A 55653-nucleotide genomic window follows, 5' to 3' on the forward strand; every position below is an offset into this window, starting at 1 on the left:
TGGTGAGCCTTATGCGAACCACCGACGTACCAGCCTCTTCCAGTGTGCCTTTCTGCTCAGGTGTCAGCATCTCGATAACCTTTCGCAGTGATCTTTCCGTGATATTGAGGATTACCAACCTATTTATCAACGACCCAAGAGCCTCCTCCAAATAGCATACATCGCGTAGCTGTCGAGCTTGCAATAGGCGCGCAGCGCGTCGGCAATAGTGGTTCGCTCACCGGCCTCGGTCCCGGCGGCAGTCATAGCCCACCACTGCTCCGACGCCGCAGTCCCCTCCTTAATTGCCATTCCGTCGTACGACAACTCCGGAACCACCACAGGCAACACGTCTTTAATCGACGTACTCCCCCGGAAATCCGGATGCACGTAGTGCTGCTTCGCAAAAATGTCGCGCAAGTCTCGCACCTGACCGTTGATACGTTCCATCTGGCTGGCGTATTCGCGCAGACGCTCGCCAATCTCCTTGTTCACTCCCCGCTCAAATGGGGCGTACCACACAATCACCGTCCCCTTAGGATCGATATATTGATCAAGCAATTGTGCGACCGCGCGGGTCGGGTCGCTCCGGTCGAGCTGCAAGAACTCAACGTGCTCAGGCTTCGTCTCAGCATCGCGCAGCGTGTGCAACGAAAATTGAAATGGAATTTTCACATACGGACCATACCCATCGAATGCTGGGATGGCTGGCGCATAGGTTTCGTAGTCGAAGAAGTACAGTGGGAACGTATATGAACCAAGTATCTGCTCAATCTCGCCTACGTCTATAATAGACTTCTGACTCTTATGTGCGCGCACTTGCATTAGTTGAGCGTCGCCGAGTTCATACTCGTCCGGCACCTCATCGATGACAAAAATACGCTCGTCCATCAAGTATTCAATCTTCTTCTTACTCTGCCCAATCCGCACAATGTCGTGCACCGAGTATTCCGGGATTTCAGGATGCGAGTAGGCGAAGGTCCGACAATGCCGGCTACGCCCACTCAAGTGGCAATCACATCCGATGTTGGGCTCAATAGCCTTGTTGAGATATTCTCGTGCAGCATGCATATCTTCAAGCAAACCTGCAGAAAGTGCATCGACCTGGTCGGTGCTGTCGGACACGGTAAAGAGGGCTTGAACGTCTAGATTTCCCGCCCGGATGTACTCTTTGTTGAGATGCACGATATTCGCGTGACCGACTGTTACGCCGGCAAACTCTAGCACGTGCTTTTGGAATCCCAGATCAGAGATGTGATCCCTGTCTTCATTCCCTTCCTTCTTAGAGTTGGTACCCTTTATCTCGAACAGGTCCCACGTTCCCGGCATGGCTCCGCGTTTGATCACGTCGCATTTTGCAAAAAATCCGCCAGCTAGAAAAGTCGCCTGAAAAATGGCATCCGTATCGCCGGCCATCAGCCGGCAAGTTTCGTTCACCGCTTGGTCGCCGGTCGCAGAGACCAATACTGCGCCGGGAAATAGCTTCCTCGCTTCGGCTTCCACCTCATTGCCCTGCTCCAGCAGATGCTTATCAAATTCGGTCAGCGTGAAGCTTTCGACCAGCTCAGGCTTGTGCAACCTCAACCAAGTGTCCTTGGGGCAGATTTGATATTGTAGAAATGTAGATTTTGAAATTGAAAGCATAATACATCCAACTACCTGGAAGAAGCTTCCTTCCAGAATACACCGTTCCTGGTGATCCTAAAAAGCTTGCTTTTATTCGCTGAATCAACATGGTAGACAAGATATAGAGAAGCACCGTGTGTGAGAGCTATACGGTTGAAAGAGAGTGCGATCGATTTCATGATCAATTACGATATCAAATACAGGCTCGCTAGCGCTGTTGGCAGAGCCTGATACGATGCTCGACAATCTCCCCCAGAGCGTCCGTTATGTGAAGATCGGCGCAGGCGGCAGATGGTGGGGAGCAGCGAAGGCTCGCGGGCAGCTTCACTGCGGATGGTGGTTCGTTCCCCGCGATCTGCTGCGTACAGCTGATTTAGCTCGTATCAAAGATTGTATTCAGCATCACGTCGCATACAAGCATCCGGGAACCGCCACTGCGGATTTCAATGCGCTGCGGGTGGTACTTGAGAGACCAAGCCAACACGTTTGGGTCACGTTTGAGGACGGCTGCCTGTGGTGGTGTACCGTTCGTGACGGAATAACAGTCAATGAGGATAGAGAAACAGAAAAGACAGAGGGAAGTTTCTGGCTGACCTGCGATCGTCCGTGGAGTAACCAATCGATTGGTGGGACACTCCTTGTGAGACGAGACCTACCGGGAAAAGTTGCGGCGGTAGCGGGATTTCGGGCGACGATATGCGAGCCGAAAGGCTCGCTAGAGATTCTGCGGATCATTCAGGATCGGAAAGACCCAGACTCAGTCGAGGCAACGCAGGCACGCGAAGCGTACACGGCCGCAGTAGCGAAATTAATCAAAAAGCTTCATGATCGCGATTTCGAGTTGCTTATCGATCTCATCCTTGCGCGCACTGGCTGGATAAGAATAGCGAAGCTGGGCGGGGTGAGCGAAGGGACCGACATTGAGGCCGAAAACGTGGCCACGAACGAAATCGCATTTGTGCAGGTAAAAAGTGAAGCCAATCAGATTACGCTTAACGACTATGTCAAAAGATTTCAGGCGCGAACAGAGTTCTATGACCGCATGATCTTCGCGGTTCATTCTCCGATTGGTGGAACCCTTGCGCCTCCGGAAGATGAACCGGCGGTGCAGGTCTGGGAAGGCAACCGGATTGCTGAACTCGCCGTGCGGCTTGGACTCGGTGAGTGGATTGCTGATCGTCTATGAAACTCGAAGTTAAGTCGCGGCAGATAGCCACGTCAAAAAACGTGAGCTAACAGGGCTGTTAGAGCCGCGATCACTGCCCCCACTGCGATTGCCATGAGAGAGTCTCTAAGCTTCGCGCCAAACTGAATAACTAGCGGCTTTAGAAGGATCGCGATCGCCTGCACTCTTACCAAAAACACAGACAGCAACCCACGGATCGCCTTCACCTCTGCAAGACGCTGCTCTCTCACATCGACATCGGCAAAATCGTTTGCTTCCGTAAGTACTCTCTCTAAATGCTCGACTGCCTCAATTGCTTCCTTATAGGACGCGCTATTGTGGTCCAGAGGCACAACACGATCGGCCGCCGGTACCGATTCTTCGGTTTTTTCATCTCCCACGCGTCGCAAGTAGCGGATAAGTTCTCGGCTCATCGGTCGGAATACTTGGTCGACGAACGCTTTCGAACTGTCGTTGATATTTCTACCCGATCCGGGAACGTACATTTTGCCTAGAGGGCCGATATCCACTTTACCGCCCGCAATAGAACGGAATAAGAGCAACTGCATTCCTAAACGCTGATCGTTCTCCGTTGGCCACTCCAGCGTCGGCACACCGGGTTTTTGATTTCGCCCCTGCATCGAAAACCAATGAGAGAAATCTTGGCTCGATTGAAGCTTCGCAATTGCCTTTGCTGCTCCCGGCTCACCGTCCAAGTAAGCGAACCATTCTTGTAAGCGCAGTGGTACGAATGCGTGCATCGCGAGCCTCACCTCGTCGGTCAACTCCTCGTAGGTCGCGTGAAAATTGGAAATGTGCTTCTCAATTACCATGGCGTATCCCATTTTCCCTACGTGCCATCCGGCGGAGTCGGCGCGGGTCCGGTAGTCAAACCAAATGCTCCAGTTTGCGGAATGTAATACAACGTATAATCAGTCAACGGCTCATTATCATTCATTCTCGCTTTAATCGTTTTGGGCGGATCGTAGCTTTGGATATAAATTTCGACGAACTGTCGAATAAAGTCGAACAGGTTTCCCGCTTTGCAATAGAGCGCATCGAACTCATTCCAAGGAATGACACGCGGCTGGCCTCCATTGCGTTTTCGGATGCGCAGCCCCTCTGCGGCAATGATGTAGTCAGCGTGGGCGATCGCGTTTCGCAGATCGGAATCAAATGCCTCCTTGAACACGTCAGACAATTCAAACAAGCCCAGGTCGTACGCATGGCCCATCATGTTTTTCATGATTTTATTGGCATTCGGATCGATTGCGCGTCCGGTTTTCTCATGTTTCGTTACAAGCGATTGGAACGGCCACAGATTGTTTCCCTTCCCCTCGACCGTTAACATCATTTTCTTTGGCATCTCATAAAAGCCAGCGCCCTCTGCGATCGTTAGATAGAACGCGAGCATGATACGGACGCGGACCAAGCTGTCCTTTGGCAGCGACTTTATATGTTCGGTGAATTGATCGAACGCACGGACCGCTTCTTCGCCCGTATTCCACCCGCCGTCCTGCATACCCCGAAACTCGGGCATCATAGCCATCACGAAGTGCAGCTCATTTTTCGCCTTTGCCTTCTCGAATAAGTCCTCAAGGGCACGCTTCGCCTTGTCGTAAAAAGCTTGATTTGGATCTGGTTCGGTCGGCGCCATCAGAACTCCCCCACGTGGGCAATCTCCAAATCGACACTACCAGTGCTTGCAAGTATGTTCGAGACCTACGGGCGAACTGACATGGAAAAGCCATTGACAGGAACTAATTGCAATCTGCCAGTAGCTTCACTGATTCGAGGCACGTCATGAGCGATGTAGCGCTGCCGCTTCCCGGGTCTGCCCCGGTTACGCCGTACAAGCTGTTTCTTTTGATCTTTGCGATCTTCGCAGTCTGCACGGCGATAAACCTCAGCCTCGTTGGCTCAAAGATCGAAGAAGAGAAATGCGATACTCGATCAGGGCCGTTCAGTTCTGGCTTCAACGCAGGATTCCAGACGAGTAGCTGTACCTGCAATCGCTATTTTAGTTTTGCCGAGGCCTGTCCGACACCGGCAACCCTGTTGCCGCTGGATTTCACGACAGGCCTGTAGGTTTTTGCTTCTTGGTCTAGCTAAGCGTTGCCACCCTGGCTGGCCGCCCGCTTCAATCTGTTTGACCGTCTCGCGGATGGCTCTCATTTGAACGTCAATCCATCCAGTTGACCGGCAGATTGCCCTCCAGTTCGACATCGCCGAATTTCCGCACCGCGCGCGCGTCGTTCGACGGCCACTTCTGCAATACGTCGAGGGCTAATCGCTAGAAATTTCGGGGTACAAAAGACCCATCACTCGAAAGGACGTTTGGAGAAGGCCATGTACTGACTCTGGGGGAAGCGCCGCGGTCAGGATGTAGCCCAAAATGGCCCCGACAAAAACGGTGAGCCAATCTTTCCGGCCGAGTCGATTGGAAGCGTCGATAAGATAGTCAAGCTTTGCGTCCAGGGCCTTTGTTTGCACTGGCGAGAGCGGGTACGTTTCTTTCTCATACTTCGCAAGCTCTTGGAGTCGCGCTGCAATCTCTCTTTGCTCTTTTGGAGTGAACGGTCTGTTCTCCGTGACAGCATTAGAACCGGCTTCGAGCAGCTTGGCCTCGCGCTGAAACTCAGCCCATAAATCGGGCGTTTCAAGGTCTCGTTTGACTTCTTCAAGCCACCTACTGACCCGTGGCATCAAAGACTCCCAGCCACCGGGACTGTATGGCCAAGCCGAGGCGTCCCCCACCACGTATTGCCCGACGTAGTAGCCTGACTCACGCCTCACGATAAAACACGACGCGGACGATTTGTGTTTGATTTGGACTTCGGTGCCGGAATCACTTAGATCAAAGTTTCCGGGGTCGAGACCCACGGTCTGGATAGCTTTAAAAATTTCGTTCCTGTGCCACTTCTGCAGTAGTGGGGTAAGTGATTCCTTTTTCGGTTTTTTAGCCGATTTAACCATGGTTCCATGCCTACCGGCGCGCTCTTTGGGGAAAAGGCGAGCCTACTACCTACGTCGCTGGGGGAAAATGGGAAACATGCAGACCCTTGTGTGGGCATCCGAGTGCATTTCGCAGCGGTCACCGAGCTCGGCCGCTAATACTTCGCAAAATGTATATTGCACTAAACCGCTATGGCGGTAGGGAGTCTGCGGATCGGGGAGTGCCCGGCTTATTCGATCACCTCGTCGGCGCTTGCGAGCAGCGTCGGCGGCACGTCGAGGCCCAGCGCCTTCGCGGTCTTGAGATTGATGACCAGCTCGAACTTGGTCGGATTCTGTACCGGAAGATCGCTCGGCTTGGCTCCACGCAGGATGCGATCGACGTAGGCAGCGCCCCTCTGAAACAGGTCGACGACATCAATCCCGTACGACATCAGACCCCCGTTCATGGCCATCCAAAATCGGAATGGAAAGATGCACGGCAGGCGGTGGAGAGCAGCCAATGCCGCGATCCGATCATGGTTCGGTCCCATGACCGGGGCTGGCAGTACAATTAGGCCACCGTTCGGCTCCTGCGCAAACGTCTCGATTGCCTGCTCTATCTCCGCCGTATTGTGCACATCGGCTGCTGTCACGTTGATCTGCAATGAAGGTGCGGTAGCTTCGGCTGCACGCAAGAATGCGACATTCGCGGCGATGTCTTGATGAAGGAGGGCCAGTGCACGCGTGACGCGGGGCGCAATCTTCTTGATAAGCTCCAGCCATTTGCCCCCAATTTCGGCTTCGAAATTGGTGAAGCCGGTCAGGTTGCCGCCAGGACGCGCCAGGCTATCGACGAAACGGCTACCGACCGGGTCGCCCACCTGGATAAAGACGATCGGTATCGTGCGGTTCACTTGCCGAAGTGCGGATAAAAACGCATTACTGTGCACCACGATGACGTCCGGACGGAGCTCGACGATCTCCGCCGCATATACGCCCATGCGCTCGACCTCGGGACTGATGCGATAGTCAAAGCGGACGTTGCGACCCTCGGCCCAGCCAAACTCGAGCAATTTTTCCACGAGCGCCTCGATACGGCGCTTCGTTTCCGGATCGGTCTGCGGAGCGCCCATCAGCACGCCGATCCGCCGCATTCGCTCGGGCTGCTGTGCACGCGCGGCAAGCGGCCACGCCGCCGCGCCGCCACCGAGCAGTGTGATGAACTCGCGTCGCCTCATGTGCCCTCAAATCGAGAGCCAAGCGTATCACATTTTCGAGGGGCCGAAATCGCGTTATGCGGCACAGCAAAGTCGAAGGTCGAATAGTACAAATGGGTCAAAAGCCGAAGTCTCTGAAAGAACCGAAGTTTTTCGCTTTACCCCAAGCCGACATTGCTGGGCACCGCCGAAACCCACAAGGCGTTGCCGGGCGCGGTTGGGAGTACGCGGATAGGGAAGCGGCTAGGTTTTGGTGCGCCGCCGCCGGCGCAAGGGCCCGTACCAATCGTGGCGGCCGGTATCTTCGATCGCCGCCATCCATCCGAAGTCGAATGCGCTCTTCGAGACGTCGAAGCTCACGCATTGCTGCGCTACGCAACTCATCCTTTGTCAAGAACTTCGGCTGGTTGTTTTGCATGAACGGCACGAGCCAGTCGCGGCTTCGCTGCCATTGCTCTGCAAATTTCTCCGAAAGTTCCTGCTGTCGGGTCTTTGTCATCGCAGCATCACATCTCAACACGCTAAACTGATCGGTCAATGCCGGTCGGGGAATATGGCTCCGTAGAGCCATTCCTCAAGCGCCGCAAAATATCTGTTTTCCGACCCTTGCGAATGGCTGATGATGGGGAAGTGCTCGTGGCCGTTGAACATCCTGTCTGAGAAGATTGCACGTTCGTGCAGTTCAACAGACAGGAGTATCCGATGTCCGAGCAAATCTCAGCGCTGCGGCAACGCATGATTGATGACATGACGATCCGCAACATGTCGCCATTAACCCAGAAGGCATATGTCCGCGCAGTCAAGAACTTCAGTAAACATTTTGGCAAGTCACCGGACCAGCTCACGTTCGAGCACGTGCGCGATTATCGATTGCATCTCGGTTCCCGCGGCCTCGGAGTACAGGCCATCAATCAAAATATGTGTGCCCTGCGGTTCTTTTACGGAACGACGCTCGGCAAAGCCGCAGTGTCCGAACAGATACCACTGGGGCGCAGGCCCGATGCATTGCCACCCGTTCTTGCGCGAGATGAAGTCGAACGCTTCTTGAAGGCCGTGAGCGACCTTGAGTTCCGAACCGCGTTTGTGACGATCTATGCTGCCGGCCTGCGCGTGTCGGAAGCGGTCGCGCTCACCATCAAGGACATCGACAGCGCCCGGATGGTGATCCACGTCCGCAGCGGAAAGGGCCGGAAGGATCGCTATGTCATGTTGTCCGAGCAGCTGCTCGGCATTCTTCGTGCCTATTGGAGGTGCACCCGTCCTCAACACTTCCTGTTCCCTGGCCCCGACCCGGCCCGTCCCATCACGGTGCGTTCCCTGCAACGCGCCTGCCGCCTTGCCGCCGAGACTGCCGGCTTGGATAAGATGGTCACCGTCCACACGTTGCGGCACAGCTTCGCCACGCACCTGCTGGAGCAAGGGGTGGACATCCGCGTCATCCAGGACCTGCTGGGACACCGGCATGTCGACTCCACCGCTCGGTATGCCCGGGTCGCGGTCAATACGATCCGACAGGTAAAAAGTCCCCTTGACGCCCTGAACATCGGCAAGCCGCCTCCCGCATAAGTCGCCGGACATGTCCCGGCCGAAGCTGGAGGTGGCGGATATCTTCCGCCGCCACAGTGAAGCCTGGCGCAGGGACAGCGCCGGGCATGTGAACTGTGCCCAGCTACGCGTCATGTCGGCGATCGAGGCCTGCCGTACCGCCGCGCTCGGCGGTCATGTCGAGCGCTGCGAGGACTGTGCCCACACGCGCATTGCCTACAATTCTTGTCGCAACCGGCATTGTCCCAAATGCCAGTGGGCTGCCGCCGCCCAATGGCTCGCGGCGCGCCAAGCCGAGCTGTTGCCGGTCCCCTATTATCATGTGGTGTTCACCCTGCCGGCGCAGATCGGTGCCATCGCGTATCAGAACAAGGCCAAGGTCTATGGCCTGCTGTTCACAGCAGCGGCCGAGACGCTCATCACCATCGCGGCCGATCCCAAACACCTCGGTGCCAAGATCGGCTTAACGGCCGTGCTCCATACGTGGGGGCAGAATCTCGATCACCATCCCCATGTCCATTGCATCGTACCGGGCGGCGGAATATCCCCTGATGGCAAGCGTTGGATTGGCTGCAGATCGGGTTTCTTCCTGCCAGTGCGCGTGCTGTCGCGCCTGTTCCGGCGGTTGTTTCTGCAATATCTCGACGCGGCATTCGTTGCCGGCGAGCTTCAGTTCTTCTCCGATCTCACGGCACTCAAAGCTCCTTCTGCATTCAAACAGTATCTCGCGCCGCTGCGCCGGAGCGAATGGGTGGTCTTTGCCAAGCGTCCATTCGCAGGCCCCGAGCAGGTGCTCGCCTATCTTGCCCGTTACACTCATCGCGTCGCCATTGCCAACAGCCGTTTGATCTCACTGTCCGACGGCAAAGTCTGCTTCCGCTGGAAGGATTATCGCCAGGACGGCAAGGGCAAAGCAATGATGCTCCAAGCCGGTGAGTTCATCCGGCGCTTTCTGATGCACACCCTGCCGGACGGCTTCCATCGCATCCGTCACTACGGCCTATTCGCCAACGGTCATCGCGCCGACAAGATCGAACTATGCCGCAAGCTGCTGGCGGCGCCTTCTGCGCTCATGAATCGCGACACCGATGATTGTGAGAAGGTCGCTCCGGCCAACGAACCGCCACCCTGTCCATGCTGCGGCGGCCGAATGAAGATCATCGAGACGTTCGAAAGAACTCACGGAAGCCGAGCTGAGTCTCATGGTGCAAGAAGGTTCGACAGCTCATGACCGTAGCATTCCGCCGCTCGCGCATGCTTGCCGTTCCTTACCCACGCCGCAGAGCCCTGGACGCTCCGGTGAGCGTCGGACTTCGCGCCTCCTCGGATCGGCTAAGCTCTCGGGCACTCAAACCCGCCAAACTTCGTGCTCGCTGTCACTGTCAAACGCTGCGGGCCAACGCCAATCCCCGTGCACGGCACCTATCGCCCTCGCAAACGACAACCATCACGGCGCGCCGAGAGGCAAAATCCCCATAGCGGCAGCACCGTGGCGCTCCGCGGTTTCGTGCAAGATGGTTTCTGTAACGGCTGTCCTTGACGAGATCAAAGCTGCGATAGCGCTTGCCATCAGCCATCACAGAAACCTAAATATTGTGCGAAGTTAGATGCATAGCTTCGACGAGGTGCCGTTAATTTCTCCCGGTCTCTCAGCATCACAGTCCGCGAGCCGACGTAGATAGGGGCCAAAAATGCTCGTGATTATTTTATTTCTGTTTTTTCTCCTACTATTGCTAGGGGCGGCGCTAACATTCACCAACCGTACTATTCTCCGACAGAATATCTTTGAGATGCTTATCCTGTTCGCGGTCTCCGTAGCATTTATGCCTTCTTTAAATGGAAGACCCTTTATGGGTCTAGAATATGAAGATGCGTATATGTTCGCCGCGAACTCCCATTACCTCCTTTTTAATCAGGAGTTTTCAGTCGACCCGCTCGAAACTCATGCGTGCGCATTTGGCAGCTCATCAGACTGCAAGACAGAAGTGATCTTCGGGGGCCATTTTATTACAGTGCCGTCGTTAGCCTACTTTACCCACAAGTTGGTCGGATATCATCCTTATGCCGTGTGTTGGATCAACTATGTAGCTTCAGTGATTTCAGCATTTTTGCTTTACTTTCTTTGTCTCAACCTCGTAAGAGATAGAGCGTGCTCCCTTTTGGCGGCGCTTGTGTACGCCTTGTGTCCTGCAATCTTCTTATTTCATAGTAGCGGCTTAGCTGAAACGACCTCCTCATTCTTTCTTGTCATATATGTTTTTTGTTTTATTAGTCTATTCATCAACAAGAAAAGCTATCCCGAAATCATAAGCTGGCTGCTCTGGGGCCTACTCGGCATTTCCCTTTGCCTAGCACTGCTGACTAAGCGTGAAAATCTAGTACTGCTGGCATTGCCCTTATTTGCGCTTCCCGCGACCTCTCTAAGGTGGTCACGAGAAGTAAGAAATCTTACTCTATGGGCTGGGATTACAATCCCTCTGGCAATCGTGCTTACAATTGGATTCAAAATATTTCAGATTGAAACTGGAGAGTCCGGTGATATAGGCGCGCCAACTTTTTCTGTTCAATACAGCGCCATCCTCATACCATTATTCTGTAGGGCATTTCTAACATTCAAGTGGTTTGGCATATCGACACTCATTCTTCTCTGTGGAATTGCCGCAATGCTCCGACCATCTGTAAGACGTTCTGGTTGGCCGGTCGTGCTTGGCTTATTTTTTGCTTATTTGATTGTTTATACCAGCCATTATCGAAGCTATTATTTTGTAAAGTACGGTTCTGTTACAGAATTCGGTTCGCTCCGATATATAACAAATTTCTTGCCGTTCTTTGCCGCATTGACTGCGTTGGGCCTAAACGAAATCCAAGTCTTGGCTAAAGATATTGGAGGCCGTTGGGATGGATGTGGCAAGCTGGTAGTTAATGGAATCGCAGCGGTTTGGGTTCTCAGCTCTGTGGGAATGATACACTCTTTACACACGGAATGGGGGGATGAAGAATGGGATAACCGAATTTCTCCGGTTTTAAATACACTCCAGAAGGTTAGTCCGCGTGAGGATTACATTTTAACGAATCTATCTGTGATCTTTCAGGTGTTTGCTGGTTCGAACGTAAGGATTGTTGATTCATATTCGGTTGGCACCGCGCTTCCTGTAGATTCATTGATCAAAGACCTAAAGACAGCGCACACGATTTGGTGGTTACGCCCTAACGATGCTGATGTTGAAGATACAAAACGTTACCCGGAATTCTATCAATTCGTCCAGCAGTATGAGGTGACGGAGTGCGCAAGTGGATTCGGGCCATATTCATTATGTCATCTGATAGTACGATAGGGTTATGGTCAGGCCCGGCTCTTTCACCGCCTCTTGAATCAGGATATAGGCGCGGCCCCGAATTTCCAGGTTAGGCAGCATCGATCCAATCTACCATAGACCCGCGCGCGCGGCCCGAATTGTCTTGTCATTGCACCATCTGCGAACTTGAGACCCCGCCCTACCCTATTGGCGGGGCGTAAGGCGGGGTATCCATCAACTTGGTTCGCGACTAGTCGTGACCGGTCGAACCTCTTCGATGTAGGCAATATGCTTCGCGACGGATGTGGGGGTGATCATGTATTTTACGCCGAACTGGGTTTCCCTCCGGCGGCAATCGAGGTCGCCTTTGGCGCAATAGCGTTGGATCGCACGGGTGGTCCGGGGGTGGCCGGCGTGGTCGTAGCGCTCGGCCGCTTCGTCCACGGAGAGGGAATACTCGCTGTCGTCAGTAGTCGCGACCTGTCGCGACAAGTCGTCGGTCATGGCTTTGATGATAACCCGCTCGTCCCTACCTCTCGTCGGGTTATCCCCATATCGACCGTCAGTCATGCCAGGTGATGTCAACGATTAATGGAAATGAGGAAAGATGAGAGATTTCGATAGGTTTAACCCGTGCTAGTATCCAGCACGCGAATGTTGCCCAAATGGACCTACGATCAAGAGCATAACTTGGAAAACCTGATTACGCGGCGCGTACAGATAGAAAAGGATCTGTTTTTTGAGTATGAGGTCAGCCCCCATCGCGCAATATTGGCGCGGATGTCTGGGGTGTCGCCTAATGATCTAACCGAAGCAACCTCCTCACCCCAGGAGCTAGCTGAGCCTGCGAGCAAAGTCTCGGATTTGGCGCTGCCAACAGATACAACAAAAGCGCCGGTTGGCATGCGCATTCCGTTTAGGCAAGTTCGTCTGAAGGGACAAATCAATCCCTTGAAGCCCCCGCTCCATGTGGAGACTGTGTTGATTGGGCGGGCGCTGGGACAGCAGACGGGGTATCTATTCGGGGTGGGTTTTCGAATCCGCGATGATGGATATGTCGAAGGCGAATTTGTCGAGGGGGCTCAAAAATTCACCTCTTTCGAGAAGTTTCGAGAAGAAGTAGGTTGCCGACTGGCAAAAACTTCGATCTGAATCCTTCGATTGAAATGATGGCCGAGTTGGTGGGCACCCAAGGTAGGCTGGTGCGCTCGAATAGCTCGTCGGCGAAGCCGACGATCTCAGGAATTTCACCAATCAAAATAACGCCTAACCTTTGGGAGATGGAATATGAACAGACAACTTGTCATCATGTGCGTTGCCGCCTTGGGCTTTTCTTCGCTGCCGTCTCAATCTTGGGCTCAGGCAAAGACAGCTAAGGCCTGTACGGAAGAGTGGAGAGCCGATAAGGCCGGCTTCCAGGCTAAAGGTATAACCGAGAAGGCGTACGTTGCAGAGTGTCGCGGCGGCGGAGCCGCGACCCCGACTGCAGCTCCAGCGCCCTCTGCACCGCCTCCAAAGCCGGTGATTGCAGCACCTGCTCCGGCGCCCTCAAGTGCCGGCCAGGCGAAAACCGCTAAAGTGTGCATCGAGGAATGGCGGGCTGATAAAGCCGGCTTTCAAGCGAAAGGAATAACTCAAAAAGCCTATGTCGCGGAATGCCGCGGCGGACCCGCGGCGGTTCCCACCGCAGCTCCGGCTCCAGCGCCCGCACCCGCCGCTCCGGCACCGAAGCCTACGGTTACCGCGCCTGCTCCGGCGCCTGCTCAAGCTCCAGTCGCAAGAGCACCTTCTAACGGCACCCCGTCGGGAGCAGGTCAGTTCGCAACCGAAGCTCAAGCGAAAGCGAACTGTCCAGTCGACACCGTCGTTTGGGTAAATTTGCGTTCGAAAATCTATCACTTCAGCGGCACTCGCAACTACGGGACGACGAAGAACGGCGCGTATATGTGTGAGAGAGACACCGCCGCTCAAGGAATGCGCGCCGCTAAAAACGAGCAACATCCCTAAGTTACCAAGGACAACGCGGCTGCTCTGCCGCGTTGTCCCTTGTATGCTCGGTAGGAGTGAGTTGCGAAAGCCGTGAGGCACTTTAGACGATGGCGGCTTTGGGTGCGCTGCAACAGCGTATGCACTAGGTCGCTTGGGATTTCCCAAGGGATCCAGCGGCATAAGCATCTTTTGCCTTATCAAAAATTGTTTTTCATCTGTATTGCAACTTATCCAAAACTTGGGTCTACTTATCCGATTGTGGCAAGGGGGTAGAGAATCATGCCGGGTCGGTCGAAAACTATATTTTCGCTAGGTGCCGCTCTCGCGTCTCTCGCTGGTGCGCAGGTCGTTAGCACTGAAGCGCAAGCGACAGGTACCAGTACTGACGCAATTGCTCCGACGAATGAGGCTGCAAGTGCGGACGCGCAAATGAAGGCGAGCGGACATTTTCAGGTCGGAGAAGATCTTCTCGGGTTCGTAATGACCCGGCAGGCCGATGGGACACTGGTGGCGCAGCATGCCTCTCATGCTTCTCATGCCTCCCACGCATCACATGTCTCAAGTCGCTAACGAAAAACGCGCTGCGACGATCACGATTGACGTAGATTTTGATGCAAGCATTCAAACGCTGAGTGCGTTGGAGGCTGCTGCGTATCGTCTGATTGGAGTAGCAACCTGCCAAATCGAAAAAACCGGCGGCCGATTTGTCTGTCATCTTGCCGCGCAAAATGACCGGGCAAGTGGGGGCTTCGCGGTAACCGACGCCGATGCGCTAAAAGTACGTTTCCTCGACCTTGTTACAGACGAAAACCTGAGGACGCGCGTGTCGGAAAAAACTGACGGCGTTCGCAACGTCATCTTGGCGCTTGCCTTTGGATCATTGGCCGCATCCCAAAACGACTAACGCACAGCATTGGCTGACCATGGCTCGTTTTCTCGCAGCCGAAGCATTTAGCTCGCCAAGCGAAGAACTCGCCTTGTTGCCGTTCAACTTTGAGCGAACAGGTACTGAGCAGTTCCTAGTTTCAAACATGGTGGGCGATTTCATCCGACTAACAGAGGATGAGATCAACAAGTTGATTGATCTGAAAGTGACGCCCGGTGACGGCCTATACGAGAGGGCCTATGCAGCTCACTTGATTACCGGCTCACGTCAGAAGAGTCAGCAACAGCTCCTGGCCCTGCGCCTTCGAAGCCGAATGTCATTCCTGCGCGAGGTGACGCCACTTCATATGTTTGTCGTGACTCTGCGTTGCGAGCACTCGTGCCCCTACTGCCAAGTCTCGCGGCAAAGCACCGACCGCTCACGATTTGACATGAGCGAAGCGACGGCACAACGGGGACTCGATATCGCGTTCGAAAGCAAATCGTCGCGGATAAAAATCGAATTCCAAGGTGGCGAACCGCTTCTCAATTTTGGTCTGATCAAGATGATCGTCTCGGCCGCGCAAGCAAAGTCGGCTGTCCTGAGCAAAAAAGTTGATTTCGTAGTCGCGACGAACCTCGCGCTGCTGGACGACACGATCCTTGCTTTCTGTAAAGCCAATGAAATTCTTCTTTCAACCTCGCTGGATGGTCCGGCGGACCTGCACAATAAGAATCGACCACGACCGGGCGGGAACAGTTATGAGTTGGCGGTTAGTGGCATCCGCCGCGCGCGCGAAGCGCTTGGACCGGATCGGGTCGGGGCGCTTATGACGACCACCGAAGCCAGCTTGGGTCGAGTAGATGAGATAATCGACGAATACCTGAAACTAGGTCTGGACGGCATTTTTCTTCGACCGCTGTCTCCGTTCGGTTTTGCGATCAAAACCAAACAATATCATCGTTACACTGCAGAGAGTTGGCTTGATTTCTACAGGCGCGGTCTTCGGCGAGTTCTGGATATCAATCATCAAGGGACTCCGTTTCGGGAGTTTTATTCGTCCTTGGTTCTGACGCGCATGTTGACCGACAGACCGATCGGCTACGTGGACCTACGAAGTCCAGCCGGGATCGGAATAGGCGCTCTGGTCTACAACTACGACGGTGGCGTGTTTGCTTCCGATGAAGGGCGCATGCTCGCTGAGACGGGCGACAATGCCTTTCGACTCGGACATGTCGATGAAGACAACTATCGATCCCTTGTCCTTTCGGACAAGCTGGTCGACGCAATTTCCATGTCGCTGACGCAATGTGCGCCCGAGTGCTCGACCTGTGTGTTCGAAAGTCACTGTGGCGCAAATCCCGTGCATCACCATGCCACCCAGGGCGATGCCTTGGGCATTAAACCTCTTTCGGATTTTTGTGCGAGGCAGAAAGGAATTATGCGTCATTTGCTGCGGATAATGGACGAGTCACCGCGAGACGCGGCGATATTGCGTCGCTGGGCCGGCTCATGACCCTTGCTTTATCTGGAACAGCTGACCGTTGTCGCGGGTTTGAACAGCATACGAGGTCGGTTATCCGCCTAAAGGCGCTTGGCGATGCGCGATCCAGCGCGGGAGCCGACTTTACCGTCGTGCGGACAAGCGATGACCTGAAGCGCGTAATTCAGGATAGTCACGAAGCGATCTTCGCTATCGACGATGGTACTGGTTGTTTTCTGTCGAGTGAAGGCCTGCCCCGTCGCGCGATCACGGTCCCGGCTCAATTTTCTTATCTCGCCCCGGGAGACGTAATCGGCATTCATACTCCGTCACGAAAATTCCGAACTCTTTACCGGCATAACTCCCGTCATAACTCGTTTTTGGTTACGGAGCGTTGCAATAACTACTGCTTGATGTGTTCGCAGCCGCCGAAAGATATTGATGATCGGTGGATTTTGGATGAGATACGACAGAGCCTGCCTCTCCTAGACAAGGAAACGCGTACCTTGACGTTTACTGGTGGAGAGCCGCTTTCTGATTCGGTCGAGTTCATTGGCCTTCTTGCTGATTGCCGCGATCAGCTTCCGAAAACGGCCGTACAGGTATTGACGAACGGCCGCGCGTTCGCAAAGTCGGAAATTGTCGATGCCTGGCGAAAAGTGAACCATCCCAGCTTGATCGCAGCTATTCCAGTCTATGCGGCGGTTGATCATGTGCACGACTATGTAGTGCAAGCCAAAGGCGCCTTTGACGAAACTATCCTTGGAATATTGAAGCTTAAAGACAGAGGTCAGCGCGTCGAGGTGCGTGTCGTTTTGCATGCGCAGACTGCGCCAATAATTTTAGATACGTGTCGGTGGATTGCGCGAAACCTCTCATTTGTTGACCACGTTGCGCTGATGGGGCTCGAAAACACGGGCTTCGCCATCGCAAATGAGGCGCAGCTCTGGATCGATCCGATCGATTATCGGGCTGCACTAGCGGATGCAGTCGATGTTCTCGTCGCGGCTGAAGTCAACGTGTCGGTCTACAATCTGCAACGCTGCGTGCTTGCGCAGTCCGTGTGGCCGTACGCAGTCCAATCAATCTCTGATTGGAAGAATGCGTTTATTTCCGAATGCGAGCCATGTACCGAGAAGTCGAGATGTGCTGGATTTTTCAGCTCCGGTAGGCCACGGCGAAGCAAAGCGATAAGTCCGATTCTCTGACGGATTGTGACCTGAGATTAGATTACGAGGTGAACATGAGAGGGTGGTGGAGAGCCCTTCTTGTAGTTGTGCTATTACTCCCGACGCCAATGATCGCGTTGGCGTTCGAAAATAGTGTACAACTGTTTGCGGCCGAGACCGAAGCGCAAAAGCACTGCCCGGCTGATGTAGTGGTGTGGGTGAACACACCTACCGGCATTTATCATCTCAAGGGGATGCGGTGGTACGGAAACACGAATCATGGTGCGTACGTGTGCCAGAAGGAAGGTGATCAGGCAGGATATCGCGCGACAAGAAATGGGCAATAAAACAGAATACGCCGATCTGCCGGTGCCTGCACAACTATTTCAACGCAAGTACATCACTAGCCGCGTAGCACTGACGCGATAAGGCTGTATGGCCTGCCGAACAATAAGACAGGTTTCTAAGGGCATCACATGAGACAACAAACGTGGTTCGCCACAGTCGTATGCACAATCGCGGTACTGCCGGGCTTCGCTGTTGGTGCGCTATTCAAAGCTTTCTTGTACGTTTTCGGCGGCTGGGCAGAAGGCTCCGACTTCCTCTATCTGCGCGCAATCTTTGGCCTTGAAACTCCGGGCAAAATCTATGGATGGATATTTACCCAGGCGTTACCGGATACGGTTCAGGCGGTGCTTGCGGGCTATATCGCGGTGATGATTACCGAGAGAATATGCAAGGGTGCCGACAATGTTCTAGCTGTCAGGATTACAGGTGGAATCTACACGGGCTTTCTGATCTGTCTCGTTCTTTTCATCCTTGTGAAGATAGCGTCACCAAAGAAATGTTACAAAGCGCGTTGCAGTGCGCCGGATTGTGGGTGGGACTCAACACCGGCAGCCCACCATGGCCGCCTCGAAAAGCTACGGTCTAACTTAGGCAGATTCCGAGATTTGTATTTTGAAAAGTTCGGTTCAGTGGATTTTCTGACAACTCCAGCGTTGGCCGCTGAAGGGGTCAAATCGGAACTGTCACCAATATTCCCTTATGGGCTGTCGCTGTCTTGAGTTTGATGGGTGTATCGTTTCTTATCGCTCTCGTGACGAGCTTGTGGCTGAAGGACACGAGTGAAAATCAGGCACGCATACAAGCAGCCGACAATATCGTTAAGACATTTGGTGGGTTCTTTACCGGGTTGGCGACAACTTTGCTGCACTGAAGAAGGAGAAACCGGCCTAAGCGGGGTCAGTTGTCCGCCATTTCAGCGGCTGGCTCATCTCGCGTGTGACACTGCCCGAAGTAGGCTGGGCACGGTGCGCTTGCCCCTCACTTCAGCTTCCTCGAACTCGGCGGCGGCAATCGCCCGGTCGAGAGCGGCGCGCAGCTCCTTTGCTGTCTCCAGCGTCAGTTCAATCCCAGCCCGCGCCCCGGGTTCGAGGCTCGTATTGATGAAGTCGAGCGTGATGACGTCGCCCAGCGGTGCATGGCGCGCGTGGTCATAGGCAACCACCGCCTGCGAGAGCGGGAACCATTCGTCGCCGCGCTTTGCCATGCCCTCCGCACGTGCGATCTCGATAATGGACGTACACATGTCCGGGCCTCCTACTTCGCCAGATGCTTGCCGAAGAAGGCAAACACCTTGCTCCAGCCATCCATTGCCTGCTCAGGCCGGTAGAGCGGCCGGTGCCAATAGAAGATGCCGTGGCCAGCACCGTCGTAGCGGTAGAACTCGTGCACCTTGCCATGCTTCTTGAGCTCGGCCTCGTGCTGGTTCACTTGTTCGGGGCTCGGCGCGCGGTCGTCGTTGCCGAAGATGCCAATCAGCGGGCAAGAGAGCTCCTTGGTCATGTCAATCGGCGCGACGGGCGTCTTGGCATTGAGCTCCTCCTTGCCCATCACCACCCGGCCACCCCAGAGCTCGGCGCAGGCGTCGACGTCCTTCCTCTGGCAGGCATAGATGAAGGCGTGGCGGCCGCCGGAGCAGGAGCCGAAAATGCCGACCTTGCCGTTGTGATTGGACTGGGCGCGCATCCACTTCACGGCGGCCTCGGTATCGCCGACCATCTGGGCGTCGGAAATGCCGCCGTCCGCGCGCACTTTGGCGGCGACGTCATCCGGGTTGCCTTGGCCCGCACGCTCATAGAGGTTAGCGCAGATCGCGAGATAGCCGTGATGCGCGAACCGACGCGTCGTCTCAATGTAGAACTCGCTCCAGCCCGGGAGATGGTGGACAAGCACTACGCCAGGAAAGGGGCCCGGACCAGACGGCTTGGCCACATAAGCGGTAATCGAGGTTCCTTTGTCGCCTTGGATGGTCACGTTCTCGCAGGTCATGCCTCGGTAGAATAACATCAGTCCTCCTCCATGGGCGTCAGCCTTAGTCGTCCGTCGGTGCATCGCAGAGCCGCGCCGTCATCGATAACTGGCGTCGTCCAGATCGACGCTCAATCGAACTATTTTTTCATTTTAGCCGCAGCACGTCGAACCGCTTCCTCACTAACCTTGCCGGTTCTTTCTCTCATCGTGCCAAGCGTGGCATTCGGCGAAAACTGAGGAATGGGTTTGGGAAGATTTTTGTTGAGTGTATCGCTGCGTTTTTGTTGAATCTCACCCGCCTTAGGGGAATTCTTATCGCGATGACGGCCGTCTAGTCCAGGTTCTTTCATAGTCGAGACTCCTTGTTGGTACTAATGCCGAAACGTTGAAGGGTGAAGACCTCCTTTTGCTGACTACGAATTTGGAGGCGCAGACTTTCGATCTCAGCGTAGATGAATTGAAGAGTCATAGCGCACTCAAATCATCCGGCACGTCGCCGAATTTTCTTATCACCTTGGCATCGCTGAAATCGCCGGTAGCAGGGTCACCAGTGCGGCTAAAGGCGACTGCGCCGACGTGACCTTCTTTGCGGGATAACGCGTCAGCGCGCATCACAGCGGCGTTTGGATTGAAGCATTCCGTAGGCTCGCCAGCGGCAACGCCGTCATCGGCAGCGAGGAACGGCAGCGCGACGTAATAGGTGACTTCGGCCATGGCCTGACTCCAACCACTTGACCTGACCGGCGAACAATGTTCTCTATATGTTCTTTTGTCAACAGACCCTCGTTTCTGTAGGTAGCGAGGAGCGTAGCGGAACCTTTTTGGTTGTGTCAGTCTCTTCCTACCCGCACGTGTTGGGGGAGCATGGCAGTTCAAAAAATTGAGGTGGCGGCCCTAAATATCGTGGCTTCGCCGCATCCGAAGGGGGTCTACCGCGAAATCCTTTCGGCTATTGCGAACAAGGAGGTCACTCTTTGGGGCAGCGACCGTGGCAAGATTACCGAGTTCCAAGAAATGGAGGACAAACCGAACCTGCTATATGGTCGCGTATTGGTTTGGGGAGAGATTGATAAAGACGGAAAATGGCTGAACAAAAACAAAAACATCGAAGCCACTCCTGAAGAGAAGCAAAAAATTGCGAAGGCAATACCTGAGGATTACGAACCCAACTTCCGATCTTTCTATTTCGTTTTTATCGAGGATAAACATCGGTTGATCTTTGAATCAAAAAACGAATTGGATCAGCACTTCGCACCTTCCCGCGCAGAAAGAATGTTTCAGCGCCTGTTCGACAGGCACCTTCCAGATTCCGCCTCTGCGGTGGATGTAACCGCAATACCGGAGGACGAAACTTTAGAAGCTATCTTCGCGATTCCAAAGTTGAGGCGTTTGGAGATTTTCGTGAAGAGACCTAATGCTGACGATTCTGCTGACGCTGAACAGCGTATTCTGAATCGGATGGAGAGGCAGTCTGCGGGCGGCCTCAAGACAGAACTAACGAAGGCACCAAAGAAGAAATCGCTTACTCCCGATAACGGTACCAAGAGCATGGCCGCAGTGGCGGCGGCGGGGAATGGTCATGTCACCGGCGAGGGCAAGGATGCCAAGGGCAAAAAAGTTTTTGAGTCAACTAAGGAGCATCCAAAAATCCGCCCAGTCGAGGTTGAAGGCGCGTCTTCGTTCGCTGCGTTCCTATCTGCGCTCCGTTTCTTTTCTTAGGCAGTGGGTTGGTCTACTAGGTGCCCTTCAACGATATTGGAATATCTACGGCGGTTGGTGGGCACTTTTTACGTCGCCATACGTGCATCTCGCGCTGATTCTGACAATTCTGTGCCTGCCATTTTGGCATGATAAAGAAACCAGGGCCGCCGATATTACGTTAAGCGCGGTTCCAAATTTGCTTGGATTTTCGGTAGGTGCCTTAGCAATTGTTTTGGCGTTCTCGTCAGCCGATATTTTTTCGACACTTGCAGAAGATGGAAGGCCAAAGTCGTTTTTTATGACACTTACGACGAGCCTTCTCCATTTTATTTTGGTGCAGGTAGCCGCATTATGTGTGGGCGCTCTTGCCAAAATCACAAACACAGGATGGCTGGATGTCGTGAGCCTATTCCTTTTGTTTTACGCTGTTTTGTCAACTTTTGCCGCAGGCGTTCACTTGTTTCGAACTGCGGTGATCTACAACACCAAGGCAGGACTTGACCTCAAAGGCAAATCTAATGGAAGAAAAAAGGAAAACAGCGGTTTGATTTGACCAACTCTTGCAGACGATGGTGACCCAACCCGTTCCTTCGGAAAAGACCCCCACAGTTATCCCACAGAAACTCCATGCGTGGACGTGCGAAGACACCGCTGCTTATCAGCAAAAATGGCTGATTTTGATGGGTTTCTCTGCTAGATCACTGCGCTCATAACGGTCTGGTTCCTGGTTCGAGTCCAGGCATGCCCACCAATGTTTTCAGGGGTTTTTGGTGCCCCTTCCCGCTTGGCTTTTTCCTCAACCAGCGAAACAACCAACGCTACCTTCTTCGGCGGGGTTGGCCGCGATCCCATAGCTTCCGCAGCCCCGCGTAAATGGTCGGGGTGGTGATGACCATAGGTGTCCCGAAGGGTCTTCTCGCTCATACCCAGAAAGCCCGCCGCTTCCCAAATAGGAGCCGCACGCTGCATCAACCATGTGGCTGCGGTATGTCGCAGGGTGTGCGGCTTCACGTTACCCAAGGTTAAATCGGTACAGTCTGGCCATGAAAATCAACATGGCGCAGGTGCGGGCCGCGCGGGCTTTGCTCGATTGGACTCAGGCCGACTTGGCCGCAGCGGCAAAAATCGCTCTACCGACCGTTAAGCGGTATGAGACTGGTTTACGCACACCAATTCCGGCTATCATGGCCGCTATCCGACGCGCTCTAGAAGCGGCAGGCGTTGAGTTCATCCCGGCCCGAAACGGCAGGGGCGTTGGCGTGCGGTTGCGAGAGGATAAAGAGAAATGACTCCTGAACAATCCAAAAAGCTAAAGGTTGGTACCCGTGTTTGCTTCAATGGCATCCAAGCGGATGGCGGCAAGGTAATGGCGACAAATGCGAACTACGTCACGATCAAATGGGACGATGGCCACGAGAGCCATTCGGGCCATAGCGGAATGCAGCGGGTTGAATTGGCGAAGCAATGACCGGCGATCAGTCGCGCAAACTCCTAGTAGGCGACCGTGTTTGTTGGGGGGAACAATTCGGCACGGTCACTGAAAAGAATTGGGCGGGCGTAACCATCAAATGGGATAACAGCAAAGAGCAGTCCATTATCCACAACGACATGGTACCGGTTGAGTACGTGCCGATGAAATTGGTGTGATCGCGTTGGTTGCCCCGCTAAAGGCCCGGTCCGATCATTTTTGCGATACCTTCATTTCCGCCGTTCATCAAATCCAACAAGCTTTTGCTGCCAATTGATGGCAGGTTCATCATAGGCGCGATCAAACATCCGCTCGCGTGATTATCGGTGCTGCCCAAACTACGGCTGACAATTCCCTTCGTTATGATACCTCCGCCAACCAAAATAGGGCTGCCGCTCATTTTGCCCGGAATTTTAGCGTTGAATTCGAAATTGGGTCCCGGCGTGGCGTTTTGCTTCTCGGTGATGTTGTCAGGATAAATGGTTGTTACGGAGCCTACGGAAACAATTAATTCAGGCTGATAGTCGTCGCCACCGGCTAATCGAATATTCCTCATTTCGGGATAACCGATCGCCACGGCACGGTCACCAAGCTTGAGACTATACAAGCCAATGTTCAGCGGCTGGTAGGGGCCAATCGCGGCTCGTTCTCTAACCTTGCAAACCGCGATATCGAGGTCGGGCTTATACTCAGGCTTTTTATGCAGAAGCGGGCTCTCAACATCTTTGCCCCAAAAATACGCCCACTCAAATGGGCACATGAACCATTTTGCTTCCCGCACTTCCGGATGAATTTCGAAGGGTGCATTCTTCATGGCCGGGTTGGCGGGGAGCAAAACGCCAAAATGCAAGTCTTCGCCAAACTTATGCGCATTCTTACCGACTTGACTAACGGTGGCATAATCTTCATCGACTGGATCACGGATGACGTGAGCAGCGGTCATCAACAAACCTGAAGCGCTGATAAAAAAACCGGTGCCAATGCATCGAATCTCTTCATCGCCGTCATTCCACGCAATGACGGGCACGATGCTTTGACGCACTAGAAATTCAGTCGTTCCAAAGGTGGCGAAGAAATTGTTGATGACAGGGCCGGGGCTTTGGGTCATGAGGTTCACTTCGCTTTTGATTTTGAAATAGTCCTTTGAACACCCCTCTCGTGGTTTCAGGTCGATGCCCTTAAGATCGTGACCGGTCCAAACGCCCGCCTCGTTCTTTCTCCAGATAGATTTTAAGATTCCGATTGTGTCTTTTGGCGTTTGTTTCATATGCTTAACCTAGTGCCGCGTGGCACCGTCATCGTCTACAAAGCCGTTCAGTAGCCGTGGCGGGTTGTCCTGATCGCTTGCACTACAGTCGGGACAGCGCATACCAGCGCCGCCGCACTCGCACGCGGGCCAAGGACGCTGCGGATGGTTCTCGCAAACCCAAAGCGAATCTTCGCACCGCGTGCATTTCTTCAATGCATCCTGTGAAACGTGACGAAGCTATCATCAGGCCGGGCATTCCGTCAGCGGGTTTCTTACGGCGTTTTCCCAAATCTTCCCACCTCTTCATATCTTTTCATACTTTTTCCGGGGGAACATAGAACATACGCAGCGAGTTATATTCTTCACAAACCACGAGGAAACGATATGAAACTCTCAACAATTGCGCTGGCTGGAGCGCTTGCAATGTCGAGCACCTTCGCATTTGCCCAAGGCGGCAAAGCTATTGGTGCAGAGAAAAACGCCCACCGGGGCACGGAACACAGGACCATCGGTATGGGCCGGGGTCCTGTTTATAGCCGGAACCCCAGTGGCGACCCGAACGGCCCGGCTTCACTGAGCGGAAGCGGACCATCAACATTCGGCGGGAACTCACCCGGCGTCATAAGGTAAAAGTGAAAGCCCCGGACAATGCGGGGGCTTTTTATGTGGGAATGAAACTATCAACCTGCAACTCGCCTACTTATCGTGCCGGAACATAAGACATTCCTGGCGATTGATATTCCTAAACGTCACAGAGGAATGAACAATGAAACTTACAACAATAACATTGGCCGCAGTCTTAGCCTTGAGTTCAGCGGCGGCGCTCGCTGCCGGTGCGGGAGCAGGCGGCGGTGGGACTGGCACCGGGAGCGCTGGCGCAAGCCCGACCAACAGCAATCTAGGTGGCTTGGGTGGAAGCCCGACCAACGACAATCTCGGTGGCACCACGGGAACCGGGTCGGCTTCGACCACGCAGTCAAAGCAGCCCCGCAGCAACCCGTCACAGGACACTCAACCAAGAGTAGGCAAATAGAAAGAAAAGCCCCGCTGTTATGCAAGGCTTTTTTCGTTATCTACTCTTAGCTCTCATTGGCGTTGCGTAACGCGTCTTCATGACCTTATCCAAACCACCGCCCGCCGCGTGTTGATCCACAGCGGAAATAATGATGCTGTGAATATCTACGCCGCCTTCGCTGCGCTTCGACGTGGTCGCCTTCTTAAGTGTCTCGGCTGCGCGAGCGTTGCGCGGGTCGTCTGGATATTGTTTTGCCTTCCGCGAACGAAAATCGCTGGTCTTGGTGAGGCCGACAACAATAGATTCGACGCAAGCGCGTCGGTGGTCTTCTTCAAAGTTCATAATACTCTTCTTGAATGGCCGGTGGAAATACCGGCGGGAATGCCCACGAAAAACACCGCTCGTGGGCGTGCGGTAGATAGATTCATTTCTGTTAAAATTGGCGTTGCGAGTAACCTTCAAAAGCAAGGTTAAAAGGCGGGTCAGATTGCGCTCCAACTTGCAAGTTGTATGGCTCGTATATGTCCACGTCGTTTCACAACGCAGACAAACGCACCCACCGGAAGGTTATGCTCGTGGGCTTGCTGTTTTGCGCGGTCTTTGTGGCCGTCAGCTTCTTTGCGAGAGAGCAGCCGGAGAATACTTACGTTCTGCAAAAGGCTGATAAGCTGGTTCGTACCGCAGGCGCACCGCAGCCTACACCCTAGTAACGTTTAGATGGGCAATCATGCCGCACTGGCGAGAGACGACACCCATAGCCGACGCGATACACGGCACGAATGAAGCGGCCTACGCAGCGGGTTGGATAATCAGCGGTCTGGTCACGTTGGGCGTGATCTTAGCCGTTTGGGTGTTTGCGATTTAGTCAAATGGCGGTCGTGCTGGTCACGCTCATGTTCTTGTCGCACGGCGGGCAGCTTTAGCCGGTGCAGGGCCAACCAACTTATAACCAACGCTACCCGTGAACAAACGAGCACGAACGCGATTGCATGTCGCGCTATTCGTCAATGTTTTCAGGGTTTTCCGGTGAACCATCGCCGCTCATAACGGTTCTCTTGCAGGTCGCCGAGCTAGGAACTCTTGGCACAGGATGCTGCTAGCTGCTCCGCAGCTTCGTCAAATTGCGCTTCGAGCCATACGTTTGTTCCACGCAGCCCCCTTGCAACTGCTAAGGCCCAATCAAGATATTCCCGCCGTCGTTGGACGCTCCAGTCGTCCGGCGGACTTTTTACGAGGGATCTCAAATTCGCAGTCTTATCGGCGAGCTTGATGAATTTGGCCCGCTTGGAGTTTGCTGCGGCATGTTCAACTTGGAGCTTCTTGCGTACGGCCTTGTCCAGGCTCTTATCATCGGTAACTTCCATGACCAGACTAGCAATGTCGTCATTAAAGACCGATGCCAATTCTGCAGGAAGCGTAACCGTATCCTCGACCGTGTCATGCAACACCGCGGCTGCCACTAAATTTGCATCGAGACCTCCGGTGGCAGTAGCGACAAGCTCGGCGACCTCGGCGAGATGGTTGACGTAGGGCTCTTGCGCTTTGCCCTTGCGTTTCTGTGAGGTGTGGCGTTGCGCAGCAAAATGCCAAGCCCGACTTAACAGCAAGATATCTCTCATGGACCGCTTCCTTTCGTCGGCTCATCTCTTTGGCTAATCCAATTCGGCTTCTAACCGAAGTATCCGAGCTTTGATTTCGGAATTGAATTCTTTGCCGTCTTTTCCATGGGTCACCCTGCTATGACAATTCGGACAAACGGCCGCTGCGTTTGCCGGATGATCACTCCCGCCAATTCCAACCGTCCGCTTGGGTAAGAAGCCTCTCACGTAACATCAGATCCGACTCAGATTCGGCTTCTCGTCGAAATTTAGCTTCCATCGATTGGTAATATTTGATGGGGCGCATCAGATCATCACGAGTTTGATGTCGCCGTCTTCAAAGGTTCGCGTCGCAAGAACGTCGCGCGCCATCTTTTCGATGATCGTCCAATTTGCGAGAAGGTACTTCTGCGCCTGTACTTTCGTTGGAAATTTGGTTTGAAGAATGCAGCGCTGCCGCGCGTTACCGTTCGCTATTTGAAAAGATACCGTTTGAGGTCCCTCACTGATCTCTTGTTCGGTTGGCTTGGCAAGTTTCCGCATAAGCTGTTCCTTTATGAATCTTTGGTAACGCCAAGCTATCGGGATGAGCTAGCTCATAGTCCCTTGGTGCGGCTTTACTATGACGCATTGCGCCGGGCGGCTTGTGATGGTCGCGGCGATACGATACTTTTTGAGAACTATACTCGCGGTTCCCGGGCGTCGGGCGCGGGAACAATTGAGCGAATTCCAGAAGCTTGGCGGCGGCCATCATTGCGGCCCGCGCCAAGGGTACAGGTCTCAAGCCGATCGCTCGCGAACTGGGAGTGGGCGTGGGCACGGTGCTGCGTGTAACCGGTGAAGCTAAGGCTGCATGATGACGACCTCGAACCGTTGTGTGCGTTGCGACTGTCCTATCGACGGAAGCAACGATTCCGAAGAGCACGTGATCCAGAACTCGGTTGGCGGCCGTCTGAAGGTGCGTGGGTTCATTTGCCGCGGCTGCAACAACCGAACAGGCGAGACCTGGGATGCGGTGTTTGCCGAGCAAACTAATTTTTTCTGCCACTTCTTCGGCGTCGTCCGGGAGCGGGGCGAACCCCCGCCGCAGCCGATTGTGACCACGGCTGGCGAGCAGCTGCTGATGCAGCCTGGCGGTGGGTTCAAAATGCAGAACCCCGTCTTTAAGGAAATCCCCACGGAGGGCGGTAAGCAGGTCCAGATCAAGGCGCGCGATCGACGCGAGGCCACGACCATGCTCGAGGGCCTGGCACGGAAATACCCTAAGGTCGACGTCGCTGCTGAAATGGCCAAGGCCACAGCGGACCACACCTATCCTGAGGGCGTGATGCGTCTGGATATACACTTCGGCGGTCCCTCGGCCGGACGCTCGGTCGTCAAAACCGCGACCGCGTTCGCCTTCCACTGTGGGGTGCCGATTGAGCAATGCGATCTGGCAGTCGCGTATCTGCGCGACGAAGTCGCCGAACCGGCCTTTGGAGATTATTTTGAACGGGATTTGGTCACCGGTCGGCCAGTCGGCGTGCCCATCCATTGCGTGGCGGTGACCGGAGATCCTGAAACCGGCATGTTGCTGGGGTATGTCGAGTTTTTCGGGGTGCAGCGCGTCGTCGTCTGTCTCTCGCAATCGTACGCCGGGCCGCTGCTCGCGCGGGCGTATGGGCTGGACCCGACGACCGGCAAGATGATGCCTTTGCAGGTCGAACTGGCCTTCTCCGCTACCGACGTCAAGGCGATCTACAACTATGAGCGAGTTCCGGATGGATCGAGGGAGCGCGCCTTCGATGCGGTTGTGCCGACAGCTATGAAACGCAACTTCGACCGCGCGATCGCTCACGAAAGCGCGCGCGCGACACAATATGCATTCGAAAACTGCGGCGCGAAGCCGGGGGACAAGATTACACCAGAACTAGCAAAGAAAATAGCCGAGCTTGCGACGGAAAGAATGATGCCGTTCATCCAGCGGCATGCTCGCCGCCGGTGACGTGGCGACGGTCGGATGACGGTGCCGGCCGCCTCTGGCATGCGGTGGTTCGCGGGATGCCAGCCTGCGCCAATTGGCGTACCCGCCGCGGGATAAATTAGATGTCTCTGGGTGCGGGCGGCGACGTCGGTCGAAAACATATTCCGGCCGCCGTACCTAACTGCCGCTCCACCCGGGCCACGACTAACTCAAATGCTTCAATATGGTCTGCGATCTGATCAACCAGCGTATTCATGTCGCTCAAGCTTGTTGGCTGCGGACCCATCACAATTCTTTTTCGTGCCGAAATCTCCAACCGATAGGGATTTCCGGTTTCCCTGTCCCAGTTCCAGGAGTCGTGGACAGCGCGGTTTCTCTTGTCGCCCAGTCCGCGGGTCTTTTCGGCAAACTGGTTGATGGTTTTGATCAGGGCGTCGTCACCGCCGTGCATGCGGACGAGCGAAACGAACGCGTCTAACGCCCGACCAGGACCCGGAATCTGAGATGTCAGGCACGCGCCCGCCTCATCGCCTACCTTTGCGAAAACCCACAAACTGCTGTGCAGCATGTGTTCGAACGCCGCCCAATTCGAAGCAACCTTGCCGACGGCGGCGTACAGGTGCTGCCGGTCGGCATCGTCTTTGATGAACTTGCGCAAGCTTTCTTCATCGTTGATGGGCATCAGGCGAGGTCACTCCGTCACTCTCGGGCCCCATACCGCCAGCGGCGCCGGCGGGACGCAACGGCGATCTTATGCTGAATGGCCGACCACCAACGGCGCCGAAAGCGTGCTCGCCTGGCTCATCGTGCGAAGAAAACTGCACTGGTTCATCCTAAGGATTAAGGACGTTGGTGTCAGAACAAATAACGAGTGTACGGCTGCCGCGCGTCATCGCGACGTATAGGTGGTTATGGTCCATGACTTCGGGGTTCACGATCACCGCGACATCCGCTTCCAGACCCTTTAGCAGAAGCGTGCTGCCAACGGTGCGTTTTGCCAAGGGTCTGCCAATGAGCCGCGATTGTTCCCGGACCTGAACCGCGGCGTCATAAATGGATGGTCCATCCGCCGAACCGCATAGCTGAAACATCTTGTGACATCCCCGCAGAACCGGCGGGCGATGGGCACGCACGCCTCCGTCCTTGTTGATGGCAGCCAGCAACGCAGACGCTCCGGCATAACTGGGTTTGTCCGCGAATGCCAAGGCCGCCTGTTCGGTCTCGGTCGGATCCTTCCTAGCTTTGCCGGATTGAAGGCTGCCGACGCGGGCGAGCAAGTCGTCGGGTCCCACGTTCACCATTACCTGAGACGCGAATTGGACAAGGCGATAGAGGGCGTTGCTGGCGCTCAGATCGAATGCGCGCGCAAAATCCACAAGGTCGCGCAGGTCCACGCTTTCCGCAGCGACAGCGCCGGGAGTTTGCCTAGCGAAACGCCGTTGCTCCGTCGGCTTGGTGGAATCGGCGATAATGAGAATCGATCCATCGGCAGTCGGCGCTTTCGTCAAGCACGCCTTGAGGCGCAGCGCGTGATCGTCCGATCCGTCGAGCGCCATGTGAATTACATTCTTTGGCGCTGAAGCCAAATCAATGCTGCCGCCGGCCAAAAGCGTTTTGCGAACGCCAAGCAGCCATTGTCCAAACGCCTTTTCCCCGGCATTGATCCAACGCCAAGGCGTCTTCAACTCGCCCGCATCACCGAAGCTGGCGAGGACGTCAGTATCCCAGTCGACGAGCGCGTTGCCCTTGAAGCCGAAGATCGCTTGCATGGGATCGCCCAGTACGCAGCAGCGCAGCGGATCGGCAAGGAAAACCACCATCTTATGTTGGACCTGCGAACAGTCCTGATATTCATCGACAAACAGCCGGTCATACGTTGCCGCTAGAATTTCATCGAGATGCTCTTCATTGAGCAATCTCACCGCGGCATCGCGGATAGTCGGATAGTCGGTCGCGGGATGGGCTAGCTCAAGTATTGCGGTATCGTGGCCACTGCGCTTCGGAAACATTGATATCAACCGCATGGCGAAGCCATCGAGCGTGGCCAAGCGATACTTGGATGGCGCAACGCCCGCACAATCAAGCCGGCCTCGAAGCGCGGCCACGCCAGCATTCGTATGTGTCAGGACGAGGACAGGCTTGGGTCCTTCATGCCGCGACAAGGCGCTTGCGATCAGCTGTGTCTTGCCGCATCCCGCAGGAGCGGTGATCGCGCCTTTCTCAATGCTAAGCAGATCGATTTCAGGATCGGCCATCTTCGATCCACGCGAACACGCCCTCGACGATCGCGCGGAACTCGGCACCGCATTTCGCCAAAGCTGGCCCGACGATTTCCCGGCCGCAATGCTCCATCGCCGTCACGTTTTTGAACCACGCAGCGCTTTTTGTCGCGCATGCCTTCGTCAGGCAGGCGCGGATATCCTTGGTGATACTTGCCCGGCAATCTTTGAGGGTCAATTTCCCGGCAGAGATCGATTTGATGTGTTCGCCGACCAGATCCTCGCCGTGCAGTGTGACGGCATATTCCAGCAGCTTCGTCACGGCATCGGAGGGCAGGGCGTCGAATAATTCATCTTCGAGCGCGCGTCCCGCGCTCCATTTAAATATCGCTCCGACGACCTTAACGAAGATACCTTCTGCTGTTTTATCGGGCTGCACGTCATCGTCACGCAAGACGTTTGTGCGGTAGCCCAGGCTTCGGAACGCTTTGGCGCGCGGATAAATGTTGTCGCAGCCCTTGGCGTCGACAAGCGCGAGGCCAAGCGCCTCGATGGTGACTTTGCCTTGCGACGCCCGGAACTGATCGATGCCGCGCACAAGGCCAACTTCGCTTGCGCCTTCGCACACCAAGACCGATGAGCTCAAGAATGCCTCCGGGCACATCCGAACCGTGCCTTGGATGGTAGGTTTCGATCCGACGAGTACGGCTTTATGCCCATCTTTGCCATGTCGAAGTACCGTCAGCTGGTTCGCCGACAATTCGCGGACGGTTACGGGCGAATGCGTCGTCAAGAACCCTTGCAGCGGCGGTGGCTCTTCCTTTGAACCAATGGAATGAAGCAGCCGGATAAGCCGGTGTGGCTCCAACCCATGTTCCACCTCGTCAATCAGGATGACGGTCGCATCCTTAGCGGCTTTTCGTTGCAGGCCGGCGACCAGCAATCGTGCCGAGCCCGTGCCGAGCCCGCGAAGCGGAATGCCGTCTTCGTTGTGAAGGGCAATTGTGCCGCCACTAAATGACACGGAATGCGCATCAAGCAATGCCTTGGGATGCGCGCCAATGTCAATCCCGAGGTCGCGGGCCGTGTCGCCAACGATCCCGAGCGTTACGGAGAGCTGCTTTTCGGCCATGTCGCCGAAGGTCGCTCGGGCTTGCCGTGCTGCCTCGGCCATCGCGCCAGAAGTCTCCGCCTTTTCATCGGAAAGCTTGGTCAGTACTGAACCACGCCGCCACGCCAAATCGTTCTCGGCATAAGCGCCGATCCGGGTCGCGCAAAGCCTGATGCGATCACTCCATGTGAGGTAGCGGGTTTGGCCCTGTGCCTCGGCGCGCTCGGACACCAGCGTCCATACCGGCTCAAGATCGCTTTTGACGGTCAGGTTCAGGGTGAGAACCGTCTCCGCGCCGTGCTCCGGTTCGTCATCGATCACGCCCGTCTCGGCATTAAATGATCGCAGGTAGTTGCCATAGGTCTCCATGCTCTTGAGACCGTCATCCAGCTCACCGATGGTGATCGAGATCGAGACCGGCTCGGTTACATCAAGGCCGTGGAAATCCGCATCCGAGAAAGAAAGGTTACGCCGCGCGCCAACACAAAAGTCAATCGCATTGAGAACGGAGGACTTGCCCGCATCACCGGGACCGATGAGGCAGTTCAAACCTTCTGCCGGTCGCCATGTAAATGTCTTTAGGCAGCGAAAATTTCGGATGTCGATGAAGCGAATGCGGGCCAAGGGTAAACCACTCGGTCATGGGAATGTGTGCAATAGTACAATTCAACAGCCTTTACTTGCCATGGAAAAGGGATGCAACCCAAGGAAAGAAGGCACGGCCGACAACAGGTCGTCGCGCGCCGGTTGGTGCTGTTTTGCTGCCGTCGCTGAAAGTCCGGGGAAGATGTTTGTACAAAAGGTACGAAGGAAGCTTCTTATGTCGAGAAACGCCGGCGGGGCCAATCTTGCATACCGGATCCCGCATCGCGAAATGTCAACAACAGACGTTTCAAAAGGTGGGGCGGAAGGTGGGGCGGTCGATAAAAAGAAACCAAATTCTGGGCAAAAAAGCAGGGCGCGGCCGGCATCACCACAGCCGCGCCCTACGTCGCCGGTCAATGGGGCAGGGGGGATAACCGGCTCCCGAAAGAACGCACGGCGCCCCAAAGTCGTTCCCGGAGCCCCAATTATTTTTTACACGGTTAATTGATATTCACCCGGAGAACCGCCGCCGGTTCCGTCGCGTTGTCGGTTAGTCGCTACAAACGACAGGGCAGGCCGAACATGCCGCAGATATCAAGAGGAATTTTCGGAGTGATCGCGCTCCCGCTGATGTTCGGCGCCGTTCAGTTGGCCTCGGGGCGCGATCTTGCGGGAACAAGTTGGACCCCATCGGGAACCACCGAAGCCGCCATCAACCGCGCCGCCAAGGCCGACCGGATCGCCGGCGTCGCATCGCCGCCGTCGCAGATGCGGACAATCTCGCTTCGGCTGGCCAGCCTTCCCGATACTTCGGTGGTTTTCCGGGTGCCGCTGACCGAGGCAGCGCGCAACGGCCCGACGGCTCCGGCAAAACCGGGAAGGTGGAAGATGACGCTGGCCTGCGAGCCCGTCGTCAGCGTATTGACCGAAGTCGCCAGACAGCTTCAGCCCGGCCGCTGCGTGACCTGAAACGGACGCGGTTTTTTGCAAACTGACCGGCTTGTTCCGTCAAGCCTTTAGTCATGCCCGGACTTGATCCGGGCATCCATCAAAGCTTCGGCGGCGCCTCTACATTACTCCGCCGGCGCTTCGCCGCTCGGGGGCGCGTGGCGGCTTGCCAGCAGGCCCAGCGCCAGTCCGCCGACTGCCAGGATCGGGATCAACTTCTTGACGCCGATGGCGCGGATCAACTGGATGCCGGTCGCAACCAGCATCGGATCGGCAAGCGCGGTCTGCAGGGCCGACTTCTCATTCTCCCTGGCGTGGGTCTTGACCTGATTTTTGCGCACCGCGTAGCAGGCCGCCACGACCAGCGCGACCACAAAGAATATGGCGGCGCCAGTCAGGCAGGCTTCAATCAGGCCAAAATTCTGCAGCACGTAGATGAACGCCGCCGCGCACAGGAAGCATAACGTGATGAACAGCGCCAACGCCGCCACCGCGCCCAGCTCGGTCAGCCGCAACGCGGTGCCGGTCGACTCCTTGAAATCATCGATCATGCGCGCAAACATCGGATGCCTCTCTCGGGCCAAACGCTACTGCAGCCAAAACTAAAACTACCTGCGCCAATCTTTACCTGCGCCAGGTTGCGCCGATCAGGAAACCGAGGCCGAGCGCGATCCCGACGGTTGCCAGCGGACGCTGCGTTATGACGTCTTCCAGGGTTTCCTCGATCGAATAGGCGGCGTCCTGAGCTGCATCCATCATGGCACCGCCGCGCTCGGACAAGTCATCCACCGCCGCATCGGCATTGGCGCGGACCTGCTTGTAGCCGCGGCGCGCCTGCTTCTGGGCGGTACCAGCGAATGAATTGAGCGCGTCGGTGATCTGGTCGGTCAGGGCTGAAATATCGTTTTTCACGGCTGTTACATCCTTTTCGAGGCGTTCATAGGTCGCTTTATCCGTCATGTTTCTCATTCCGATCTCGCCATCCGTGCTCGACATCAAAAGCTCCCAGGTATCGAAATTGCGTAAGGCACAAACGCGCCGCATACCCCGAAGTTCCCGGCATGAAACCGGATTAGTCATTGGATTAGTCTTGCGGCAGCTGCGGCGAATCGACCGGCAGCAGATGTTCCTTGAGAATGAGCGCGACGATCAGCAGTGGCGAGGAAAGAAAGCCGCCCATCGGTCCCCACAGCCAGGTCCAGAATGCCAGTGCCATGAACACGGCGAGCGCATTCAATTCCAGCCTGCGGCCGATGATGGTCGGGGTGACAAAATGACCTTCGAGGAAAGTGACGCCGACAAACGCCAGGGCCGCGATCAGGCCGGCGCCGAGCGTGGAGAACGCGATCACGCCGACCACCGTCAGAATCGCGAACATCGCGACCGGGCCGATGATCGGAAAGAAATTCAGCACCGTGGCCAGCGCGCCCAACCCGGCCGGATTGGGCATGCCGGTGATGGCGCAGATGATGCCGGTGGCGGCGCCGACGCCGAGATTGATCGCGGTCACCGTCAGCAAATAACCGCCGAGCTGCAGTTCGATCTCGTTGAGGATCCGCAAGGTGCGCAAACGCGCCGCATGGTCGGCGAAGGTCATGATCAGGCCGCGGCGAAGGTCCTTCCAGCTCGCGATGAACAGGATCAATGTTGCCAGGAACAGCAGGAATTCGGTGAAAGTCGGCGACAGGAATTCGAGCGTGGGCTGCACCCATTCGAATTTCGGCATCTGGAACGGTGCGGCTGAAGCCGTGTCGCCGCCCAGCGTGCCCTGGAGTTGCTGCCACAGCGCCAGCGGGCGGTCGAAGATGTGCAGCTTGTCCCGCAGCAGCGATCCCAATTCGGGAAGGCGCGTGCTCCATTCCATCAGCGGCGAGGAGATCAGGCCGACGATGAATGCCGCGGCAGCGCCAGCCGCGGCCACGATCAAGACCGCCGACACCGCGCGCGGAATGCGATGCCGCTCGAGCCAGCCGGCGGCCGGCGACAACATGGTGCCGACCACGAACGCCGTCACCACGGGAAGAAAGAAAGCCTTGGCGGCATAGAGCACGACGGCGACGCAGATCACCAGCAGCGCAACCAGCGCGAAGGCAACCACTTCGGCGCGGCGAATGACCGGCGGCTGTTCAACTTTACTGTCGGGCAAGGGCGAACCGGGCGCCTCGACGGGAAGGACGCGCATTCACTCTCCCCCGCGCTACGAACCTCTGCACCACAACCCGCATAACCTCCAAAGGTTCCGTCGCGGAAACGTGAGGGGACCACCGGCTTGACAGAGTTCGTTCATCGCGAAGCGGCGGTGGAACCTTTGGCGCCTCGGTCGCGTTTGTTGTGCAGTCAGCATCCCGCGTGATGCGTATCGAACGGGGCAGGTCATGACACAGGTTTTTAGTCAAAATCGCAGGTATTCACCGCGCGCGGGCCGCGCGCTGATCGTCGCCGGCACGCTGTTGCTGGCGCCCGTAATTCTCCCAAGCGGAGCTAGCGCACAGGCTCTCGGTTATGCCTCGGCGCCGCAAAATTACTTTCCCTCGGATAATATGGCGGTCGCGCCGGCCGAGCCGGCGCTGACCGATGAGGGAGATGGTTCGTCGAGCGTGCTGCCGGAGCGGCTGCGGCGGACGGTTGTCGCTTTCGACACTCGTGAAATGCCGGGCACGGTAATCATCGATACCGGCAATACCGCGCTTTACTATGTGCTCGGCCAGGGCCGCGCCATCCGCTACGGCGTCGGCGTCGGCCGTGAGGGTTTTACCTGGTCCGGCGTGCAGACCATCAGCCGCAAGGCGGAATGGCCGGACTGGCATCCGCCGGCGGAAATGATCGCGCGCCAGCCTTATCTGCCGCGGTTCATGGCCGGAGGCTCGGGTAACCCGCTGGGTGCGCGCGCGATGTATCTCGGCTCCAGCGAATATCGCATTCACGGCACCAACGATCCCTCGACGATCGGAAAATTCGTCTCCAGCGGCTGCATCCGGCTGACCAATGAAGATGTCGCCGACCTGTTCAGCCGCGTCGATATCGGCACCAGGGTCGTGGTGCTGCCGAAGAATGCGCCGCATATCGAGGCTAGAACCACGACCGGCATTCGCCCGGTAACGGCGCGATCGCGTCCCGTGGTGACCCCATCATCCCCGGGCCGCCAGGCCCTGAACCTTTCGGCCTCGTCGCTGTATTGAAGGTTGCGGATTCTGCGGAGGCGAACATGAACAGGAGATCATCCAGGCGGATAGCGTTGGGCGCGGCGATGGCGCTGGGCGCGCTGACGATCGCTCCCGCCGCGCAAGCCGGGGACTTTCTCTCCACCCTGTTCGGGGCGTTCGGAGTTCGGCGGCCCGAGCCGCCGCCTTCGATGCCGCTGCCGTTTGCCAGCGAAGGCAACCCGTTCGCGCCGCAAACTGACGCGCGTCCGCGCGCGGCCTATTCCGGCGGCGGCCAGGCCTATTGCGTGCGCACCTGCGACGGGCGCTATTTCCCGATATCGGCATCCGCCGGGGAGAGCCGGGCGGCCTCCTGCAACAGTTTTTGCCCGGCCAGCGAAACCAAGGTGGTCTACGGCAGCAATATCGACCGCGCCGCAACGGAGGCCGGAAAGCCTTATTCCGAACTGCCGAATGCATTTCGTTATCGTAACGAGTTGGTTGCGGGATGCACCTGCAACGGCAAGGACCAGCTCGGTCTGGCGCCGGTCAAAATCGAGAACGACCCGACCTTGCGCAAGGGCGACATCGTCGCCGAGCCCGGTGGCCTGATGGTCGCCGGCCGCGCCCCCGACAAGCGCGGCGCGTCGCTGAATTTCTCGCCGGTCCCGGAATCGGTGCGCGCGCGCTATCAGCACGCGCCGGTGGTTGCCGCGGAGTGAGATGCTGAATAGCCGGGGAAATCAGCCCGACGATGGTGCTTCCGCGCTGGACCAAACAACCTGTTGCGCGTTAAGGGTGAAAGCGCTGTGACTTTCACGATATTTTCGGGGGAATTCCGATGCTGGTGGGTGCGCTGATAACATTTCTCGTCGTTATCCTCATTCTCTACCTGATCAACCTATTGCCGCTCGACGGCCGCGCCAAGCAAATCGCCCGCGTGGTGGTGATCATCCTTGGGGTGATTTCACTGCTGAAATCCATCGCGGTGTTTTGACGGGCAGCTATTCGCGTTTTATCCCGCAGCCTTGGCTTCCCGGCGCCGCGCGGTGAGGATGTATTCGGTGTAGCCGTTCGGCTGCTCGCGTCCCCGGAAGATTAAGTCGCAGGCGGCCTTGAAGGCGATGCCGTTGAAGCCGGGCGCCATCGGGCGATAGAGCGGATCGCCCTCGTTCTGCTTGTCCACGACTTCGGCCATGCGCTTGAGCGATTCCATCACTTGCTCCCTGGTGATGACGCCCTGATGCAGCCAGTTCGCCAGATGCTGGCTCGAGATGCGCAAAGTGGCGCGGTCTTCCATCAGGCCGACGTCGTGGATGTCGGGCACCTTGGAGCAGCCGACGCCCTGATCGATCCAGCGCACGACATAGCCGAGAATGCCCTGGCAGTTGTTGTCGATCTCCTGCCGCACATCGTCGGGCGCCCAGTTCGATTGCGACACCGGAATGGTGAGGATATCCGCAAGTTTGGCGCGCGGGCCGCCCTTAGCCAGTTCCTGCTGCCGCGCCAGCACGTTGACCTGGTGATAGTGCAGCGCGTGCAGCGTCGCTGCGGTCGGTGAAGGCACCCAGGCGGTGGTGGCGCCGGCCTTCGGGTGCGCGATCTTCTGCGCCAGCATGTCCGCCATCTTGTCCGGGGCGGCCCACATGCCCTTGCCGATCTGGGCATGGCCGGGCAATCCGTCGATCAGTCCGATGTCGACGTTCCAGTCCTCATAGGCCTTGATCCAGGGCTGCGCCTTCATCTCATCCTTGCGGATCATCGGGCCCGCTTCCATCGAGGTGTGGATTTCGTCGCCGGTCCGGTCGAGGAAGCCGGTGTTGATAAAACAGATCCGCTTCAACGCGTTCTGGATGCAGGCCTTGAGGTTGACCGTGGTTCGGCGCTCCTCGTCCATGATGCCGATCTTCATGGTGTTGTCGGGCAGCGACAGCATGTTCTCGACCCGGGCGAATATCTCGCAGGTCAGCGCCACCTCGTCGGGGCCGTGCATCTTCGGCTTGACGATATAGATCGATCCGGTGCGGCTGTTGCGGGTCTTTGAGCCGCACCTGAGATCGTGGATCGCGAGCAATCCCGCGACCGCGGCATCGAGAATGCCTTCCGGAATTTCCTCGCCGCCAGGGTCGAGCACGGCGTCGGTGAACATGTGATGGCCGACATTGCGCATCAACAGCAGGCTGCGGCCATGCAGCCTGATCTGGTTGCCGTCCGGCGAGGTGTAGACCCGGTCGGGATTGAGCGCGCGCTTGAGCGTCTTGCCGCCCTTCTCGAAATCGGCCGACAGCGTGCCGTTCATCAGGCCCAGCGTGTTGCGATAGATCAGCACCTTGTCCTCGGCATCGACGGCAGCGACGCTGTCTTCCATGTCGAGGATGGTGCTGACCGCCGATTCCAGGATGATGTCGGCGACCCCGGCCGGATCGTCCTTGCCGATCATGCGGCTGCGATCGATCTGGATCTCGATATGCATGCCGTTGTTGACGAGCAGGATCGCGGTCGGTGCGGCCGCATCGCCCTTATAGCCGGCGAACTGCTCGTTCGATTTCAGCGCGGTGGCGTTGCCGCTCAGCTTGACGGCGAGCTGGCCGGCGATGACGCCGTAGGAGATGACATCGGTGTGGCTACCGGTCGCCAGCGGCACAGCCAGATCGAGAAAGGTCTTTGCCTTCGCGACCACCTTGGCGCCACGGGCCTTGTTGAAGCCCTTGCCGTCTTCGCCGGCCTCGTGCGGGATCGCATCGGTGCCGTAAAATGCATCGTACAGGCTGCCCCAGCGCGCATTGGCGGCGTTCAGCGCGTAACGCGCGTTGGTGAGAGGCACCACCAGTTGCGGTCCGCAGATCCTGCCGATCTCTTCGTCGACGTTCGATGTCTCGACCTCTTGGGTCGCCGGCTCCGGCAGCAGGTAGCCGATCTCCTTCAGGAACGCCGTGTATGCATTCATGTCGAACGGCTTGCCCTTGTGGGCGCGGTGCCAGCCGTCGATTTTCGATTGCAGAGCGTCGCGCACCGCGAGCAGTTCGCGGTTTTTCGGCCCCAATTCCCTGACAATGGCGGCGAGCCCCGCCCAGAATGCGTCCGGCGAAATTCCGGTCTTGGGCGTGGCCTCGTTGGCGATAAAATCGAACAGAACGGGAGCGATCTTCAGTCCGTGGGCGTCGATACGATTCATCATAAAACTTTCGTCAGAAGGCGATCACATGCGGTTTTCACTGCAAAAACAAAGAGCGCCGCAAGGGCGGCGTTCGCGGTCCTTTTAGCGTCAAAGCCGGTGCCAAGAGAAGGCCTTTTGCAAGCCCTGATTGCGCAAACAATGGCCGCCGGATGGCTCAGTTATCGGCAGCGAAGTCGACCGGTTCGTCGAACACAACGCCTGATTTTATCAGCATCTGCATGGTCTCGGCGGTCGCTTCGCCAACCCGGCGCGTTGAATCATCGATCGTGAACTCGCGCGGTCGGCGATTGGCAACCGTTGTTGCTCGGCGTGACCTGCGCCAACGCCGCAAGCCCTCAATCGGTTCTGTCGGCTGCAAGATGCATCTCTGCCGCTTGGTGTTTGAGGGCAAAAATTCTATAGTTGCAGCGCAATAAGAAAGAAATACTTTTCTATTTGTAGGTCTGGATTGCGGTATATATAGAAAATAATTCTAGTCAACCCGGAAAGCCGGGGCAGCGAGTGTCGAATGCGATTCCTGCCGGTGTTTCTCGATCTTCAGGCCGGTCCGATCATGCTTGCAGGGCGTGGCGAGTTGGCGCTGGCGAAGTTGCGCCTGCTGCTGGCGGCGGGTGCGCGCATTCGCTGGTTCGCGACCGATGGCCATCATGACGTCGGCGGTATCGACGCCACTGATCTGGCGCGGATCGAGTTTGGCGAAGGAGATCCGCTGGTGGCGGATCTGCGTGGCGTGATTGCAATCCTGTGTGCGGGCGCAGGCGATATCGGGATTGCGATGTCGGTGCGGGCAAGATCGGTCGGCCTGCCCGTCAATGTGATGGATGACCCGTCGCATTCGACCTTCATTTTTCCGGCCATCGTCGACCGCGGCGATGTCGTGGTGGCGGTCGGTACCGGCGGCGCCTCGCCGGTGGTGGCGCGCCGCGTGCGCGAGCGCATCGAAGCTGTGCTGCCGGCGCGGATCGGCGATCTCGCCGCGTTCATCGGCCGCTGGCGCAAACCGATCCACGGCCGCATTCCGCAGTTTCCGCTGCGTCGCCGTTTCTGGGAACGCTTGGTCGATGGCCCGATTGGCGCGCTGGTTCTTGCCGGCCGCAGCGATGAAGCGGAAAAAGCCTTGAGGGCTATTTCCGATCCATCTGCCTTTGCCGGCGCGCAAGGGTCAAGTCAGCTCGAAGGGCAGGTAACGCTGGTCGGCGCCGGTCCGGGCGATCCGGATTTGCTCACGATCAAGGCGCTGCGCGCTTTGCAGGATGCCGACGTTATTTTTTACGACGAACTGGTTTCGCCCGAGATTCTCGATCGCGCGCGCCGCGATGCCGCGCGCGTGCCGGTCGGCCGTCGCGTCGGCAAGCCCGGCATCGGCCAGGACGCGATCAACAAATTGCTGATCGAGGCGGCGAAGTCGGGACAGCGCGCGGTGCGCCTCAAGGGCGGCGATCCCTTCGTGTTCGGCCGCGGCGGCGAGGAAGTCGAAGCGTTGCGTGCGGCCGGCGTCGCCTATTCGGTGGTGCCGGGAATTACCGCGGGGCTCGGCGCCGCTGCGCAATTCGAAGTGCCGCTGACCTTCCGTCGCGAGGCGCTGCGCATCACCTTCCTGACCGCACACAAGGCCAGGGACGCCGGGAACGTCGACTGGTCGGTGCTGACCGACCGCAGGATGACCGTGGTCGTCTACATGGGCATGACCGCGGCGCCGTCGATCCGCGCCGGTCTGCTGGCGGCGGGACGTTTCCCGCAAACGCCGGTCGGCGTGTTTGCCCGGGTGACGCGGCCCGACGCCCAGGCGGTGGTCGGAACGCTGGATGAACTGCCGGCGCTGATCCGGAAGATCGACGGCGGTCCCGCCATTCTCATCATCGGCGACGTGGTCGCGCGTTCCGCGCCGTGGCGCCATCAGAACCTCAATCATGTGATCTCAGAACTGCTGGAAGCTGCCGAATGACCTCTCCGCTCGAACAGAAGAAAATCAGGATCGCCGGTCCGTCTGTGGTGACCGCCAACCGCACCTGGGATGGTGTGGTGATCTACCGCTCCCCGCAGCACGGCTGGTCGGTCGAACTGTCGGATGCGGCGATCGTTCGTACCTCCGACGAAGCCCGCGCACTGTTGGCCGAATCGGCGGCCGACGATGTCGGCGCAATCGGCGCCTATATCGCGCCGGTCGAAATCAGTGACACCGGCAAGATCAAGCCCGGCAACCTGCGCGAACGCATCCGTTCCAAGGGCATCACCATCGATCTGCCGGTTCCGGCATAAGGCCACCCGCTCATGTACGCATACGACGAACTCGACCGCACGCTGATCAACGAACGCGTTTCGGAATTTCGCGACCAGGTGAAACGCCGGCTCTCCGGCGAACTCACCGAGGACGAATTCAAGATGCTGCGGTTGCAGAACGGCGTCTATCTGCAACTGCACGCCTATATGCTCCGGGTCGCGATTCCCTACGGCACGCTGTCGTCGAAGCAATTGCGCCGCCTGGCGCATGTCGCGCGCCGCTACGATCGCGGCTATGGGCATTTCACCACCCGGCAGAACATCCAGTTCAACTGGATCAAGCTCGCCGAATTGCCGGACGCGCTGGCCGATCTTGCCGAGGTCGGCATCCACGCCATGCAGACCTCGGGCAATAACACCCGCAACGTCACCTCGGATCAATGGGCTGGCGTGGCGCCCGGCGAGATCGAGGATCCCCGTATCTGGTCCGAACTGTTGCGGCAATACACCACGCTGCACCCGGAATTCTCGTTCCTGCCGCGCAAATTCAAGTTCGCGATCACAGCCTCTGCGCACGATCGCGCCGCGATCAAGGTCCACGACATCGGCCTGCGCCTGCACAAGAACGCCGAAGGCGAAACCGGCTTCGAGGTGCTGGTCGGCGGCGGCCTCGGCCGTACCCCGTTCATCGGCAAAACCATAAAACCGTTCGTGCCGGGCCGCGATCTCCTGAGCTACGTCGAGGCGATCCTGCGCGTCTACAATCAGTACGGCCGCCGCGACAACATCTACAAGGCCCGCATCAAGATCCTGGTGCACGAGCTCGGTATCGAGAAATTTGCGCAGGAAGTCGAGCAGGAGTGGCTGGCGACGCGCGACAGCGCGTTGACGCTGGACGACGCCGTGGTCGAGGAAATCCGCTCGCGCTTCACCTATCCGGCTTACGAAAAACTGCCGCATATGCCGGACGAGTTGAAGAAAGCGGCGCACGACCCTGATTTCGAGACGTGGCGCAAGAACTCGGTAGCACCGCACAAAGTGCCGGGTTATGCGATCGTGACGCTGTCGCTCAAGCCGGTAGGCGGACCGCCCGGCGACGCCACCGCCGACCAGATGGACGCGGTCGCCGATCTGGCCGACAAATATTCGTTCGGCGAAATCCGTGTCGGCCACGAGCAGAATCTCGCGCTGCCGCATGTCGCACGGCGCGACCTGCCGGTGCTGTGGCGGGCGCTGGACAAAGTCGGCCTGGCGACGCCGAACGTCAATCTGGTCACGGATATCATCGCCTGCCCCGGGCTGGATTATTGTTCGCTGGCCAATGCGCGCTCGATACCGATCGCGCAGGAATTGACGCGGCGCTTTGCCAATCACGATACCGCCAACCTGATCGGCAGGCTGCACGTCAACATTTCCGGCTGCATCAACGCCTGCGGCCATCATCACGTCGGCCATATCGGCATTCTCGGCGTCGAGAAGAACGGCGAGGAATTCTATCAGATCACGATCGGCGGTCGTGCCGACGAACATGCCGCGGTCGGCACCCTGATCGGGCCCGCGGTGCCCTATGGCGAGGTCGCCGACGTGGTCGAGGATATTGTCGAGGCCTATCTGGCGCTACGCGAGCGCCCGGACGAGCTTTTCATTGACGCCGTCAAACGGCTTGGCGTCGAACCCTTCAGGGAGCGGGTCTATGCCACTCGTTAAAAACGGAAAAATCGCCACCGACACGTTCGTCCGCGTGGCGGACGACGATCCGCTTCCGGGCGATGGCGCCATCCTGATTTCCGCGGCGCGATTTCTTGAAGATACGGAGGCCGTTTCGCGCCGTCTCGGAAAGACCGGCGTGATCTGGCCGAACAACCGCGATGTCGACGATCTGGTGCCGTATCTTGACCGGCTCGCGGCGGTGGCTCTGGTGTTTCCGACCTTCCGCGACGGCCGCGCCTACAGCCAGGCGCGTCTGTTGCGGGAGCGCCACGGCTATCGCGGCGAACTGCGCGCCACCGGGCAGGTATTGCGCGACCAGTTCATGTTCATGCTGCGCGCCGGGTTCGACGCGTTCGAAGTGAAGAAGGAAAGCGATGCGGTGGCGTTCACCAGTACCGCCAAACGCTACTCGGTGTTCTACCAGCCAACGGGCGATGGCCGCGTCACCGCGCTGCATCGGCGGATGCAGCAGCGCCATTCGGAGAGTGCCGGCCGGTAAATGTCTTCGCCCATCCGGGCGGACCTCGCCAAATCCTCAGGCTGCGGTTCGTTGCGCGCCTTGGAATGACGGTCGAATCTAGCCCCGCGTTCACCATTCAGCCACGGTTGGTATGCAACAACCACCTGTCATTTTGGGGGCGAATCATGCGCATGGCGGTTGCCATTCTCGGGCTTTTGGCGCTGGCCGGCTGCACGGCGGAGGCTCCGATCGAACAGCCGAGCATGTATGTCAGCATGGCCAACGGCGACGCCAAGCTCGATCCGCTGGCTGCGGCCTCGATGATCTCGCTGTACCGGCAGAACAACGGCCTCGGCGGGGTGACCGTCGATCCCGAACTGATGAAGCTCGCCGAACAGCAGTCGCAGGCGATGGCCAGCCGCAACAAGCTCGACCACGATGTGAAAGCGCCGCTGGCGCAGCGCCTGAACGCGTCCGGATATCCCGCGACGCTGGCGGTACAGAATGTGTCCGCCGGATATCACACCCTGGCCGAGGCATTTTCAGGCTGGCGCGATTCACCCCCGCATCGGGCCAATATGCTGAAAAACGGTGTCACAAAATTAGGCATCGCGGCGAGCTATGCTCCGAACACCAAATACAAGGTGTTCTGGACGCTCATTATGGCGTCATCGGAAGTGCGATAACTGCGGCGTGAATACGGGTTCGTTGGCTCGCTGATTGACGCCGCCGCGAAGGGACGCCACGGTACAACCTCATTTTATTGGTCGACCCATCTCGATGTCGGATTCCGCCAACTCAGCACCAGCCAGTACGCCTGCGAATGCGCAGCGTGTGCTTGTCCTGCAGGGCGGCGGCGCGCTCGGCTCCTACCAGGCCGGCGCCTATCAGGCCTTGTGTCGCAACGATTTCGAACCGGAATGGGTGGCCGGCATTTCGATCGGCGCCATCAACGCCGCGATCATCGCCGGCAATCCGCCAGAGAAGCGGCTGGAGCGCCTCAAGGAATTCTGGGAACAGGTTTCTTCCCCGGTGTCCTGGAATCCGCTCACCCCGGGCACTCGTGAGCGCTCCTATTTCAATGAGACCAGTGCCGCATGGGTCGCAACTTTCGGCGTGCCCGGGTTCTTCACGCCGCGATTTCCCCCGGCGCCGCTGTGGCCGCAGGGCAGTCCGCAGTCGCAGAGCTATTACGACACCACGCCGCTGCGTGCGACGCTGGAGCGGCTGGTCGATTTCGATCTGATCAACAACGGCAAAACCCGGCTCAGTGTCGGGGCGGTCGGCGTGACATCCGGCAATTTCAGGTATTTCGACAGTGTCGAGTTCAGGAAACTGGGCAAGAAGATCGGCCCCGAACACATCATGGCGTCCGGCGCGCTACCGCCGGGATTTCCTTCCGTCGTCATCGAGGGCGAGCATTACTGGGACGGCGGCATCGCCTCGAACACGCCGCTCGATTATGTGCTGGATGAAGGTGTCAACAACGACCTGCTGATCTTCCAGGTCGACCTGTTCAGCGCGCGAGGCCCGCTGCCGACATCGCTGCTTGAAGCCGCAGAGCGCGAAAAGGACATCCGTTATTCCAGCCGCACCCGCATGAATACCGACAAGAACAAGCAGGTTCACAACATCCGCAAGGCGCTGCGCGACCTGATCGGCCGGTTGCCCGACGACCTCAGGCAGGATCCGTCGGTTGAAATCCTGCGCCAGGCCGCCAGGGAAAACACCGTCACGGTGGTGCACCTGATCTACCGCAGCAAGAACCACGAATCGTCGTCCAGGGATTACGATTTTTCGCATGTCGGCATGGTCGAACACTGGAGCGCCGGGGAGCGCGACGTTCATCTGTCGATGCAGTACAGGGACTGGCTGGAACGGCCACAGTCCGGCGAAACCATGGTGACTTACGATCTCACGGGGGATGACAGCGAATTCCCCATTGAAAAGCAGGAGAAATAAAATGGCTACGTTGACAGGCAAGACCGCGGTTGTGACCGGCTCGACCAGTGGCATCGGACTGGCTTACGCGCGCGCCTTTGCGGGCGCCGGCGCCAACATCGTCATCAACGGGATGGGCGCGCCCGCCGACATCGAGAAGGAACGCGCCGCCATCGAGACCGACTTCAAGGTCAAGGCGGTCCATTCCCCCGCCGACATGACCAAGCCCGCCGAAATTGCCGGCATGATCGCGCTCGGCGAAACCACGTTCGGTTCGGTCGACATTCTGGTCAACAATGCCGGCATCCAGTTCGTATCGCCGATCGAGGAATTTCCGATCGACAAATGGGACGCGATCATCGCGATCAACTTGTCGGCAGCCTTTCACGGCATCCGCGCCGTCATTCCCGGCATGAAGAAGCGCGGCTGGGGCCGCATCATCAACACCGCCTCGGCGCATTCGCTGGTGGCCTCGCCGTTCAAGTCGGCCTATGTCTCGGCCAAGCACGGCATCGCCGGATTGACCAAGACCGCGGCGCTCGAGCTTGCGACCTTCAAGATCACCTGCAACTGCATCAGCCCCGGCTATGTCTGGACCCCGCTGGTGGAGAAGCAGATTCCCGATACCATGAAGGCGCGCAACCTGACCAAGGAGCAGGTCATTCACGACGTGCTATTGGCGGCGCAGCCGACCAAGGAGTTCGTCACCTCCGAGCAGGTCGCGGCACTGGCGCTGTTTCTCTGCGGCGACGATGCCGCGCAAATCACCGGCGCCAATCTGTCGATCGACGGCGGCTGGACCGCGGCGTAGGGACATTCGTCATGCCCCGCCACCGGGTCTCGCCTTCGGCGAGCCCGATGACAGGCTCCAGCCGGGGCATCCAGTATTCCGTGACGGCCAGGCTGAACGCTGTCGCTTGGCTACTTGCCGAACGCCAGCACGTGCAGGCCGAGCCGCTGCCGCACGATCCAGAACAACAGGATGGTCTCGAACGTCAGCGAGATCGAGGTCGCGGCCGCAGCGCCGTAGCCGCCGAACCGCGGTACCAGCGCGACGCAGAGCGCCACGTTCATGACAAAGGCCAGGCCATAGGCCATCGCGCAAATGTGCTGGTGGCCGAGCATGTTGAGCAGCCGCTCGACCGGGCCGATCGCCGAGCGCACCACGAGGCCAACCGCCGCGATGAACATGATGTCGTAACCGGCGACGAATTGCGGTCCGAACAGCCACAACAGCGGCTTGCCCAGCGCCAGCAGCATGACGGTCGCGGCCAATGACGGCCAGAACGTCCACTGGATCGCATGCGCCACGTAGGCCGACAGCCGCGCCTTGTCGCCGCTGGCGTGATATTCGGCAAAACGGTGCGCCGTCGTCGCCGCCATCGCGTAGTGAATAAAGGACACCAGCGCTAGCGTCTTCACTACGGCGAAATACAGACCGACCTCTTCGGAGGGCCGAAACTGCTGCAGCACCAGCACGTCGGTATAGGACAGCAACAGGTAGAATCCCTCGACCATCAGGATCGGCAGCGAGACCGCGAGCCATCCGCGGAAATCGTAGGCCTTCGGACCGGGCTCGATCTGGTCGCCAAGCCGGCGGTTCAGCACCATCATCTGCCCGATCATGGCGATCCACACCGCGGCCGCACTGGCGAGCATCGCAAGCGTCGCGCCGAGATGGAAGCCGAGCGCGAAGGCGCCGGCGGTAAAGCCGATGATCAGCGACTGCCGGACGATGAATTGTGGCATCAGTCCGAGCCGCATCCAGTCGTGCGAACGCGCGATGCCGTCCTGGGTGTTGGCGACCACGAAAGCCGGCAGCGTGACGCAGCCTATATACAAAGGAACGATCTCGCTCGCGCCCATCCACGGCGACAGCAGCTTGACGACGCAAGCCAGCAGCGCTGCCACCACGGTCGACACGATAAAGGTGATCCAGCGGCTGCCGGACAGAAAGCCGCGCAGCAGCGCATGCTGGCCGCCGGCACGATATTCCGGAATGATCTTTTGCGCCGACGCCGAGATGCCGAAATCCATCATGCTGCCGAGCAGCAGCACCCAGGTCCAGACATAGACATAGACGCCATAGTCGGAGCCGCCCATCCAGCGCGCCAGCAGGATTTGCGAAAGATAGGCCATCGCCGCGCTGACGATGCGGATGATGAAAACCGTGCCGGCGAGGCGTTTGGTCACCGACGCTTCGCTGGAGCCGCCCAGCACCGATCGCAGCCGCGCGATCATGCCGATGGGTGAAGCTGGTGCGGATTGAGCGTCCATCGCGGCCACGGCGGGAAATTCCTCGAAGCCGCCAGGGTGCGGCGATCGTCGGGCTTATCAACGATTCCTTAAGATTCGGTCTCTCGGGGCGGGTTCCGGCAAACGCCGGAACCGGTAGTCGCAGCCGTTTTTCGGTATTCGCCGCTGCCGCAGCGGGTCAATTCAAATTGATATTGAATTCGTAGGAGCGCTCGCCGCCGACCAGCGTCAATTTGAGCGCGGCCCCTTCGGGGTTGGCGCCCGGAGGCAAGCCGTCAAGCTCGAAAGCGAAGCGCTTGACCCCGGGCGGGCCATGTTCGACCGGGGCCGGAACCGGCAGCGCCCAGTCGGGCGTGGGCCCTTCGACGAACAGGTTGACCTCTTTGGCGTCAGGCGTGACCACATCGACGAGCACGGTGGATTTGCCGTCGCGCTTGACGTCGCGGACGGTCAGTGGGTTGGGATCGCCGACATTGGCCGGCTTTGGCACGGTGTCGAGGGCTGCGAACAGCGCGCTGTCCTCGGTGCTCGCCACGCTGGTGAAGGCGAGTTCGGCATTGGCTTCGACGGGAATGCAGAGCTTGTCGCAGACCGCATAATTGATGTCGGCGCGGAGCGTCACCGGCTTGTCGGCATTCCTGGCGACAATCCGCAACGGCAGCACGATCTGGTCGTGATAGCCCATGGAGTGACCGCCGGCGCCGTCATCGAACTTCGCCGGCGCCGGCCACAAAACGGTCACGGCCTCGATATTTTCCGATTTGGAGAAGTCGAAACGCGGCGGCACGCCGGAATCGCCGGGCGTCCGCCAGTAGGTCTTCCATCCCGGCTCAAGCTGAAATCCGATGCCGCCGAGCAACACCGCGCCGCTGCGCGATCCCGCCAGCAACCGCACCGCCGAGTGTCCATCTTTCTGCCATGGCGAGGCGTCCTGGGCGCGCGCTCCGATCGCCGGCAAGGTCGCAAGCAGGATTACTGCGAAGCCGAGCGCGGCGCGCATGGGAACTATGACGGTCATGAGACGTCTTTACAGGCAAGCCAAGGCACAAACCATTGAATTGCTTGTGATGTAATTCTTGACGCGGCGCGAAGCTTGATTGACAGAACCGGCACCCAATATCAGGATGTGGATCAACACGAAAGTCTCTGTGCGGATGGATCCTGAAAGCAAAAGACCGAGGATTGCTCGCCGCAAGGCCGCCGGCAGCGGCGACGATGCGGCCGGTCGCGGTTACCTGGACGGTCAGCTCTTGATCGCGATGCCGGTGATGGGAGATCCGCGCTTTGCGCGTTCGGTGATCTATCTCTGTGCGCATTCCTCCGAAGGCGCCATGGGCATCATCGTCAACCATCCCGCCGGCACCATCGATTTTCCGGAACTGCTGGTGCAGCTCGATATCATCGAGAAAGCCGACCAGATCAAATTGCCGGAAAACGCCGAGACCATGAAAGTGCTCAAGGGCGGCCCGGTCGAAACCGGCCGCGGCTTCGTGCTGCATTCGAGCGACTTTTTCATCAAGGATGCGACACTGCCGATCGACGACGTGATTTGCCTGACCGCAACCGTCGATATTCTCAAGGCGATCGCGAAGGGTGCGGGGCCGAAACACGCGGTGCTGGCGCTCGGCTATGCGCATTGGGCGCCGGGCCAGCTGGAAAGCGAAATTCAGGAAAACGACTGGCTGCACTGCGCGGCCGATCCGGACCTGATCTTCGGCGGCAACGTCGAGGAAAAATACCAGCAGGCGTTGCGCAAGATCGGGATCGATCCGGGCATGCTGTCGAACGAAGCGGGACATGCCTGAATCGTCATGCCCCGCGAAGACGGGGCATCCAGTAATCACCGACAGTAATTATTGACACCTGCGTTTACTGGATCGCCCGCCGGAGCTTGTCATCGCGCTCGCCGAAGGCGAGTCCCGGTGGCGGGCGATGACGGATGAGTAACTACTCCGCCGCCTGCTGCGCCACCGTCGGCGCGGTGCCGGCCACCGTGGCGCGGCGCATGTCGCGCGGTTGCGACTGGTCGTAGCGGCGCACGCGGTGCATGGTCTGGCGGTTGTCCCACATCACGAGGTCGTGCAGCGACCATTGGTGGACGTGGACGAATTCGCGTTGCGTGGCGTGCTCGGTGAGGTCGCGCAGCAGCACCCGCGCCTCCGGCACCGTCATGCCCTTGATGGCGCCGGCATGCGACGACAGATACAGCGACTTGCGGCCGTGCACCGGATGGGTGCGCACCAGACGCTGCAGCACCGGCTTGAACAGCTGCTTTTCTTCCTCGCTGTAATCCAGGAATCCCAGCGAGCCCCGCGAATACATCAGCGAATGCTCGCATATCAGGTCCTCGATCTCGGTCTTGGTCTCGTCGTCGAGCGCGTCATAGGCCGCGCGCATGTCGGCGAATTCGGTGTTGCCGCCCTTGAGGTTCACCACGCGCGCCGACAGCAACGAAAATTTCGCCGGGATCGGACGGAACGAACTGTCGGAATGCCACAGGCAATTGCCGAGGTTGAACAGATGGACGCGGCTGTCGCGCGGCAGCGGCTTGCCGTCCCTGTCGAGGTTGGAGACGTCATTGAGACCGGTCTTGGCGAGGCGCGAATCTTCCGGCTTGACGACATTGCCGCCGCGCGGATTTTCGCGCTCGCCGAAATTCAGTGCGAAGGCCAGTTGCTGCTCGTCGGTAATGTCCTGGCCGCGGAACAGCAGCACGGCATATTTGTCCATGCCGGCCTCGATATCGGCGGCTTGCTGCGGCGTCAGTGGCTTCCTCAAGTCGACGCCGGAGACCTCGCCGAAAAAATGCGGGTGAAGCTGCCGGATCGCGATCGTCATGGCGTTCCTCCTGATCGGGGCGAGCGGTTGCCCCCGCTCGATTGGCTAAAAAACTACTCCCTGACCGTGCGATGTCAACGGATAGCGAGCATGGTTATTACTTCCGCTGCGGTCGTGCGCTGCAGGATTGACAAGGTTCGCCCCGATCCCCAGAGAGGTCGAACCGGATGAAGGGATGATCGGGCCATGAACGAACTCGATTTCAGCGCCAAGCAGGTTCTCGTGGTCGGCGGCTCCAGCGGCATCGGCAACGGCATCGCGCAGGCGTTCCGGACCAGGGGCGCGCGGGTGCAGGTCTGCGGCACGCGCGGCGCCGCCGCCGATTATTCGGCGAGCGAGGGATCGAATCTCGAGGGCCTCGACTATATCCGCCTCGACGTCAGCGATGCGAAGGCGATCGAGGATTTCAAGCCGCCGTTCGAACGGCTCGATGTGCTGGTGCTGGCGCAGGGAGCCGTGATCTACCGGCGCGGCGAATTCGAGATGCCCGGATTTCGTCAGGTGCTGGAGGTCAACCTGGTCAGCCTGATGGCCTGCGCCATCAAATTCCATCGGATGCTGAGCGCCGCCAAGGGCTCGCTCATCATCGTCAGTTCGACCGCCGCCTATCATTCGACCAGGGGCAATCCGGCCTACAATGCCTCGAAGAGCGGCGCCGTCGGGTTGACGCGGACGCTGGCCGAAGCCTGGGCCGAGGATGGCATTCGCGTCAACGGCATCGCGCCCGGCCTTGTCGACACCAAGATGACCAGGGTGACGACATCCAATCCGAAGCGGCTGCAGGGCGCGATCGAGCGGATTCCGCTGAAGCGATTGGGAACGCCGGCCGACATGGCCGGCGCCGCGCTGTTTCTGGCGTCGCCGCTGGCATCCTACATCGTCGGCCAGACCCTGGTGGTCGACGGCGGGCTGATTCTGTAGGAACCGGAATTGGTCTCATCGGTTACATCCTGCGACAATCATCTCCGAGGAGTGACCGTGATGGACAAGGATCGAATTGCCGGCTCGGCAAAGGATATCGCCGGTAAAGCCGAAGATGCCGCCGGCGATGTCGTCGCTGACGCGAGACTGCAGGCCGCGGGCCGGGCGCGAGAGGCGGCCGGCACCGTGCAGAACCTGTACGGCCAGGCCAAGGATGCCGCGCGCGACGCGACCGATGCGGCCGTGAATTATGCCAAGGACACCTACAAGAACGCCTACGAGAACAGCGGCGATACACTGCGCGACGGCTCGCAGGCGGTGTCGAAAAAAGTGCGGGATAATCCGCTCGGTGCGCTGATGATCGCAGGCGGCATCGGTTTTGCGCTGGCGCTGTTGATGACGCGCCAGCCGCGCCGGCCGCCGCCGCAGCGCTGGCGGTATTATGGTTGACCTGGCTCGTCATTTCCGGGTTCGCGCTTGCGCGCGCCGGCGAATGACGGGTTACCGCGTGAACAATCCCGGCACCGACGCCGAGCGTCCGACATTGGCCGGCGGGCGCGGCGCGGTGGGCGCACGCTGCGCGGGCTGCTGCTGCTGGGGCTGAGGTTGGGCCTGCGGCTGTCGCGGCCCGGCGCCGAGGCCAAAGAAGTCCCGCAACGATGGCGAGCCCTGACGAAGCTTTTTCGGTTTCGGCGGCGTCCCCGGAGCGAAAGGCGTTCCATCGGGTCCCACCGCTGCGACCGGCGTTTCTCCCTTGGCCTGTTCGCGTCCGACTTCGCGGCGCGGCCAGGCGAAATCATCGGCGCGGCCGGCCGGTGGCGCCAGCGGTTCGCCCTTGACCAGGGTTCGCGCCGCCAGCGCATCGACCGCCGCGGGGCGTGAGCCGGGTCCGCCGAGCAATTGATCGGTGCCGACGGAAGATGCCACCAGCGGCAGGATCGGTCCCGCCAGCGGACGCGGCGCGGGCTGGCCGGGCAGCGCGTTGGCGTCGGGCGTGGCCGGCTCGGTCGGCAGCGCGATCGGCGCCGAACGAGCTGCCATTAACCGGGTGACTTCACGTTCCACGTAATGCGCAAGCTTGCGCGCGCCCGGCGGGGTAAAGAACACGCCATCGTAGGAGCGCAGGTTGCGGGGCTGGCCTTCGAAGTCCGGGCCCCTTTGCAGGAAGCGGCCGGCTTCGTCGACGAACCCGTCCCAGACGTCGACATAGGTAATGCCGGCCTTGCCGGCGGCATCGCGATACAGCGAATCCAGGAATAGCATGTCCGCCGTACCCTTGATGCCGCGCACCGCGGGAAGGCCGACCCACAGCACCGGCACGCCCTTGGATTTCAGGACGGCGATCATCTCTTCGATTTTCTTGGTGTAGAGTTCGACCCAGCGTTCCTCGCGAAACTGATAAATGCCGTTCGGCGAGCGTGTGCTTTTCTCCGGCACGATGGCGGGCGGGGCATCGTCGGCATCGTCCGGCGACAATTCGGTATCGACGATTTTTTCGTCGGGCTTGGCGGCGGCGTCGGTCTCGCCATCCGGCTTGGCAGCGGGTTTGGCCTCCGCGGGCTTCGCATCCGGTTTGGCGCGGGCGTCTTTCTTGTCGCTCTTCTTGTCGGCCGGCTTGCTGTCGGATTTCTCGGCCGCCGGCTCCCGCATCGGGATGCGGTCGTTGAGGCCGAGCATGACCACGATGGCGTCCGGCTTTTCGGCAGCGAGAATGCCCTTGGCGGCGGCCGCCCAGTCGACCGGATCGCCCTTGGGCTGATATCGGATGAGGCCCGAGACGGTCTTGTGCCGGCGGATCACGCCCATTTCGGGCTGTTCGACATAGGCTTCCTCGAGACCGTAGGCGAGCCAGTCGGCCATGCCGTCGCCGAGCACCAGCACATTGCGTTCCGGTACGGTCTCGCGTTTTTCGGGTGGCGGCGCCTTGGAGTCGTCGTGGATGACCCGCCTCGGCGCCTGCTGCTGGAACGGCGCGAACAGGTCGCCGCCGAACCATCCGCCGCCGCGGGATTGCGGCTGCGGCCGCGCCGGTCCGCCGAAATTGAAGAACTGCGCCGATGCCGGCGCGATGACGCCGACCAGCAGTGCTGTCGCCAGCGCGATCAGCGGGCCGCGCTCGGTCAACACGCCCAGAAAGGATTTCGGCTTTGGCATGCGCTCGGTTCGCAAGGTAAATCTTGGGCCATCATAATAGTGGAATCGGGCCGCAAGCGGGCAGATTCGGCAAGCCATAAACCGGGCATCGGCCACCGCCGTCAAGGGCGGTGCGAAAATGTCGCCTTCAGGGTTACTTTTGGCGCGTTTTCAAGCGAAAGCCTGCCCCGGACACGATCCGGGGTAGCGACTGGAACCGGCGTTTACCGCCCCCTGAGCCGCTCCAGCACGTCGGAGGAGGCAAATCCGTCCGCCGGCGCGCCGATCGAGGCCTGGAAACCGCGCAAGGCATCCCGGGTCTGTCCGCCAAGCTGGCCGTCGGGGGTGCCGCGATAGAAGCCGCGCTGGGCCAGGAGCTGCTGCAATTCAAGCCGCTCGGCCTTCGACAATTCCCGCTCCTGCCGCGGCCAGGGCTGCACGAACGGCGCGCCGCCGCGCAGCCGGTCGGCGAAGTGGCCGATCGCCAGCGCATAGGCCTCCGCCGGGTTGTATTTCATGATCACCCTGAAATTCTGCAGCATCAGGAAGCCCGGACCCTCGGCCCCGGCGGGCGCCAGCAGGTAGGCTTTTTCGGCCGGATGCGGGAACGGCTTGCCGCCGGCATGGGTGAGGCCGAGGTGCTCCCACTGTGCAATCGTCATCGCCTTGGCGCGATCCGCCAGCATGTAATTGAAGCCTGCGGGCACCACGACCTCATAGCCCCAGGTCTGGCCGGTCTGCCAGCCGTCTTTCCTGAGGTTATTGGCGGTGGAAGCGATCAGGTCGGCCGGATCGTCGACCACGTCGCGGCGGCCGTCGCCGTCGGCATCCACCGCGTAGCGCTTGAACGCGGTCGGCATGAACTGCGTGGGACCGAACGCGCCGGCCCAGGAGCCGCGCATCTGCTCGGGGCGCAAATCGCCATGGTTCAGGATTTCCAGCGCCGAGAGAAATTCATCCCGGAAATATTTCTGGCGGCGGCCGATGCAGGACAGCGTCGCGGTGGACTGCAGCACGCTGCGGTCGCCCATCTGGGTGGAATAATTCGACTCGATGCCCCAGATCGCCGCGATCGCATAGCGATCGACGCCATAGGCTTTTTCCGTTGCGTCGAATTGCGGTTTGTATTTGGCCAGGATCTCGCGGCCCTTGGCCAACCTGTTGTCGTTCACCAGGATGTCGAGATAATCCCAGATCGACTTGGTGAACTCCGGCTGCGAATCCATCAGGTCCATGATGCGCAGATCGGGCGTAAGCCCCGCGGTGAAGCGCTCGAAGTTCGCTTGCGAGATGCCGCGGCGGGCAGCGTCGGGCCACATGCCGGCGACGCAATTGTCGAAATTTGCCGCCGCCTCGCGGATCGCGGCGGCGGTCATCAGAGGATGGCCGGAGGCGCCGTCCTCGCCGCTCCA

General features: G+C 58.3%; 59 protein-coding genes (1 of these 59 only partly in view). 31 read left to right on the plus strand and 28 right to left on the minus strand.

The window, feature by feature from the left end:
* Positions 1 to 126: 126 nt before the first annotated feature.
* On the minus strand, positions 127 to 1623 hold the full coding sequence (locus E7813_RS10415; RefSeq protein WP_291573487.1) for a DUF2779 domain-containing protein: 1497 nt from the start codon (positions 1621 to 1623) through the stop codon (positions 127 to 129).
* Positions 1624 to 1840: 217 nt separating this feature from the next.
* On the opposite strand from E7813_RS10415, the gene E7813_RS10420 reads away from it, so the two are divergent.
* Positions 1841 to 2791 carry a hypothetical protein gene (locus E7813_RS10420; protein WP_291573489.1) on the plus strand — a complete coding sequence of 317 codons (951 nt, stop codon included), beginning with the start codon at positions 1841 to 1843 and terminating at the stop codon, positions 2789 to 2791.
* Positions 2792 to 2823: 32 nt separating this feature from the next.
* Here the strand turns inward: E7813_RS10420 and E7813_RS10425 are convergent, their stop codons facing one another.
* Together E7813_RS10425 and E7813_RS10430 are read right to left on the minus strand one after the other, a co-directional pair.
* Positions 2824 to 3603 carry a hypothetical protein gene (locus E7813_RS10425; protein WP_291573491.1) on the minus strand — a complete coding sequence of 260 codons (780 nt, stop codon included), beginning with the start codon at positions 3601 to 3603 and terminating at the stop codon, positions 2824 to 2826.
* 17 nt (positions 3604 to 3620) lie between these two features.
* Positions 3621 to 4427, minus strand: a complete 807-nt coding sequence (locus E7813_RS10430) for a hypothetical protein (protein ID WP_291573493.1) — start codon at positions 4425 to 4427, stop codon at positions 3621 to 3623.
* A gap of 146 nt (positions 4428 to 4573) precedes the next feature.
* Here E7813_RS10430 and E7813_RS10435 point away from each other — a divergent pair, with 146 nt between their 5' ends.
* Positions 4574 to 4858, plus strand: coding sequence for a hypothetical protein (locus tag E7813_RS10435; RefSeq protein ID WP_291573495.1), 285 nt, complete (start codon positions 4574 to 4576; stop codon positions 4856 to 4858).
* 198 nt (positions 4859 to 5056) lie between these two features.
* Here the strand turns inward: E7813_RS10435 and E7813_RS10440 are convergent, their stop codons facing one another.
* Both E7813_RS10440 and E7813_RS10445 read right to left on the minus strand, forming a co-directional pair.
* Entirely contained in the window at positions 5057 to 5746 is a 690-nt protein-coding gene (locus E7813_RS10440) for a hypothetical protein (protein ID WP_291573498.1), read from the minus strand.
* 209 nt (positions 5747 to 5955) lie between these two features.
* Positions 5956 to 6945: an ABC transporter substrate-binding protein gene (locus E7813_RS10445; RefSeq protein WP_291573500.1), complete on the minus strand. Its 990-nt coding sequence runs from the start codon at positions 6943 to 6945 to the stop codon at positions 5956 to 5958.
* A gap of 681 nt (positions 6946 to 7626) precedes the next feature.
* Here E7813_RS10445 and E7813_RS10450 point away from each other — a divergent pair.
* From E7813_RS10450 to E7813_RS10460, 3 genes are all read left to right on the plus strand, one after another.
* Positions 7627 to 8490 (plus strand): site-specific integrase, encoded by an 864-nt coding sequence (locus E7813_RS10450; RefSeq protein ID WP_291573501.1) that lies wholly within the window; start codon positions 7627 to 7629, stop codon positions 8488 to 8490.
* 10 nt (positions 8491 to 8500) lie between these two features.
* Positions 8501 to 9700 (plus strand): IS91 family transposase, encoded by a 1200-nt coding sequence (locus E7813_RS10455; protein ID WP_291573502.1) that lies wholly within the window; start codon positions 8501 to 8503, stop codon positions 9698 to 9700.
* A 460-nt stretch (positions 9701 to 10160) separates the two neighbouring features.
* A complete protein-coding gene (locus E7813_RS10460; RefSeq protein WP_291573504.1) occupies positions 10161 to 11804 on the plus strand; it encodes a hypothetical protein in 1644 nt (547 codons plus the stop codon).
* 195 nt (positions 11805 to 11999) lie between these two features.
* On the opposite strand, the gene E7813_RS10465 is transcribed toward E7813_RS10460, so the two are convergent.
* On the minus strand, positions 12000 to 12269 hold the full coding sequence (locus E7813_RS10465) for a hypothetical protein (RefSeq protein WP_291573505.1): 270 nt from the start codon (positions 12267 to 12269) through the stop codon (positions 12000 to 12002).
* Between the two features lie 186 nt (positions 12270 to 12455).
* On the opposite strand from E7813_RS10465, the gene E7813_RS10470 reads away from it, so the two are divergent.
* The 6 genes from E7813_RS10470 to E7813_RS10490 all read left to right on the plus strand — a co-directional run bounded on the left by E7813_RS10470 (position 12456) and on the right by E7813_RS10490 (position 18338).
* Positions 12456 to 12917 carry a hypothetical protein gene (locus E7813_RS10470; RefSeq protein ID WP_291573507.1) on the plus strand — a complete coding sequence of 154 codons (462 nt, stop codon included), beginning with the start codon at positions 12456 to 12458 and terminating at the stop codon, positions 12915 to 12917.
* A 1116-nt stretch (positions 12918 to 14033) separates the two neighbouring features.
* The gene (gene hxsA2, locus E7813_RS26145) at positions 14034 to 14324 is read left to right on the plus strand and encodes a His-Xaa-Ser repeat protein HxsA2 (protein WP_363331166.1); all 291 of its coding nucleotides are present in this window, start codon (positions 14034 to 14036) and stop codon (positions 14322 to 14324) included.
* A complete protein-coding gene (locus tag E7813_RS10475; RefSeq protein ID WP_291573509.1) occupies positions 14308 to 14658 on the plus strand; it encodes a hypothetical protein in 351 nt (116 codons plus the stop codon). Before hxsA2 ends, E7813_RS10475 begins: the two co-directional genes overlap by 17 nt.
* A gap of 19 nt (positions 14659 to 14677) precedes the next feature.
* On the plus strand, positions 14678 to 16135 hold the full coding sequence (gene hxsB / locus E7813_RS10480) for a His-Xaa-Ser system radical SAM maturase HxsB (protein WP_291573511.1): 1458 nt from the start codon (positions 14678 to 14680) through the stop codon (positions 16133 to 16135).
* Positions 16132 to 17310: a His-Xaa-Ser system radical SAM maturase HxsC gene (gene hxsC / locus E7813_RS10485; RefSeq protein ID WP_291573513.1), complete on the plus strand. Its 1179-nt coding sequence runs from the start codon at positions 16132 to 16134 to the stop codon at positions 17308 to 17310. The genes hxsB and hxsC overlap by 4 nt, the downstream gene beginning before the upstream one ends.
* Positions 17311 to 17747: 437 nt before the next feature.
* Positions 17748 to 18338 carry a hypothetical protein gene (locus E7813_RS10490; RefSeq protein WP_291573515.1) on the plus strand — a complete coding sequence of 197 codons (591 nt, stop codon included), beginning with the start codon at positions 17748 to 17750 and terminating at the stop codon, positions 18336 to 18338.
* 206 nt (positions 18339 to 18544) lie between these two features.
* Here the strand turns inward: E7813_RS10490 and E7813_RS10495 are convergent, their stop codons facing one another.
* From E7813_RS10495 to E7813_RS10510, 4 genes are all read right to left on the minus strand, one after another.
* Positions 18545 to 18862: a DUF6295 family protein gene (locus E7813_RS10495; RefSeq protein ID WP_291573518.1), complete on the minus strand. Its 318-nt coding sequence runs from the start codon at positions 18860 to 18862 to the stop codon at positions 18545 to 18547.
* Positions 18863 to 18873: 11 nt separating this feature from the next.
* On the minus strand, positions 18874 to 19623 hold the full coding sequence (locus E7813_RS10500; protein WP_291573519.1) for a dienelactone hydrolase family protein: 750 nt from the start codon (positions 19621 to 19623) through the stop codon (positions 18874 to 18876).
* Between the two features lie 101 nt (positions 19624 to 19724).
* On the minus strand, positions 19725 to 19937 hold the full coding sequence (locus E7813_RS10505) for a hypothetical protein (RefSeq protein WP_291573521.1): 213 nt from the start codon (positions 19935 to 19937) through the stop codon (positions 19725 to 19727).
* Positions 19938 to 20052: 115 nt separating this feature from the next.
* Positions 20053 to 20301 carry a hypothetical protein gene (locus E7813_RS10510; protein ID WP_291573523.1) on the minus strand — a complete coding sequence of 83 codons (249 nt, stop codon included), beginning with the start codon at positions 20299 to 20301 and terminating at the stop codon, positions 20053 to 20055.
* A gap of 150 nt (positions 20302 to 20451) precedes the next feature.
* Here E7813_RS10510 and E7813_RS10515 point away from each other — a divergent pair, with 150 nt between their 5' ends.
* Entirely contained in the window at positions 20452 to 21306 is an 855-nt protein-coding gene (locus E7813_RS10515) for a DUF4747 family protein (RefSeq protein ID WP_291573524.1), read from the plus strand.
* Between the two features lie 82 nt (positions 21307 to 21388).
* Positions 21389 to 21841: a hypothetical protein gene (locus E7813_RS10520; protein WP_291573526.1), complete on the plus strand. Its 453-nt coding sequence runs from the start codon at positions 21389 to 21391 to the stop codon at positions 21839 to 21841.
* Between the two features lie 140 nt (positions 21842 to 21981).
* Here E7813_RS10520 and E7813_RS10525 read toward each other — a convergent pair whose 3' ends face one another.
* Positions 21982 to 22308 carry a hypothetical protein gene (locus tag E7813_RS10525; protein ID WP_363331167.1) on the minus strand — a complete coding sequence of 109 codons (327 nt, stop codon included), beginning with the start codon at positions 22306 to 22308 and terminating at the stop codon, positions 21982 to 21984.
* 23 nt (positions 22309 to 22331) lie between these two features.
* Here E7813_RS10525 and E7813_RS10530 point away from each other — a divergent pair, with 23 nt between their 5' ends.
* The 3 genes from E7813_RS10530 to E7813_RS10540 are packed head-to-tail and all read left to right on the plus strand — an operon-like array spanning position 22332 to position 22935.
* Entirely contained in the window at positions 22332 to 22577 is a 246-nt protein-coding gene (locus tag E7813_RS10530) for a helix-turn-helix domain-containing protein (protein ID WP_291573528.1), read from the plus strand.
* Entirely contained in the window at positions 22574 to 22756 is a 183-nt protein-coding gene (locus E7813_RS10535) for a hypothetical protein (protein ID WP_291573530.1), read from the plus strand. Before E7813_RS10530 ends, E7813_RS10535 begins: the two co-directional genes overlap by 4 nt.
* Positions 22753 to 22935: a hypothetical protein gene (locus E7813_RS10540; RefSeq protein WP_291573532.1), complete on the plus strand. Its 183-nt coding sequence runs from the start codon at positions 22753 to 22755 to the stop codon at positions 22933 to 22935. The genes E7813_RS10535 and E7813_RS10540 overlap by 4 nt, the downstream gene beginning before the upstream one ends.
* 17 nt (positions 22936 to 22952) lie before the next feature.
* Here the strand turns inward: E7813_RS10540 and E7813_RS10545 are convergent, their stop codons facing one another.
* The 4 genes from E7813_RS10545 to E7813_RS10560 all read right to left on the minus strand — a co-directional run bounded on the left by E7813_RS10545 (position 22953) and on the right by E7813_RS10560 (position 27161).
* Positions 22953 to 24023, minus strand: a complete 1071-nt coding sequence (locus E7813_RS10545) for a serine protease (protein WP_291573534.1) — start codon at positions 24021 to 24023, stop codon at positions 22953 to 22955.
* A 1051-nt stretch (positions 24024 to 25074) separates the two neighbouring features.
* A complete protein-coding gene (locus E7813_RS10550) occupies positions 25075 to 25362 on the minus strand; it encodes a hypothetical protein (protein ID WP_291573536.1) in 288 nt (95 codons plus the stop codon).
* A gap of 728 nt (positions 25363 to 26090) precedes the next feature.
* The gene (locus E7813_RS10555; RefSeq protein WP_291573538.1) at positions 26091 to 26639 is read right to left on the minus strand and encodes an HD domain-containing protein; all 549 of its coding nucleotides are present in this window, start codon (positions 26637 to 26639) and stop codon (positions 26091 to 26093) included.
* 285 nt (positions 26640 to 26924) lie between these two features.
* On the minus strand, positions 26925 to 27161 hold the full coding sequence (locus E7813_RS10560) for a hypothetical protein (protein WP_291573540.1): 237 nt from the start codon (positions 27159 to 27161) through the stop codon (positions 26925 to 26927).
* 313 nt (positions 27162 to 27474) lie between these two features.
* Here E7813_RS10560 and E7813_RS10565 point away from each other — a divergent pair, with 313 nt between their 5' ends.
* Positions 27475 to 28602 (plus strand): HNH endonuclease, encoded by a 1128-nt coding sequence (locus E7813_RS10565; RefSeq protein ID WP_291573542.1) that lies wholly within the window; start codon positions 27475 to 27477, stop codon positions 28600 to 28602.
* 97 nt (positions 28603 to 28699) lie between these two features.
* Here E7813_RS10565 and E7813_RS10570 read toward each other — a convergent pair whose 3' ends face one another.
* From E7813_RS10570 to E7813_RS10580, 3 genes are all read right to left on the minus strand, one after another.
* Positions 28700 to 29263, minus strand: a complete 564-nt coding sequence (locus tag E7813_RS10570; protein ID WP_291573544.1) for a hypothetical protein — start codon at positions 29261 to 29263, stop codon at positions 28700 to 28702.
* A 151-nt stretch (positions 29264 to 29414) separates the two neighbouring features.
* Positions 29415 to 30836: a UvrD-helicase domain-containing protein gene (locus E7813_RS10575; protein ID WP_291573546.1), complete on the minus strand. Its 1422-nt coding sequence runs from the start codon at positions 30834 to 30836 to the stop codon at positions 29415 to 29417.
* Entirely contained in the window at positions 30823 to 32535 is a 1713-nt protein-coding gene (locus E7813_RS10580) for an AAA family ATPase (protein WP_291573548.1), read from the minus strand. The genes E7813_RS10575 and E7813_RS10580 overlap by 14 nt, the downstream gene beginning before the upstream one ends.
* A 573-nt stretch (positions 32536 to 33108) precedes the next feature.
* Here E7813_RS10580 and E7813_RS10585 point away from each other — a divergent pair.
* Entirely contained in the window at positions 33109 to 33465 is a 357-nt protein-coding gene (locus tag E7813_RS10585; RefSeq protein ID WP_291573550.1) for a hypothetical protein, read from the plus strand.
* A 104-nt stretch (positions 33466 to 33569) separates the two neighbouring features.
* Here E7813_RS10585 and E7813_RS10590 read toward each other — a convergent pair whose 3' ends face one another.
* From E7813_RS10590 to E7813_RS10600, 3 genes are all read right to left on the minus strand, one after another.
* Positions 33570 to 34007: a hypothetical protein gene (locus tag E7813_RS10590; RefSeq protein ID WP_291573552.1), complete on the minus strand. Its 438-nt coding sequence runs from the start codon at positions 34005 to 34007 to the stop codon at positions 33570 to 33572.
* 61 nt (positions 34008 to 34068) lie between these two features.
* Complete coding sequence (locus E7813_RS10595; RefSeq protein ID WP_291573554.1) at positions 34069 to 34440, minus strand: DUF883 family protein; 372 nt, start codon at positions 34438 to 34440, stop codon at positions 34069 to 34071.
* An 88-nt stretch (positions 34441 to 34528) separates the two neighbouring features.
* The gene (locus E7813_RS10600; protein ID WP_291573556.1) at positions 34529 to 35626 is read right to left on the minus strand and encodes an AI-2E family transporter; all 1098 of its coding nucleotides are present in this window, start codon (positions 35624 to 35626) and stop codon (positions 34529 to 34531) included.
* 193 nt (positions 35627 to 35819) lie between these two features.
* Here E7813_RS10600 and E7813_RS10605 point away from each other — a divergent pair, with 193 nt between their 5' ends.
* From E7813_RS10605 to E7813_RS10615, 3 genes are all read left to right on the plus strand, one after another.
* Positions 35820 to 36623, plus strand: a complete 804-nt coding sequence (locus E7813_RS10605; RefSeq protein WP_291573559.1) for a L,D-transpeptidase — start codon at positions 35820 to 35822, stop codon at positions 36621 to 36623.
* A 26-nt stretch (positions 36624 to 36649) separates the two neighbouring features.
* Entirely contained in the window at positions 36650 to 37306 is a 657-nt protein-coding gene (locus tag E7813_RS10610; protein WP_291573561.1) for a DUF2865 domain-containing protein, read from the plus strand.
* A 119-nt stretch (positions 37307 to 37425) separates the two neighbouring features.
* Entirely contained in the window at positions 37426 to 37581 is a 156-nt protein-coding gene (locus E7813_RS10615) for a Thivi_2564 family membrane protein (RefSeq protein ID WP_291573563.1), read from the plus strand.
* An 18-nt stretch (positions 37582 to 37599) separates the two neighbouring features.
* Here E7813_RS10615 and E7813_RS10620 read toward each other — a convergent pair whose 3' ends face one another.
* Both E7813_RS10620 and E7813_RS10625 read right to left on the minus strand, forming a co-directional pair.
* On the minus strand, positions 37600 to 39759 hold the full coding sequence (locus tag E7813_RS10620; protein WP_291573565.1) for a malate synthase G: 2160 nt from the start codon (positions 39757 to 39759) through the stop codon (positions 37600 to 37602).
* Between the two features lie 157 nt (positions 39760 to 39916).
* A complete protein-coding gene (locus tag E7813_RS10625) occupies positions 39917 to 40120 on the minus strand; it encodes a hypothetical protein (protein WP_291573567.1) in 204 nt (67 codons plus the stop codon).
* A 150-nt stretch (positions 40121 to 40270) separates the two neighbouring features.
* Here E7813_RS10625 and cysG point away from each other — a divergent pair, with 150 nt between their 5' ends.
* The 7 genes from cysG (at position 40271) to E7813_RS10660 (ending at position 46904) form a co-directional block, all read left to right on the plus strand.
* A complete protein-coding gene (cysG, locus tag E7813_RS10630) occupies positions 40271 to 41707 on the plus strand; it encodes a siroheme synthase CysG (RefSeq protein ID WP_291573569.1) in 1437 nt (478 codons plus the stop codon).
* Positions 41704 to 42021, plus strand: a complete 318-nt coding sequence (locus tag E7813_RS10635) for a DUF2849 domain-containing protein (protein ID WP_291573571.1) — start codon at positions 41704 to 41706, stop codon at positions 42019 to 42021. The genes cysG and E7813_RS10635 overlap by 4 nt, the downstream gene beginning before the upstream one ends.
* Before the next feature lie 12 nt (positions 42022 to 42033).
* Positions 42034 to 43689 carry a nitrite/sulfite reductase gene (locus E7813_RS10640; RefSeq protein ID WP_291573572.1) on the plus strand — a complete coding sequence of 552 codons (1656 nt, stop codon included), beginning with the start codon at positions 42034 to 42036 and terminating at the stop codon, positions 43687 to 43689.
* A complete protein-coding gene (locus E7813_RS10645; RefSeq protein ID WP_291573574.1) occupies positions 43676 to 44191 on the plus strand; it encodes a DUF934 domain-containing protein in 516 nt (171 codons plus the stop codon). The genes E7813_RS10640 and E7813_RS10645 overlap by 14 nt, the downstream gene beginning before the upstream one ends.
* A 143-nt stretch (positions 44192 to 44334) precedes the next feature.
* Complete coding sequence (locus E7813_RS10650; RefSeq protein ID WP_291573643.1) at positions 44335 to 44838, plus strand: CAP domain-containing protein; 504 nt, start codon at positions 44335 to 44337, stop codon at positions 44836 to 44838.
* 94 nt (positions 44839 to 44932) lie between these two features.
* Positions 44933 to 46114: a DUF3734 domain-containing protein gene (locus E7813_RS10655; protein ID WP_291573576.1), complete on the plus strand. Its 1182-nt coding sequence runs from the start codon at positions 44933 to 44935 to the stop codon at positions 46112 to 46114.
* Between the two features lies 1 nt (position 46115).
* Positions 46116 to 46904: a 3-hydroxybutyrate dehydrogenase gene (locus E7813_RS10660; RefSeq protein ID WP_291573578.1), complete on the plus strand. Its 789-nt coding sequence runs from the start codon at positions 46116 to 46118 to the stop codon at positions 46902 to 46904.
* A 110-nt stretch (positions 46905 to 47014) separates the two neighbouring features.
* Here the strand turns inward: E7813_RS10660 and E7813_RS10665 are convergent, their stop codons facing one another.
* A complete protein-coding gene (locus tag E7813_RS10665; RefSeq protein WP_291573645.1) occupies positions 47015 to 48370 on the minus strand; it encodes a flippase in 1356 nt (451 codons plus the stop codon).
* Positions 48371 to 48527: 157 nt separating this feature from the next.
* On the minus strand, positions 48528 to 49367 hold the full coding sequence (locus E7813_RS10670; protein WP_291573580.1) for a protein-disulfide reductase DsbD domain-containing protein: 840 nt from the start codon (positions 49365 to 49367) through the stop codon (positions 48528 to 48530).
* A 136-nt stretch (positions 49368 to 49503) separates the two neighbouring features.
* On the opposite strand from E7813_RS10670, the gene E7813_RS10675 reads away from it, so the two are divergent.
* A complete protein-coding gene (locus E7813_RS10675; protein ID WP_291573647.1) occupies positions 49504 to 50154 on the plus strand; it encodes a YqgE/AlgH family protein in 651 nt (216 codons plus the stop codon).
* Positions 50155 to 50296: 142 nt separating this feature from the next.
* Here E7813_RS10675 and E7813_RS10680 read toward each other — a convergent pair whose 3' ends face one another.
* Positions 50297 to 51187 (minus strand): TauD/TfdA family dioxygenase, encoded by an 891-nt coding sequence (locus tag E7813_RS10680; RefSeq protein WP_291573581.1) that lies wholly within the window; start codon positions 51185 to 51187, stop codon positions 50297 to 50299.
* Positions 51188 to 51373: 186 nt separating this feature from the next.
* Between E7813_RS10680 and E7813_RS10685 the strand changes: the two genes are divergently transcribed.
* Entirely contained in the window at positions 51374 to 52108 is a 735-nt protein-coding gene (locus tag E7813_RS10685; RefSeq protein WP_291573583.1) for an SDR family oxidoreductase, read from the plus strand.
* A gap of 60 nt (positions 52109 to 52168) precedes the next feature.
* Complete coding sequence (locus tag E7813_RS10690) at positions 52169 to 52558, plus strand: CsbD family protein (RefSeq protein ID WP_291573584.1); 390 nt, start codon at positions 52169 to 52171, stop codon at positions 52556 to 52558.
* A 51-nt stretch (positions 52559 to 52609) separates the two neighbouring features.
* On the opposite strand, the gene E7813_RS10695 is transcribed toward E7813_RS10690, so the two are convergent.
* Complete coding sequence (locus tag E7813_RS10695; protein WP_291573585.1) at positions 52610 to 54262, minus strand: DUF459 domain-containing protein; 1653 nt, start codon at positions 54260 to 54262, stop codon at positions 52610 to 52612.
* 203 nt (positions 54263 to 54465) lie between these two features.
* On the minus strand, positions 54466 to 55653 hold the 3' portion of the coding sequence (locus E7813_RS10700; RefSeq protein WP_291573587.1) for a lytic murein transglycosylase. The gene runs 243 nt beyond the window's last position; 1188 of the gene's 1431 nt are visible here — the last part of the coding sequence; its start codon lies beyond the right edge, outside the window; its stop codon occupies positions 54466 to 54468.

The sequence above is a fragment of the Bradyrhizobium sp. genome (assembly GCF_004799405.1).
Taxonomy (GTDB): domain Bacteria; phylum Pseudomonadota; class Alphaproteobacteria; order Rhizobiales; family Xanthobacteraceae; genus Bradyrhizobium.

Bases quoted from the DNA above. Each gene is read 5' to 3' on its own strand.
- E7813_RS10415 (WP_291573487.1), bottom strand. From the start codon at position 1,623: ATGCTTTCAATTTCAAAATCTACATTTCTACAATATCAAATCTGCCCC.
- E7813_RS10420 (WP_291573489.1), top strand. From the start codon at position 1,841: ATGCTCGACAATCTCCCCCAGAGCGTCCGTTATGTGAAGATCGGCGCA.
- E7813_RS10425 (WP_291573491.1), bottom strand. From the start codon at position 3,603: ATGGTAATTGAGAAGCACATTTCCAATTTTCACGCGACCTACGAGGAG.
- E7813_RS10430 (WP_291573493.1), bottom strand. From the start codon at position 4,427: ATGGCGCCGACCGAACCAGATCCAAATCAAGCTTTTTACGACAAGGCG.
- E7813_RS10435 (WP_291573495.1), top strand. From the start codon at position 4,574: ATGAGCGATGTAGCGCTGCCGCTTCCCGGGTCTGCCCCGGTTACGCCG.
- E7813_RS10440 (WP_291573498.1), bottom strand. From the start codon at position 5,746: ATGGTTAAATCGGCTAAAAAACCGAAAAAGGAATCACTTACCCCACTA.
- E7813_RS10445 (WP_291573500.1), bottom strand. From the start codon at position 6,945: ATGAGGCGACGCGAGTTCATCACACTGCTCGGTGGCGGCGCGGCGGCG.
- E7813_RS10450 (WP_291573501.1), top strand. From the start codon at position 7,627: ATGTCCGAGCAAATCTCAGCGCTGCGGCAACGCATGATTGATGACATG.
- E7813_RS10455 (WP_291573502.1), top strand. From the start codon at position 8,501: ATGTCCCGGCCGAAGCTGGAGGTGGCGGATATCTTCCGCCGCCACAGT.
- E7813_RS10460 (WP_291573504.1), top strand. From the start codon at position 10,161: ATGCTCGTGATTATTTTATTTCTGTTTTTTCTCCTACTATTGCTAGGG.
- E7813_RS10465 (WP_291573505.1), bottom strand. From the start codon at position 12,269: ATGACCGACGACTTGTCGCGACAGGTCGCGACTACTGACGACAGCGAG.
- hxsA2 (WP_363331166.1), top strand. From the start codon at position 14,034: ATGCCGGGTCGGTCGAAAACTATATTTTCGCTAGGTGCCGCTCTCGCG.
- E7813_RS10475 (WP_291573509.1), top strand. From the start codon at position 14,308: ATGTCTCAAGTCGCTAACGAAAAACGCGCTGCGACGATCACGATTGAC.
- hxsB (WP_291573511.1), top strand. From the start codon at position 14,678: ATGGCTCGTTTTCTCGCAGCCGAAGCATTTAGCTCGCCAAGCGAAGAA.
- hxsC (WP_291573513.1), top strand. From the start codon at position 16,132: ATGACCCTTGCTTTATCTGGAACAGCTGACCGTTGTCGCGGGTTTGAA.
- E7813_RS10490 (WP_291573515.1), top strand. From the start codon at position 17,748: ATGAGACAACAAACGTGGTTCGCCACAGTCGTATGCACAATCGCGGTA.
- E7813_RS10495 (WP_291573518.1), bottom strand. From the start codon at position 18,862: ATGTGTACGTCCATTATCGAGATCGCACGTGCGGAGGGCATGGCAAAG.
- E7813_RS10500 (WP_291573519.1), bottom strand. From the start codon at position 19,623: ATGTTATTCTACCGAGGCATGACCTGCGAGAACGTGACCATCCAAGGC.
- E7813_RS10505 (WP_291573521.1), bottom strand. From the start codon at position 19,937: ATGAAAGAACCTGGACTAGACGGCCGTCATCGCGATAAGAATTCCCCT.
- E7813_RS10510 (WP_291573523.1), bottom strand. From the start codon at position 20,301: ATGGCCGAAGTCACCTATTACGTCGCGCTGCCGTTCCTCGCTGCCGAT.
- E7813_RS10515 (WP_291573524.1), top strand. From the start codon at position 20,452: ATGGCAGTTCAAAAAATTGAGGTGGCGGCCCTAAATATCGTGGCTTCG.
- E7813_RS10530 (WP_291573528.1), top strand. From the start codon at position 22,332: ATGAAAATCAACATGGCGCAGGTGCGGGCCGCGCGGGCTTTGCTCGAT.
- E7813_RS10535 (WP_291573530.1), top strand. From the start codon at position 22,574: ATGACTCCTGAACAATCCAAAAAGCTAAAGGTTGGTACCCGTGTTTGC.
- E7813_RS10540 (WP_291573532.1), top strand. From the start codon at position 22,753: ATGACCGGCGATCAGTCGCGCAAACTCCTAGTAGGCGACCGTGTTTGT.
- E7813_RS10545 (WP_291573534.1), bottom strand. From the start codon at position 24,023: ATGAAACAAACGCCAAAAGACACAATCGGAATCTTAAAATCTATCTGG.
- E7813_RS10550 (WP_291573536.1), bottom strand. From the start codon at position 25,362: ATGAACTTTGAAGAAGACCACCGACGCGCTTGCGTCGAATCTATTGTT.
- E7813_RS10555 (WP_291573538.1), bottom strand. From the start codon at position 26,639: ATGAGAGATATCTTGCTGTTAAGTCGGGCTTGGCATTTTGCTGCGCAA.
- E7813_RS10560 (WP_291573540.1), bottom strand. From the start codon at position 27,161: ATGCGGAAACTTGCCAAGCCAACCGAACAAGAGATCAGTGAGGGACCT.
- E7813_RS10565 (WP_291573542.1), top strand. From the start codon at position 27,475: ATGACGACCTCGAACCGTTGTGTGCGTTGCGACTGTCCTATCGACGGA.
- E7813_RS10570 (WP_291573544.1), bottom strand. From the start codon at position 29,263: ATGCCCATCAACGATGAAGAAAGCTTGCGCAAGTTCATCAAAGACGAT.
- E7813_RS10575 (WP_291573546.1), bottom strand. From the start codon at position 30,836: ATGGCCGATCCTGAAATCGATCTGCTTAGCATTGAGAAAGGCGCGATC.
- E7813_RS10590 (WP_291573552.1), bottom strand. From the start codon at position 34,007: ATGTTTGCGCGCATGATCGATGATTTCAAGGAGTCGACCGGCACCGCG.
- E7813_RS10595 (WP_291573554.1), bottom strand. From the start codon at position 34,440: ATGTCGAGCACGGATGGCGAGATCGGAATGAGAAACATGACGGATAAA.
- E7813_RS10600 (WP_291573556.1), bottom strand. From the start codon at position 35,626: ATGCGCGTCCTTCCCGTCGAGGCGCCCGGTTCGCCCTTGCCCGACAGT.
- E7813_RS10605 (WP_291573559.1), top strand. From the start codon at position 35,820: ATGACACAGGTTTTTAGTCAAAATCGCAGGTATTCACCGCGCGCGGGC.
- E7813_RS10610 (WP_291573561.1), top strand. From the start codon at position 36,650: ATGAACAGGAGATCATCCAGGCGGATAGCGTTGGGCGCGGCGATGGCG.
- E7813_RS10615 (WP_291573563.1), top strand. From the start codon at position 37,426: ATGCTGGTGGGTGCGCTGATAACATTTCTCGTCGTTATCCTCATTCTC.
- E7813_RS10620 (WP_291573565.1), bottom strand. From the start codon at position 39,759: ATGAATCGTATCGACGCCCACGGACTGAAGATCGCTCCCGTTCTGTTC.
- cysG (WP_291573569.1), top strand. From the start codon at position 40,271: ATGCGATTCCTGCCGGTGTTTCTCGATCTTCAGGCCGGTCCGATCATG.
- E7813_RS10635 (WP_291573571.1), top strand. From the start codon at position 41,704: ATGACCTCTCCGCTCGAACAGAAGAAAATCAGGATCGCCGGTCCGTCT.
- E7813_RS10640 (WP_291573572.1), top strand. From the start codon at position 42,034: ATGTACGCATACGACGAACTCGACCGCACGCTGATCAACGAACGCGTT.
- E7813_RS10645 (WP_291573574.1), top strand. From the start codon at position 43,676: ATGCCACTCGTTAAAAACGGAAAAATCGCCACCGACACGTTCGTCCGC.
- E7813_RS10655 (WP_291573576.1), top strand. From the start codon at position 44,933: ATGTCGGATTCCGCCAACTCAGCACCAGCCAGTACGCCTGCGAATGCG.
- E7813_RS10660 (WP_291573578.1), top strand. From the start codon at position 46,116: ATGGCTACGTTGACAGGCAAGACCGCGGTTGTGACCGGCTCGACCAGT.
- E7813_RS10665 (WP_291573645.1), bottom strand. From the start codon at position 48,370: ATGGACGCTCAATCCGCACCAGCTTCACCCATCGGCATGATCGCGCGG.
- E7813_RS10670 (WP_291573580.1), bottom strand. From the start codon at position 49,367: ATGACCGTCATAGTTCCCATGCGCGCCGCGCTCGGCTTCGCAGTAATC.
- E7813_RS10675 (WP_291573647.1), top strand. From the start codon at position 49,504: ATGGATCCTGAAAGCAAAAGACCGAGGATTGCTCGCCGCAAGGCCGCC.
- E7813_RS10680 (WP_291573581.1), bottom strand. From the start codon at position 51,187: ATGACGATCGCGATCCGGCAGCTTCACCCGCATTTTTTCGGCGAGGTC.
- E7813_RS10685 (WP_291573583.1), top strand. From the start codon at position 51,374: ATGAACGAACTCGATTTCAGCGCCAAGCAGGTTCTCGTGGTCGGCGGC.
- E7813_RS10690 (WP_291573584.1), top strand. From the start codon at position 52,169: ATGGACAAGGATCGAATTGCCGGCTCGGCAAAGGATATCGCCGGTAAA.
- E7813_RS10695 (WP_291573585.1), bottom strand. From the start codon at position 54,262: ATGCCAAAGCCGAAATCCTTTCTGGGCGTGTTGACCGAGCGCGGCCCG.